The 56,489-nt window shown below is 63.6% G+C and carries 56 protein-coding genes and 1 riboswitch (1 of these 57 running past the window's edge); of the genes, 10 read left to right on the top strand and 46 right to left on the bottom strand.

Annotation, left to right across the window (positions count from 1 at the left end; genetic code table 11):
- Positions 1-876 carry the 3' portion of an FAD-dependent thymidylate synthase gene (locus ACH6CV_RS11675; RefSeq protein ID WP_456358373.1) on the top strand. The gene continues 423 nt to the left of window position 1, outside the view, so 876 of the gene's 1,299 nt are visible here — the last part of the coding sequence; its start codon lies beyond the left edge, outside the window; the stop codon is at positions 874-876.
- A gap of 42 nt (positions 877-918) precedes the next feature.
- Here the strand turns inward: ACH6CV_RS11675 and ACH6CV_RS11670 are convergent, their stop codons facing one another.
- The 10 genes from ACH6CV_RS11670 to yfbR form a co-directional block, all read right to left on the bottom strand.
- A complete protein-coding gene (locus ACH6CV_RS11670) occupies positions 919-1,428 on the bottom strand; it encodes a hypothetical protein (protein ID WP_456358372.1) in 510 nt (169 codons plus the stop codon).
- A 160-nt stretch (positions 1,429-1,588) separates the two neighbouring features.
- The gene (locus ACH6CV_RS11665) at positions 1,589-2,821 is read right to left on the bottom strand and encodes a S41 family peptidase (protein ID WP_456358371.1); all 1,233 of its coding nucleotides are present in this window, start codon (positions 2,819-2,821) and stop codon (positions 1,589-1,591) included.
- A gap of 399 nt (positions 2,822-3,220) precedes the next feature.
- Complete coding sequence (locus tag ACH6CV_RS11660; protein ID WP_456358370.1) at positions 3,221-4,297, bottom strand: PucR family transcriptional regulator; 1,077 nt, start codon at positions 4,295-4,297, stop codon at positions 3,221-3,223.
- A 209-nt stretch (positions 4,298-4,506) separates the two neighbouring features.
- Positions 4,507-5,454 carry a ComEC/Rec2 family competence protein gene (locus tag ACH6CV_RS11655; RefSeq protein ID WP_456358369.1) on the bottom strand — a complete coding sequence of 316 codons (948 nt, stop codon included), beginning with the start codon at positions 5,452-5,454 and terminating at the stop codon, positions 4,507-4,509.
- 14 nt (positions 5,455-5,468) lie between these two features.
- Positions 5,469-6,374: a carbohydrate ABC transporter permease gene (locus ACH6CV_RS11650; protein ID WP_456358368.1), complete on the bottom strand. Its 906-nt coding sequence runs from the start codon at positions 6,372-6,374 to the stop codon at positions 5,469-5,471.
- Between the two features lie 105 nt (positions 6,375-6,479).
- Positions 6,480-7,685 carry an extracellular solute-binding protein gene (locus ACH6CV_RS11645; RefSeq protein ID WP_456358367.1) on the bottom strand — a complete coding sequence of 402 codons (1,206 nt, stop codon included), beginning with the start codon at positions 7,683-7,685 and terminating at the stop codon, positions 6,480-6,482.
- 109 nt (positions 7,686-7,794) lie between these two features.
- Positions 7,795-8,628, bottom strand: coding sequence for a carbohydrate ABC transporter permease (locus ACH6CV_RS11640; RefSeq protein WP_456358366.1), 834 nt, complete (start codon positions 8,626-8,628; stop codon positions 7,795-7,797).
- A gap of 177 nt (positions 8,629-8,805) precedes the next feature.
- A complete protein-coding gene (locus tag ACH6CV_RS11635) occupies positions 8,806-9,795 on the bottom strand; it encodes a LacI family DNA-binding transcriptional regulator (protein ID WP_456358365.1) in 990 nt (329 codons plus the stop codon).
- A 309-nt stretch (positions 9,796-10,104) separates the two neighbouring features.
- Positions 10,105-11,226 (bottom strand): ABC transporter ATP-binding protein, encoded by a 1,122-nt coding sequence (locus tag ACH6CV_RS11630; protein WP_456358364.1) that lies wholly within the window; start codon positions 11,224-11,226, stop codon positions 10,105-10,107.
- Positions 11,227-11,418: 192 nt separating this feature from the next.
- A complete protein-coding gene (gene yfbR / locus ACH6CV_RS11625; protein WP_456358363.1) occupies positions 11,419-11,997 on the bottom strand; it encodes a 5'-deoxynucleotidase in 579 nt (192 codons plus the stop codon).
- Positions 11,998-12,333: 336 nt separating this feature from the next.
- Positions 12,334-12,434, top strand: a riboswitch (TPP riboswitch).
- 110 nt (positions 12,435-12,544) lie between these two features.
- Between yfbR and thiT the strand changes: the two genes are divergently transcribed.
- Positions 12,545-13,207: an energy-coupled thiamine transporter ThiT gene (thiT, locus tag ACH6CV_RS11620; protein ID WP_456358362.1), complete on the top strand. Its 663-nt coding sequence runs from the start codon at positions 12,545-12,547 to the stop codon at positions 13,205-13,207.
- A gap of 270 nt (positions 13,208-13,477) precedes the next feature.
- Here thiT and ACH6CV_RS11615 read toward each other — a convergent pair whose 3' ends face one another.
- From ACH6CV_RS11615 to rpmH, 27 genes are all read right to left on the bottom strand, one after another.
- The gene (locus ACH6CV_RS11615; RefSeq protein ID WP_456358361.1) at positions 13,478-14,146 is read right to left on the bottom strand and encodes a DUF6320 domain-containing protein; all 669 of its coding nucleotides are present in this window, start codon (positions 14,144-14,146) and stop codon (positions 13,478-13,480) included.
- Positions 14,147-14,169: 23 nt separating this feature from the next.
- On the bottom strand, positions 14,170-15,414 hold the full coding sequence (locus ACH6CV_RS11610) for a hypothetical protein (RefSeq protein WP_456358360.1): 1,245 nt from the start codon (positions 15,412-15,414) through the stop codon (positions 14,170-14,172).
- A 6-nt stretch (positions 15,415-15,420) separates the two neighbouring features.
- Complete coding sequence (locus ACH6CV_RS11605; protein WP_456358380.1) at positions 15,421-16,338, bottom strand: alpha/beta hydrolase; 918 nt, start codon at positions 16,336-16,338, stop codon at positions 15,421-15,423.
- Positions 16,339-16,820: 482 nt separating this feature from the next.
- Positions 16,821-17,048, bottom strand: coding sequence for a hypothetical protein (locus ACH6CV_RS11600; RefSeq protein WP_456358359.1), 228 nt, complete (start codon positions 17,046-17,048; stop codon positions 16,821-16,823).
- Positions 17,049-17,119: 71 nt separating this feature from the next.
- Positions 17,120-17,446: an MGMT family protein gene (locus ACH6CV_RS11595; RefSeq protein ID WP_456358379.1), complete on the bottom strand. Its 327-nt coding sequence runs from the start codon at positions 17,444-17,446 to the stop codon at positions 17,120-17,122.
- The gene (locus ACH6CV_RS11590; RefSeq protein ID WP_456358358.1) at positions 17,446-18,837 is read right to left on the bottom strand and encodes a L,D-transpeptidase family protein; all 1,392 of its coding nucleotides are present in this window, start codon (positions 18,835-18,837) and stop codon (positions 17,446-17,448) included. Before ACH6CV_RS11590 ends, ACH6CV_RS11595 begins: the two co-directional genes overlap by 1 nt.
- Complete coding sequence (locus tag ACH6CV_RS11585) at positions 18,806-20,581, bottom strand: sensor histidine kinase (protein ID WP_456358357.1); 1,776 nt, start codon at positions 20,579-20,581, stop codon at positions 18,806-18,808. Before ACH6CV_RS11585 ends, ACH6CV_RS11590 begins: the two co-directional genes overlap by 32 nt.
- On the bottom strand, positions 20,578-21,279 hold the full coding sequence (locus tag ACH6CV_RS11580; protein WP_456358356.1) for a response regulator: 702 nt from the start codon (positions 21,277-21,279) through the stop codon (positions 20,578-20,580). The genes ACH6CV_RS11585 and ACH6CV_RS11580 overlap by 4 nt, the downstream gene beginning before the upstream one ends.
- Before the next feature lie 47 nt (positions 21,280-21,326).
- Positions 21,327-21,812, bottom strand: coding sequence for a transcriptional regulator NrdR (nrdR, locus tag ACH6CV_RS11575; protein WP_456358355.1), 486 nt, complete (start codon positions 21,810-21,812; stop codon positions 21,327-21,329).
- A gap of 320 nt (positions 21,813-22,132) precedes the next feature.
- Entirely contained in the window at positions 22,133-22,855 is a 723-nt protein-coding gene (locus tag ACH6CV_RS11570) for an amino acid ABC transporter ATP-binding protein (protein WP_456358354.1), read from the bottom strand.
- Entirely contained in the window at positions 22,848-23,558 is a 711-nt protein-coding gene (locus tag ACH6CV_RS11565) for an amino acid ABC transporter permease (RefSeq protein ID WP_456358353.1), read from the bottom strand. The genes ACH6CV_RS11570 and ACH6CV_RS11565 overlap by 8 nt, the downstream gene beginning before the upstream one ends.
- A gap of 126 nt (positions 23,559-23,684) precedes the next feature.
- Positions 23,685-24,422, bottom strand: a complete 738-nt coding sequence (locus tag ACH6CV_RS11560; protein ID WP_456358352.1) for a basic amino acid ABC transporter substrate-binding protein — start codon at positions 24,420-24,422, stop codon at positions 23,685-23,687.
- A gap of 108 nt (positions 24,423-24,530) precedes the next feature.
- Positions 24,531-25,319, bottom strand: coding sequence for a hypothetical protein (locus ACH6CV_RS11555; RefSeq protein ID WP_456358351.1), 789 nt, complete (start codon positions 25,317-25,319; stop codon positions 24,531-24,533).
- A gap of 14 nt (positions 25,320-25,333) precedes the next feature.
- A complete protein-coding gene (locus ACH6CV_RS11550; RefSeq protein WP_456358350.1) occupies positions 25,334-26,707 on the bottom strand; it encodes a hypothetical protein in 1,374 nt (457 codons plus the stop codon).
- Positions 26,708-26,721: 14 nt separating this feature from the next.
- Entirely contained in the window at positions 26,722-27,084 is a 363-nt protein-coding gene (locus ACH6CV_RS11545) for a hypothetical protein (RefSeq protein ID WP_456358349.1), read from the bottom strand.
- A 114-nt stretch (positions 27,085-27,198) separates the two neighbouring features.
- Positions 27,199-27,453, bottom strand: coding sequence for a hypothetical protein (locus tag ACH6CV_RS11540; protein ID WP_456358348.1), 255 nt, complete (start codon positions 27,451-27,453; stop codon positions 27,199-27,201).
- Positions 27,454-27,471: 18 nt separating this feature from the next.
- Positions 27,472-28,713 carry a N4-gp56 family major capsid protein gene (locus tag ACH6CV_RS11535; RefSeq protein ID WP_456358347.1) on the bottom strand — a complete coding sequence of 414 codons (1,242 nt, stop codon included), beginning with the start codon at positions 28,711-28,713 and terminating at the stop codon, positions 27,472-27,474.
- A gap of 19 nt (positions 28,714-28,732) precedes the next feature.
- Positions 28,733-29,281, bottom strand: a complete 549-nt coding sequence (locus ACH6CV_RS11530) for a hypothetical protein (protein ID WP_456358346.1) — start codon at positions 29,279-29,281, stop codon at positions 28,733-28,735.
- An 87-nt stretch (positions 29,282-29,368) separates the two neighbouring features.
- On the bottom strand, positions 29,369-30,943 hold the full coding sequence (locus ACH6CV_RS11525) for a portal protein (protein WP_456358345.1): 1,575 nt from the start codon (positions 30,941-30,943) through the stop codon (positions 29,369-29,371).
- A 152-nt stretch (positions 30,944-31,095) separates the two neighbouring features.
- A complete protein-coding gene (gene ppdK / locus ACH6CV_RS11520) occupies positions 31,096-33,735 on the bottom strand; it encodes a pyruvate, phosphate dikinase (protein ID WP_456358344.1) in 2,640 nt (879 codons plus the stop codon).
- 243 nt (positions 33,736-33,978) lie between these two features.
- Positions 33,979-34,803: a hypothetical protein gene (locus ACH6CV_RS11515; RefSeq protein ID WP_456358343.1), complete on the bottom strand. Its 825-nt coding sequence runs from the start codon at positions 34,801-34,803 to the stop codon at positions 33,979-33,981.
- A gap of 65 nt (positions 34,804-34,868) precedes the next feature.
- Positions 34,869-35,543, bottom strand: a complete 675-nt coding sequence (locus ACH6CV_RS11510; protein ID WP_456358342.1) for an MgtC/SapB family protein — start codon at positions 35,541-35,543, stop codon at positions 34,869-34,871.
- A gap of 240 nt (positions 35,544-35,783) precedes the next feature.
- Positions 35,784-36,761, bottom strand: a complete 978-nt coding sequence (jag, locus tag ACH6CV_RS11505) for an RNA-binding cell elongation regulator Jag/EloR (RefSeq protein ID WP_456358341.1) — start codon at positions 36,759-36,761, stop codon at positions 35,784-35,786.
- A gap of 2 nt (positions 36,762-36,763) precedes the next feature.
- Positions 36,764-37,696: a YidC/Oxa1 family membrane protein insertase gene (locus ACH6CV_RS11500; protein WP_456358340.1), complete on the bottom strand. Its 933-nt coding sequence runs from the start codon at positions 37,694-37,696 to the stop codon at positions 36,764-36,766.
- A gap of 214 nt (positions 37,697-37,910) precedes the next feature.
- Complete coding sequence (yidD, locus tag ACH6CV_RS11495) at positions 37,911-38,108, bottom strand: membrane protein insertion efficiency factor YidD (protein ID WP_456358378.1); 198 nt, start codon at positions 38,106-38,108, stop codon at positions 37,911-37,913.
- A gap of 8 nt (positions 38,109-38,116) precedes the next feature.
- On the bottom strand, positions 38,117-38,506 hold the full coding sequence (gene rnpA, locus ACH6CV_RS11490; RefSeq protein WP_456358339.1) for a ribonuclease P protein component: 390 nt from the start codon (positions 38,504-38,506) through the stop codon (positions 38,117-38,119).
- Positions 38,507-38,511: 5 nt separating this feature from the next.
- Positions 38,512-38,646, bottom strand: coding sequence for a 50S ribosomal protein L34 (gene rpmH, locus ACH6CV_RS11485; RefSeq protein WP_456358338.1), 135 nt, complete (start codon positions 38,644-38,646; stop codon positions 38,512-38,514).
- A gap of 345 nt (positions 38,647-38,991) precedes the next feature.
- On the opposite strand from rpmH, the gene ACH6CV_RS11480 reads away from it, so the two are divergent.
- The 3 genes from ACH6CV_RS11480 (at position 38,992) to ACH6CV_RS11470 (ending at position 42,284) form a co-directional block, all read left to right on the top strand.
- Complete coding sequence (locus tag ACH6CV_RS11480) at positions 38,992-40,257, top strand: L-rhamnose isomerase (RefSeq protein ID WP_456358377.1); 1,266 nt, start codon at positions 38,992-38,994, stop codon at positions 40,255-40,257.
- Entirely contained in the window at positions 40,254-40,862 is a 609-nt protein-coding gene (locus tag ACH6CV_RS11475) for an HAD family hydrolase (RefSeq protein WP_456358337.1), read from the top strand. The genes ACH6CV_RS11480 and ACH6CV_RS11475 overlap by 4 nt, the downstream gene beginning before the upstream one ends.
- A gap of 93 nt (positions 40,863-40,955) precedes the next feature.
- The gene (locus ACH6CV_RS11470) at positions 40,956-42,284 is read left to right on the top strand and encodes a replication-associated recombination protein A (protein ID WP_456358336.1); all 1,329 of its coding nucleotides are present in this window, start codon (positions 40,956-40,958) and stop codon (positions 42,282-42,284) included.
- Here the strand turns inward: ACH6CV_RS11470 and ACH6CV_RS11465 are convergent.
- Entirely contained in the window at positions 42,235-43,050 is an 816-nt protein-coding gene (locus ACH6CV_RS11465) for a hypothetical protein (RefSeq protein ID WP_456358335.1), read from the bottom strand. The genes ACH6CV_RS11470 and ACH6CV_RS11465 overlap by 50 nt on opposite strands.
- A 77-nt stretch (positions 43,051-43,127) precedes the next feature.
- Between ACH6CV_RS11465 and ACH6CV_RS11460 the strand changes: the two genes are divergently transcribed.
- From ACH6CV_RS11460 to ACH6CV_RS11450, 3 genes are all read left to right on the top strand, one after another.
- Positions 43,128-44,279, top strand: coding sequence for a ribonuclease H-like domain-containing protein (locus ACH6CV_RS11460; RefSeq protein WP_456358334.1), 1,152 nt, complete (start codon positions 43,128-43,130; stop codon positions 44,277-44,279).
- Between the two features lie 8 nt (positions 44,280-44,287).
- Entirely contained in the window at positions 44,288-45,025 is a 738-nt protein-coding gene (locus tag ACH6CV_RS11455) for a tetratricopeptide repeat protein (RefSeq protein WP_456358333.1), read from the top strand.
- 247 nt (positions 45,026-45,272) lie between these two features.
- On the top strand, positions 45,273-45,959 hold the full coding sequence (locus ACH6CV_RS11450; RefSeq protein ID WP_456358332.1) for a single-stranded DNA-binding protein: 687 nt from the start codon (positions 45,273-45,275) through the stop codon (positions 45,957-45,959).
- On the opposite strand, the gene ACH6CV_RS11445 is transcribed toward ACH6CV_RS11450, so the two are convergent.
- From ACH6CV_RS11445 to ACH6CV_RS11435, 3 genes are all read right to left on the bottom strand, one after another.
- Entirely contained in the window at positions 45,949-46,560 is a 612-nt protein-coding gene (locus ACH6CV_RS11445; protein WP_456358331.1) for a hypothetical protein, read from the bottom strand. The two genes, ACH6CV_RS11450 and ACH6CV_RS11445, sit on opposite strands and share 11 nt — an antisense overlap.
- Positions 46,561-46,669: 109 nt before the next feature.
- Positions 46,670-47,302 carry a hypothetical protein gene (locus ACH6CV_RS11440; RefSeq protein ID WP_456358330.1) on the bottom strand — a complete coding sequence of 211 codons (633 nt, stop codon included), beginning with the start codon at positions 47,300-47,302 and terminating at the stop codon, positions 46,670-46,672.
- 143 nt (positions 47,303-47,445) lie between these two features.
- Positions 47,446-48,435: an NYN domain-containing protein gene (locus ACH6CV_RS11435; RefSeq protein ID WP_456358329.1), complete on the bottom strand. Its 990-nt coding sequence runs from the start codon at positions 48,433-48,435 to the stop codon at positions 47,446-47,448.
- A gap of 194 nt (positions 48,436-48,629) precedes the next feature.
- Between ACH6CV_RS11435 and ACH6CV_RS11430 the strand changes: the two genes are divergently transcribed.
- Complete coding sequence (locus ACH6CV_RS11430) at positions 48,630-50,012, top strand: NCS2 family permease (RefSeq protein WP_456358328.1); 1,383 nt, start codon at positions 48,630-48,632, stop codon at positions 50,010-50,012.
- 50 nt (positions 50,013-50,062) lie between these two features.
- On the opposite strand, the gene ade is transcribed toward ACH6CV_RS11430, so the two are convergent.
- The gene (gene ade / locus ACH6CV_RS11425) at positions 50,063-51,796 is read right to left on the bottom strand and encodes an adenine deaminase (RefSeq protein WP_456358327.1); all 1,734 of its coding nucleotides are present in this window, start codon (positions 51,794-51,796) and stop codon (positions 50,063-50,065) included.
- Between the two features lie 145 nt (positions 51,797-51,941).
- Here ade and ACH6CV_RS11420 point away from each other — a divergent pair, with 145 nt between their 5' ends.
- Positions 51,942-52,625 carry a tRNA threonylcarbamoyladenosine dehydratase gene (locus ACH6CV_RS11420; RefSeq protein WP_456358376.1) on the top strand — a complete coding sequence of 228 codons (684 nt, stop codon included), beginning with the start codon at positions 51,942-51,944 and terminating at the stop codon, positions 52,623-52,625.
- 2 nt (positions 52,626-52,627) lie between these two features.
- Here the strand turns inward: ACH6CV_RS11420 and ACH6CV_RS11415 are convergent, their stop codons facing one another.
- From ACH6CV_RS11415 to ACH6CV_RS11400, 4 genes are read right to left on the bottom strand one after another with little or no spacing between them, the layout of a single operon-like run.
- A complete protein-coding gene (locus ACH6CV_RS11415) occupies positions 52,628-53,806 on the bottom strand; it encodes an ADP-dependent glucokinase/phosphofructokinase (protein ID WP_456358326.1) in 1,179 nt (392 codons plus the stop codon).
- 13 nt (positions 53,807-53,819) lie between these two features.
- The gene (locus ACH6CV_RS11410; RefSeq protein WP_456358325.1) at positions 53,820-54,680 is read right to left on the bottom strand and encodes a ketose-bisphosphate aldolase; all 861 of its coding nucleotides are present in this window, start codon (positions 54,678-54,680) and stop codon (positions 53,820-53,822) included.
- Between the two features lie 35 nt (positions 54,681-54,715).
- Entirely contained in the window at positions 54,716-55,591 is an 876-nt protein-coding gene (locus ACH6CV_RS11405) for a carbohydrate ABC transporter permease (protein WP_456358324.1), read from the bottom strand.
- Positions 55,563-56,483, bottom strand: coding sequence for a carbohydrate ABC transporter permease (locus ACH6CV_RS11400; RefSeq protein WP_456358375.1), 921 nt, complete (start codon positions 56,481-56,483; stop codon positions 55,563-55,565). The genes ACH6CV_RS11405 and ACH6CV_RS11400 overlap by 29 nt, the downstream gene beginning before the upstream one ends.
- Positions 56,484-56,489: the final 6 nt, after the last annotated feature.

Here is a 56,489-nt window from a genome sequence, read left to right as displayed (position 1 = left end):
TTTGTGCTGCCCTACTGCTTTGCCTCGCACTTCTACATGACGCTCAACGCGCGCTCGCTGCTCCAGTTGATCTTTGCGCTGCGCTATGGGCGAGGCAGTGCGTTTGAGGAGTTGCGCGCGCTCGGCGAACAGCTGGCGGCGCAGTTCGAAGCGCTGTACCCCGGCGTGATCGAGGCCGAGCGCGCGCACCATCCGGACGCGCGCCCGGCAAGGCTGGTTGCCGAGCTGCACGCGAGCGCGCCGGCTCAGCCGCGCGTGACGCTGACCGCAGCGCCGGCGGACGCCCCGGCCGCGCTCGAGCGGGCGCTCGATTTCACCGGCCGCTACCGGATGGACGAGCTGCGCGAGCTCACGCGCGACGCCCGCGCGCGCGAGCTCGAGGCGCTCTGCTACACCTTCCTGCTCGAAGGCGTGTCTCAGGCCTGCGTGACCCACTTCGCGCGCCACCGCATGCAGTCGCCGCTGTTCGAGCCGGCGCTGCATACGCTGAACCGGGGACGGTACGTGCTGCCGGAAACGGTCGCCGCGGAGGGCGGCGAGGCGCTCGAACGCTACGAGGTTGCGTTCCGTGCAAACGAACGTACCGCCCGCGCGCTCGGCGAGGACGGCCTGGCCCCCGAATTGCTCAGCTATTTCGCGCTCAGCGGACATACGGCCCGGCTGATGCTGACGATGAATGCGCGGGAGCTTTCGCACTTCATGCGGCTGCGCACCTGTGAGCGCGCGCAGTGGGAGATTCGCGCTTTTTCGCAGGAGATGCTGCGAAAGCTCACCGGTTCCTTCCCCGAATTGTTCCGCTGGTACGGCCCCGGCTGCGCCGTGACCGGTCGATGCCCCGAAGGGCGATTGAGTTGCGGGCGGCCCAAAACATTATAAATGTAGTCTCGCGCCGACAGGGTGGGCGGCCGCAGGCCGCCCCTACGGGGTTCGCCCTTCCCGCCCCTGCCTTAGCCCTATATATCCTCCCACCAGGTACGCCGCCGCGCGCCAGAGTTGGCGCGCAAAGGCGTAGCCGAGCGCGGCGCCCGGCGTCATGGTGCGGGCGTTCAGCAGCGTCAGCGCGGTGCCCAGCGCCATTGCGAGCACGGCGGCCGCCGCGCCGACGACGGCGCGCGCGGCGGGATGGAGCTTTTCCGCCCGTATGTAGCCCTCGGCCATCATCAGGCCGGCGGCAACATACGTAAACGCCATCGCGCCGTCGATCAGGTCGAGCAGCCAGGCAAGCAACACGCCCAGCGCCGCCAGTACAGACGCCGCCTGTCGCCGCCCGCCGCGCACGGCCAGCGCCATCGCCAACGCACCCAGCGCCTCCGCCGCGTAGCCGGCCGCCAGGTTCATCGTTATCCAGCTCACCCGCATCAGCAGCAGCACCGCAACGGTGATCGCGCCGGGCCCGATCAGCGCGCGACCCCATCCCTTCCGTTCCATGCCGTACCTCCTTATACCAACGGAGCACATGAATGAGTCCAAAGCGGCGAAAGATTTTTCGTCCTGCAAGGAGCTGGAGCCGTAGCGGCGCTGCGGTGAGCGGAGAGCGACACGGCAGGACGGAAAAAGATCCGGCGCGACGACGCATTCATGTGCGGTATCAGTATCCTTGCCTTCCGCCCACCAGCGCGTCGTAGGCCGCCTTGAGCTGGCTGTCGCGCACAAGGTTCACGCCCGTGTGCAGCGGCGCTTCGCCGGTCAGCTCGACCTTGATGTCGGGCGCGATGCCCACGCCGTGGATGCTCTTGCCCGACGGCGTGAAGTAGCGCGCCGTGGTCAGCTGCATCCCCGCCCCGTCGGGCTTGAACGTCACCAGCGTCTGTACGATGCCCTTGCCGAAGGTATTCTCTCCCACGATGATCGCGCGGCCGGCATCCTTAAGCGCGCCCGCCAGGATCTCCGACGCGCTGGCCGACATCGAGTTTACCAGCACCGCGATCGGCACGTCCCACAGCGCCGCGTCGGAGAAGTAATCCTCGCGCCGGCCGTCCCGGTCCTGCGTGTAGACGATCAGGCCCTGGCCCATCAGCTGGTCGCAGATGTCCACCACGTCGCTCAGGAGCCCGCCGGGATTCGAGCGCACGTCGATAATCAGCCTCGTTACGCCCGCATCCTTGAGCGCGCGCACCGCCTGCTTGAACCCGCCCACGTCGTCGCCCATGAACTGGTAGATCACGATGTAGCCGACCGAGTCCTCCAGCACCTCATACTGCACCGGGTCGATCCGCACCGCCCGCTTGCCCATGCCGATCGTGAGCAGTTCCTTGCCGCGCCGGATCGTGAGCATGGTCGTCTCGCTTTCGTCGCGCTTGATGCGGCCAATCGCCTCGTCGAGCGCCCGGTCGGTTCTGGCCGACACCTCCTGCTCGTTGACCTTGAGCACCATGTCGCCCGGCAACACCCCGGCCTCGTGGGCGGGCGATCCGTGAAACACGCGCAGCACCACGACGTTGCCGGCCTTGTCGCCCGACAGCAGCAACCCCACGCCCTCGTACAGCCCTTTCGAGTGCTCGACCATCTCGTTCATCTCTTCGGGCGTATAGTAGAAGGTGTAAGGGTCGCCGGCCGAGGCCGCCATGCCGCGCACCGCGCCCAGCACCAGCTCGTCTTCATTCAGCTCCGTATAATAGCGCCCCTTGAGCTCCCGGAACACCTCGTCCAGGCGCTCGTAACGCTCGAGCCGCTCGTATTCCTGCTGCGTGACCCGCATCGCGTCGCCCGCCGAGGGCCCTGGCAGCGCGCCCACCAGCGCCATGGTCACCGCCGAGGACACCCCGGCCACCAGCACAACCATCCACACGACGGCCAAGATCACGATGGTTCGCTTGCGCATGCGCCCGCCTCCACGCCAAAAAATTACGCCTGTCCGGCACGAACAAGGTTATGCCGGATAGCAGGCGCGCATGTTGAGGTTCATCCCCACCGTTCGTCTTCTGCTCTCTAACCGGGAGGGTCTTGGGAGGGTTGGGAGCCTCCCGGAACGACGCGCCCGCCGGCGTGTACGAAGGGCGTGAATGCGATTGCGACCAAGGGAGGCCGCAGCCGTCCTCAATTCGCAATGGTCGCCCCGTGCTCGCTTGATATCCCTCGGCATCGCGTGCCCATTGGGCTGGCGCCCTCCCTTCCTCGCCCACTGGGCGCGGTCGGGCGCGCCCCCGCAGGCCCGACAGGCTAGGCGGCCCCGGGATCCATCTCACGCAAAGACGGCCTCAGCCGGATTCGCGTGACGCGTTTATGCGTACAGTCTGCCGCGATCGTTCGCGTTTTTGCCCAGCAGCATCATCATCTTGAAGGTCACCGCGTCGTCGAACTTGCGCAGATCCAGCCCGATCACGCGCTGCACCTTGTCCAGCCGATACACCAAGGTGTTGCGGTGGATGTAGATTTGACGCGCGGTCTCCGACAGGTTCAGGCTGTTCTCGAAGAATTTCTCGATCGTGTGGATCATCTCCTCGTTGAACAGCCGCGCGGTCTTGCGGTTGAACATCATCTGGTTATACTGGCCGCGCATGTCGACCGACACGTCGGCCAGGAAACGCTCGAGCAGCAGCTTGCGGTAGACGAACACGTATTCCTCCGAGCGGTAGATGCGCCCCACGTCGATGGCGCGGCGCGCCTCGCGGAACGACTCCGACAAAAGCGACAGCTGCTTCTTGGGCTCGCCGATGCCGATGTAGACCGGATGGCTGGTCTCGTTGACGAAGGTGCTCTCGATCGCGAGACCCAGCTGCTCCATCTCCTCGTACTCGCTCTGCTCATCGAGCTGCTTGATGAGCACCACCGTGTGGCGGTCGAGCTCCACCACCGCGTCGCCCGCCTCCTCGGACACCACGTTGCTCAGGATGCCGAGCGCCAGCTCGGTGTCGAGGCTGCCCAGATGCACCACCAGCACCAGTCGGCTCTTGTCGAGCGCGATCGAGTGCTCGAGCGCCAGCGATTCCAGCTCCGCGCCCTCCACCTCGTCGCGCAAAATGCAGCGGTAGCTTTGCTCGCGGTCGGCGTGCGGCAGATCGACCCGGGTGAGCATGTTTATCAGTTCCGCCGACAGAATCGCACAGTTGCCGACGTCGGTCGAATCGCCCGGCAGGCACAAAAACAGCGGCTGCGCGCCCTCGGTGCCGATCAGCGTGAACCCGCCGTACACCAGCGGTTCGGTCGGATTCTGCCGAAGCGCCTCGGGCAGCGTAAACTCGCGGTGGTTGTCCTCCGGCAGGATGACCTGGCCCGAGTTGTCCAGCAGCATCACGTTCATATCGATGCGCGACAAAAGCCGCGCGATTTTGGCGATCACCCGATGGTCTAGATACATAGGAATGCCTCCATGCGCCTCGTCGCCCGCTGAGCGGGGGGGCGAATTTGTGGGTATGGACAAGTTGGCCCTACAATATATAGTATATGCCACCAAGGGCTCGCTGACAAGGAAAATTGTGCAAACTGGAGAAATTTCATACAAATATAACCCGGAGGCGATCGTCGGATGCGATGTACCGGAACGCCTGCGGGTGTGAAATGCCTATCCTACTGATAATCGCCGCTGATCTCTACCCCGGAACCGATGTCAAAAGTCAATGCCCGGTGGGGCGGTACGCCCTCTCCCTCCGGACAGTCGGAAAACCAGCAGCGGACGCCACTGCGGCGCAACAGGGCCAGCACATCCGGGTGGCCGCTGTTATAGCGGCGGTCGCTGGACGCGCAACATACGGCGTGGCGCGGCGCGATCGCCTCCAGTAGCTCGGGCGTTACGCTGTCCTTCTGTCCGTGGTGGCCCAGCTTGAACAAATCCGCCCGCAGCTCAGTCTCCAGCCCCCCGTAGCCCATGTTGTTGGTATCCCCCGGCAGCAGGAGCCTGGTGCCTCGGTAGTTCAATGACAACATCACGCTATAATTGTTCATGTCGGCGTCAATCGCGGCCAGCCGCCGCTCTTTCTCGCGGGAATCCGGCTGGTGGTATACATCCCGAAGCCTCCGGGCCAGGTCGGCGGCGCGGTCGTCGCCCGGCCCCAATACCCTGGCCGTCAGCCCCGGGCACAGCTGCGCCGTAAACCCGGCGGAGACGCTGAGGACTTCGCAGCCCCTCTCCGTCAGCCTCCGGCATAGGGTTCGGTAAGCCGACAGCGCCCGAAGAAATTTATCCATAGAGGCGTTTTTTGCCAGATCAGAGGGGAGTTCCTCCATTTCGCGCCAGAAATCCTCCGGCAGAGCCTGCCACATCCGGGCAGGAGGCGCTTCTTCCGTCGCCGCCAACAGCCCGCAGACATGGTCCTCGTGGATGTGGGTGCTCAAGAGCATATCCAGCCGCCGGATACCCCGCCGCTTGAGATACCCTGCCAGCGTTATCCGCCCGGTGCGGCTGCCCGCGTATTCCGTCGGCTCGGCGCCGCCCCCGTCGATCAACATGGTGAACCCGCCGTCGGAGGGGCACTCTGCCAAAATGGCCTCGCCGTAGCCCACATTGACAAATGTCAATTTCATATGCTCCATTATCTGATCGCCTTTTTGATGTAGAAGCCGGACAGAATCAAGACCAGCAGCGTCATCACGATGGCGCCGGCGCTGCCGAACCCAAACTTCAGGTTCTTGATGCCGTAGTTGTACAGGAACTGGGTGATGGATGAGGTGGTGCCCGCCGGGCCGCCGCCGGTGAGGATGTTGATCTTCTCGAAGAGGCGGAAGGTGTCGATGGTGCGCAGCAACGCGCAAAGGGCAATGCCGCTTCTGATGTTGGGAATCGTGACATAGAAGAACTGCTGAACGACGCCCGCGCCGTCGATGCGGGCGGCTTCGTACTGACTCTCCGATACGGATTGCAGGGACGCGTAGAGCAGCAGAAACACAAAGGGCGTGTTTTGCCAGACATCGATGACCAAGATGGTACCGAAGGCCGTGCGGGTATCCATGAACCAGTTGAACACCGGCAGGTTCACCGCGCCGAGCGCCTGATTCACGATACCGTAGTTGGAGGAGAGCATCATCTTCCAACTCAGGGCCACCGTCACGGCGGGCAGCAGATACGGCAGCAGCAGCAGCGTGCGCATGATCTTCTGCCCCCAGCGCAAACCTTTTACAAAAACCGCCTCCAGCAAGCCCAGCACCATCTCAAAAGCCACCGCCAGCAGGGTGAACCGGATGGTGTTCAGAACCGCCTGGTGGAAATATGCGTTGCGAAAAAGAGAGAGGTAGCTTTTCAGAAAGACGAAGTTCGCCGAGTCGGGGCCTTTCAGATAATTGTAATCAGTAAAGCTATACAGGAATGTGAAGACCAGAGGATACGCCGTCAGAATCCCCATAACCGCCAGCGCCGGGGCGATCATCAGGCGGGGAAAAGTTTTCTCACCCAATCGGGGGGAGCTTCCGGCGCTTTTCTTCGCCGTAAGTTTTCGTTCCATAGAATTGCCCCCTCTCAAAATGCACAATCAAAACCCTTATTCGATGGGATACGGTTCCCCCGCAGGGGCGGCGATTAGCCGCCCCTGCGCGAGCTGCGTGCCTCGTTAAGCCAGCAAGGCTTCCGCTTCGGATTGTGCGTCCTTCAGACCCTGATCGATGTCCTTGGTGCCCTGAATGATGTTGTCCATTTCGGTGCCCAAAATGGTGGTGAACTCGTTCCATTGCTCGATCACGGGGCGATACACACCGGACTGGAGGGCGTTGCAAACGATCTCCAGATGCGGGAATTTGGCCAGAACGTCCTTGTTTTGCAGGGAGCTGAACCGGCAGGGCACGCCGCCGTTGTCGATGGAGGCCAACTGTACCTCGGGGCTCATGATGTACGTAAGCAGCTTGAGGGCGAGTTCCTTGTTCTGGCTGTTATTGGGGATGCCCACGGTCCACACGCCGTACATGGAGGTTTTCTTGTCGCTGTCGGCGTCGCTCAGCTTGGTGGGGATTACGGTGTAGCTGGCGTTGCTGTCGGCCTTGGGGACATACCAGCCGGGCCATCCCTGACCCAGCGCCGCGTCGCCGTTGTCGATGGCGGCTACGATGTCGTCCTTGTCCTTGGTGTCGCCCAGCTTATACAGCTTAAGATACGCCTCCATGGCGGCCTTGAACTCGGGCGTGTCGACGGTGGGCTTGTTGTCCGCGTCGACAAGCCAGCCGCCTTGGGACAGCAGGTGGGGGATAAAGTCGGAGACGATGTTGTCCGGGGAGCCTCCGCGAATCAGGAAGCCATCCTTACCGGCGGCGTTGGCGGCTTGGGCTACCTTTTCGAGCCCTTCCCAGGTCGTAAGGCTCTCCACGGTAGCGCCCGCGTCGGCCAGCAGTTGCTTGTTGTACAGCATGACGGTTACGTTGCCGAAATAGGGGGCCAGGAAAATGTCGTCGCCCACCTTGCATATCGTGGTGGTCTCGGGGATGATGTCGTCGTCGAAGCTGTAGCCGAGCTCGGACAGATTGGTCAGCACGTTATAGGCGGTGAACTCCGCCATCCAGGAGCCGTCCACCATGCACAGATCATAAGCGCCTTGGCTGTTCACCGCGTCCAGGGCGATCTTGCTGTGCAGGTCGTCAAAGGCAAGTTCCAGCACTTCGCACTTCACGTTGTTCTGCGCCTCAAAATCGGGGAGTCCGGCCTTAATCGCTTCGGCGTAGTTCCCGCCCCGCAGAATCAGGGTCAGCTTGGCGGGCTCGGCGGCGGCAGTGGCGGCCAGAGAAAGGGCCATGGCGAGCGCGAGGGCAAGGGCAAATAACTTCTTCATGATTCTCCTCCTCATATATATAGAGTCCGTACCCGAGGTAGCCTGGACAACTTGCATCGGGCACACTGCAAGCATTGGATGGGGGCCGGGCGGAGATCACCTCCTTGGGCTATTCTTTTACAGCACCGCTGGATAAACCGCTGATTAGATAGTTCTGCGCAAAGATCACAAACAGGGCGATGGGGATGACGGAAATCACGCCGCCGGAAGCCACCAGACCGAAGTTGGTAAGGTTATCCTCCGTATTCAGCACCGCCAGGGCCAGGGGAACCGTGTAATTGGCGGGCGTTTGCACGAAGATGATGCTGTAGGTATATTCGTTCCACGCGTACATGAACGACAGCATGGCGATGGCCGCCACGCCGGGGGCCACCAAGGGCAGGACAATTCTCCGGAAGAGCTGCCACTCCGTGGCCCCGTCGATCTGGGCGCTCTCCTCAATGTCCTCGGGCAGATCCTGAAAGAAGCCGATCATGAACCATATGGTCAGGGGGATGTTAATCAGTACGCAGGCCAGAGCGGGAGGGAGCTTGGTGTTCAGCACGCCCATCTTGGAAAACATGGTATACAGGGGGATGGTGAACGCCACCGGAGGCAGAATCCGCACCAGCAGCACCCAGTAGGTCAGGGGCTTTTTCATCCCGAAGCGGAACCTGTGCCGGGCGATGACGTACGCCGCGCACAGGCCGAACGCCAGGGAGAGCACCAGCGATATGCCGGTGACCTCAAGGCTGTTCAGGATGGCCCGGCCAAACCCTTTATCCGTAAACAGCCGGGAGAAATGCTCCCCTGTCAGCGTATGGGGCACGACGGAAATATGACCCGTCATCTCACTGGTGGGCCGGATGGCCATCGCCGCCAGCCAATAGATGGGAAACAGGGTGATAACCAGCAGAATAATCGCCGTCAATCCGCGAAGGACGATCCCGACTTTTTTCTTCATATTTCCTCCTCAGCCCCAGGTAGGCGCCGATTGATTCGGACCCTCATGGCGTAGGGATCTTTCACCCGATTGTTCCTGAAAAATGCGCAGACGCGGCAGCGCTACGTCAGGCGTTTCGCAGGAACGAGCGGGCGAAAAAGCGCCCGCCAGCCGGCGTCAGAATAGATCGGCGGCTCCCTATGTCGTTCCCCGGATGACCAGTTCCGCAGGCAGGATGGTGGTCGGCTCCGTCAGTTCCTCCCCCTTAAGCAGGGCGGTGAGCCGCTCCACGCAGAGCCTCCCCATCCGATGGCGGTGGGTGTGTACGGAGGTCATCTCCGGCTCCAGCATCGTACACAGCGCAGAGTCGTCGTAGCCAACCACCGCCAGTTCTTCCGGCACCTTGACCTTAAGCCGCGCCGCGGCCTTCAGCGTTCCGGAGGCAATGACATCGTTGGAGGCGAAGATTGCCGAGGGCCGCCGGGATCCGGTCAGCAGCTCCGTGGCCGCCCGGGTGGCGCTCTCCACGTCAGGGCTGCACATCTTCACGCTTTGGGAATCCACCGGGATTCCCTTCTGGCGCATGGCCTTCAAAAACGCGTTGTAGCGCTCGCTGCTGATGTAGGGGGAGAGTCGGCCGGCAAGCATGGCAATCCGGGTGTGCCCCCGATCCCACAGATGCTCCACAATCTGTCGGACGCCGCCCTCCTCGTCCGATAGGACGCAGGGCAGGTCCAGCCCGGGAATCCGGCTGTTGACCAGCACCACCGCGATATGCTGGTTCTGGAATTCCAAGACCATGTCCGCCTGGGCGTTGCCGCCGAGAATCACGCCCTCGATCTGCTTGCGCTGGGCCGTGCCGGCTGTCGTCTTCCACGCGTCAGCCGTGGAAATCAGCAGTTGATAGTCCGTCTTGTTGGTTTCCTGCATGATTCCGTCGCAAATTCCGGCGTAGAATTCATCCAGAATGGTGGCGCGCTGCTTGCAGATGAGGAACGCGATTTTATCGGTCCTCTGCTTGGCCATGGCTCTGGCGATGGCGTTGGGGTGGTAATGCAAGACCTCGGCGGCCTCCAGCACCCTGCGCCGGGTTCCTTCCCGCACCCGCTCCGGATCGGAAAATACACGGGAAACCGTAGCCGTGGAGACCCCCGAGAGTCTTGACACGTCATAAATGGTCGAATTCAATGGTTTTTCTCCGCTTCTTCCAAATGTAAGTGGTTACATTACGTTTCAAAAAAAACATCCCCGCTCCCCCGAATCAAATTTCTTATGTATGCAGGGTATCATGAAAGCCACAAAAAATCAACCACGAAAGCGGGATTCTTATGAATTCGTTGATATGCCATAAAATCAATCATCTATTTTATCCAGAAAGTCACCAACAGCCTCGAGGATGTAAGGGGTTTCATTCCGGAATCATGTATGCCCCGGCAGGGAAAAGCCCCGAAAACACTGAGTTTTCGGGGCTCTGGCCGGCGGATTCACGCGACCGCGTCAGCGGTTCAGAATGGTGGCCTCGGTGTTGGCGTCAAAGAAGTGCAGCCGGTTGGCGTCAAACGCCACGCGGATCTTATCGCCGGTGCGCGAGGTCGTGCGCGGGTCAACGCGGGCGACGACGTTGCCGTCCTTGCCGGAGGTCTTGAGGTACAGGTAGGTCTCCGAACCCATCAGCTCCACAATTTCGACGGCCACGTCGATCGCGGTATCGGGCGAGGCGGCGAGGAAGGAGTCGTCGTCGTGAATGTTCTCGGGGCGGATGCCCATGATGACTTCCTTGCCGATGTAGCTGTCGGAGTTGAACTTTTGAAGCTTGCCCGCCGGGATCTTGATGCGGTTGTCCGCGAACACCGCATAGACGCCGTCCGCTTCCTTCGCCAAGCGCACCTTGAAGAAGTTCATCTGCGGCGTGCCGATGAAGCCGGCCACGAACTGATTGACCGGGAAGTCGTACAGGTTCTGCGGGGTATCCACCTGCTGCACGAAGCCGTCCTTCATGACTACGATCCGCGAGCCCATCGTCATGGCCTCGGTCTGGTCGTGGGTGACGTAGATGAAGGTGGTCTGCAGGCGCTGGTGGAGCTTGGTGATCTCGGTTCTCATCTGCACGCGCAGCTTGGCGTCGAGGTTCGACAGCGGCTCGTCCATCAGGAACACCTTGGGCTCGCGCACGATGGCGCGCCCGAGCGCCACGCGCTGGCGCTGACCGCCCGACAGGGCCTTGGGCTTGCGGCCCAGCAGGTGCTCGATGTCCAGGATCTTGGCGGCCTCGCGCACGCGGCGCTCAATCTCCTGCTTGGGGGTCTTGCGCAGTTTGAGGCCGAAGGCCATGTTGTCAAACACGGTCATGTGCGGATAGAGCGCGTAGTTTTGGAACACCATCGCGATGTCGCGGTCCTTGGGCGCGACGTCGTTGACCAAGCGGTCGCCGATGAACAGCTCGCCCTCGGAAATCTCCTCGAGGCCGGCCACCATGCGCAGCGTGGTCGACTTGCCGCAGCCGGACGGCCCGACCAGCACGACGAACTCCTTGTCCTCGATGTCCAGCGTAAAGTCGCTCACCGCGGTGACGCCGCCCTGATAGACCTTGTAGATGTGCTTCAGAGACAGACTCGCCATTGATCTTCCTCCTTAACGTCGCCTTGCAAATCCAACACCGACATTCGGTAATATGAAAATTATAACGACAAAGGGCCGAAATATCCAGCCCCTATACTTCACAAATATTTTGTTTTTTGTTTGGCATTATGGTATACTCCGCCCTCCCTCGGTATCATTATCGATAATGAAATCCAAGAAATCTATCGGTTTTCAGTTCAGCGCATCCAATGACAACAAGAAACTCGGGGTAAACTCACGCATAAAGTCAGAAACCTCGGGAAGGCCGGTCGCCTCAATTTCCTCGAGCAAGTGCTTTTGTGCGCGCACAAACTCGTCGTTGCCGTAGCCCAGTTCCTCAAGGCACTTCAAATAGGCCGATATCTTGTCGGCGGCCTTGACGAGTTTCCAGACCTCGCTGCCCTCATCCGGAAAAAGCAACGGTTCGAATGCGCCGCGCAGATCGCCCGGCAGGTAGGTGAGCAGCTGTTCGCTTGCCATGCGCTCGATGTCCTTGAAGGCGCGCTTGATGCCGGGGTTGAAGTACTTGATCGGCGCGGCCAGGTCGCCGGTGATTACCTCGCCCGCCTCGTGGTAGATCGAAAGCGTCACCACCTCGCCCGGATCGATGCTGCCGCCGTAGCGGGTGTTGCGCAGCACCGCCAGCGCGTGGGCGATCATCGCCACCATCAGCGAATGCTCCTGGTCGTTCTCCTCGCGCGTGTTGCGCCGAAGTCCCCAGCGTTTAATCAGCTTCATCCGGGCCATATAGGCGAAAAAATGGTTGGACATGCTTCCTCCTTTCGTCGGTCACGCGAATCCTGCTGCCGGAATCGATTCCCCGTCGGGACGCGCCCGACCGCGCCCAGTGGGCGAGGAAGAGGGCGCCAGTCCAATGAGCAAGCGAGCATCCACGCCGGATGGCGTGGGGCGACCATCGCGAATTGAGCGAGGGCAAGCGCGCCCTCTGGGGGAATCCACAGGCGCCGGCAGAGCCGGCACCTACGATTGAACGCGGAACCCCGGCCCTCTCCTCCAAACCTCCCGGGGAAGGTATGCGGGCAGTTACCGCGCAGTTTTCAAAATCCCCCTTGACAGCCCGGCTCGCTCGACCTACAATGGGGGTGCAAGTACCGCTGGGGGCGCCGCAAGGCTGAGATGAGCGAAGGCTCGGTCCCTTGGAACCTGAAGTGGGTAATCCCACCGTAGGGAAGCGGAGGCCGAGCGGGCGCGTCCCGCGGAGCGCCGTTTCCCGCATGTCCGAATGGGCATGCGGGCATTTTTACCCATTATACCGCCCGAAGCGGCAGTTGTAAACACATTACGGGAGGATACCGATATGAACGAATGGTTTGCGGGCGCCGTCAAGAAACTCATGGAAGTGCACTGGTACGCTTGGGCGATCGTGGCTGCGCTGCTGGCGGCAGGCGTAGCGCTGCTGGCTTCCGGCCGCAAGAAACAGAATTGGAGCAGCCGCCAACTGGCCGTCGCCGCGATGTGTATCGCGCTATCGTTCGTGCTGTCGGGCATCCGGCTGTACCGGGTGCCCCAGGGCGGCTCGGTGACCCCGCTGTCGATGCTGCCGCTGATTGCCTTTGCGCTGGCCTACGGCCCGGCGGCGGGCGCGCTGGCCGGCTGCGCCTACGGGCTGCTGCAGCTGATCCAGGATCCCTACGTCATCCATCCGGTGCAGCTGCTGCTCGACTACCCGCTGGCGTTCGGCGCGCTGGCGCTGGGCGCGATCGCCCGGTACCTGCCCCTGCCCAAGTGGTCCAAGCTACCGCTCGCCGTGGTGCTGGCCTCGCTCGGGCGCTACGCGATGGCGGTGCTGTCGGGTATGATATTCTTCGCCTCGAACGCCCCGGTGGGCCAGAGCGTACTGTGGTACTCGCTGGGCTACAACCTCACCTACCTGGGCCCGGACGCGCTGCTGTGCTTCGCCATGGCCTTCGTGCCCGGTATCGTCCGCGCCGTCGATCTGATGGAGAGGGAGCGCCCCTGACCGCGCAAGACGGATGCGCAAGCCCCGATTGAACTTGCGGCAGGGCCTTTTGACGACGTTCGGGGCGGTCTGCGGTCATGACGGCGGGGCGCTTCGAAGGGCAGAGACACGACACTTTGACCGACAAGCCGCTAAGCGAAAGCGAGGCGGCTTTTTTACGATTCGCCGCGATGGCGGCGGGCATGAGATCCGCAGCGCGGGCGGATGGCGAGAAGCGCGACCGGCCCGTCGCCTCTACTCCCCCACCGGCCGCCCAACCCCTTTCGTTTCTTACAGATGCGTTCTGCGCTGGATTTCCGCCCACAGCGACTTGCCTTCAAAGAAGAGCAGGAAGGCCAGGAAGATGAGCGAACTGACGAAACAGAGCGCGGAGGGGATGATGACGCGCACGCTGCCCGTCAGGATCAGCACGAACGAGATGATGCCCAGCGCGCAGTCCAGCCCCAAATACAGGATGTAGTCCTGGATGTGGAGCTTTCGGATTTTGGCCACCACCGTCATGGCGATCATCGCGCAGATGCATAGGATGGGCAGCACATAATCCACGGACCAGCCGTGATAGCCTGTGAACCGATCCCAAAGATACGCGATCAGCGACATGATGGTCACCTGCCACAGGATGGCCTTGGGCAAGTTGCGCCGCTTTTTCAGCGCCACGCCCAAATCGGTCCACAGACTGGCAACGCCCGCCGCGACAAACAGTGACCACATGCCGCCGGAGGGAAGGATCAGGTTGATCGCGGCGCACACGGCGGCCAAACAGACCGTGCCGAACGCGATCCATTGCAGCAGCCTCCTGTGGGCGCTTGGGCCGCTCTTGGGCAGGTCCGGAAACGCGCGTCCGGATCCGTCGGGCGTGCCGGTCAGCGCGCCTTGGCACAGCGGGCAGGCGGACGGTGTGCCGGGCAGGCCGATATTGCAGTGCTCACAGCGCAGCATGGGGACTCCTCCTCTCGGCGTCGTTATGGAAGATTGGAAATCACCTGCACGTCGATGCCCAGCGATGTCAACCTGCGGAAGAACCGCCGCTGCACCGCCGTGTCCATCAATGGAGACGACATGCTGATGGCCAGCGTGTCGCCAAAGGAGCACACGCACACCTGCGGGCGCTTGGCGCTGAAGTATACGCCGAACATGCGGATGTATCGGGCGTCCTCTTCGGGCATGACGACGCGGCCCACATTGGAGAATCCGGCGGTGTCGCCGCGGTCTGAGCGCAGCCCGGCGAGCCGGAGGATCGGGATCTTCAGTTGCAGCGGAATCGCCTTGATAAACGGATTGTTCTCGATGGCGGAGTAGCGGCTGATCGCGATGCTGAGGTTATCCCGGCTCAACTGCCGCTCAAACGACTCGCGCACGATGTCGAGCACCCGTTCGAAGTCCGGAATCTCCTTGCAGGCGTCAATCTTTACCAGCATCAGGCCGAAAAAGTTGCGCGCGGTCTGCGCGGGGAAGAACCTGCGAAGGTCCACGGGCACGGTGATCACGATGGGGCGCTGGCGGTCGCGCACAGCCATGCCATCGAGGATGGCGCAGATCAGGTGCGCCACCAGGAACTCGCTCAGCGAGGCCCGATGCTCATGCGCCCTGTCCAACGCGGCCCGCGCGGACATGAGGCCCTCCGTGATTGACAGAGCGTTGCGCGGGTATCTTTCGCCGCGAATGCGGTAGGCCTTGCAGTGGTCCTGCTTGGGGATGGCGCCGGACTTGTCGTAATACTGATAGAAAGCGTCTTGATCCACCTGATCCCGCGCGGGCTCGTCATCCGCCAGATGTCCGGTCAGGCCGTGCTTCAACGCCAGGTAATGATGGATCATGCCGCGTAAGAACCGCAGCGCGCCGGACCCGTCGGCCAGCGAGTGAAACACCTCAAGGTTGATCCGCTGCCCGAAATAGGACACGCGGAACAGCAGCCCATGCCGATCCACATTGTACAGGGGGCTGCACACGGGCAGGCACTCCTCCTGCACCTGCGCTCGGATGTCACTGTCCTCGAAGTAATACCAAAACAAGCCCTTTTTGAGCACGGAGCGATACAAGGGAAACGCGTCCACCGCCCTTTCCAGCGCGCGCTGCAGCGTGTCCTTGTCGACCGGCTCGTTCAAGACGCAAACCAGGCGGAACACCTTTGTGCTTCGCCTGGAGCTCGTCGGCGGAAATATCTTCGCGGCGTTGTCCAGCCGGCTCCACGACTTGTGCTGTCCCATAGGGGTCTACTCCCTTTCCAGGAATGTGTTGATGATGTCGAGCGTCTGCCGCACAGACTTGAAGCTGGGCGGCAGCATCATGAACGAGTGCAGCGCATCCATGATGCGCGCGATCTCCACGTCATTGCCCGCGGCGCGCAACCGTTCGCCATAGGCTTCGCCCTCGTCGCGCAGCGGGCAGTACTCAGCCGTGACGATCAGCGTACGCGGTTGGCCTCTGAGGTCCGGCGCCAGCAGCGGCGAGCAGTACGGGTCAAGCAGGTCCTCCGGCGAACGGATATACAGATCGATAAAGCCCTCGATCCGCTTGGAGGTCAGCAAAAAGTCGGTGCCGTTGTCGCGAATGGACGCGAAGGGGGACGCCTCGCTGTGATCCCCGTAGGTGGACGGATAGAGCAGGATCTGCCGCCGGGGCAGAAACTCGCCGCGATCCCGCGCCATGAGCGACACGACGGCCGCCAGGTTGCCGCCCGCGCTGTCTCCGATCAGCGTGATGCCGTCCGGATCCACGCCCGGCGCGCCACCCATAAAGAATTCCCGCGCCACATGATAGCAGTCCTCCGGTGCGGTTGGGAATTTGTATTCCGGCGCCAGGCGGTAATCCACACTGGCCACGAGCTGGCCGGTCGCCCTTGCCAGATCCACGCACAGCCCAGTGTAGTTGTCAATGCCGCCCGTCACCCAGCCGCCGCCGTGAAAGAACAGCAGCATCCGTGCATTGACCACGCCCGGCGGCGCAAACAGCCGAACCGGAATCACGCGGTCGCCCAGATGCACGGGCCGGTTCCAGATTTGGAAATCGCCCGGATGGCCGCGCAACCGCACGGCCAGCTGTTCGATCCGCCGCTCCATTTTGTAACTGCGTTTCACATCCGGCTCGAGCGCCGTGATCGCCCTCAACGCCGCACGCATGATCCTGCTTATGGCCAATGACAGCCCTCCTGTGTTGCCGGTTGCTCGGCCTATGATGGGCGGAACAGGAGCTTTGCCCATCCCAATCGTGTGCGCAAGCCCAAGCCTCGGCAGCTATAGTATAGCACAACCGGCGCGTCTGAACAAATAGCCTGTTGCGCAGGCTCGCCTAAAACAGAGCTTGTTTGGCTGGAACTGCGCGAACAGATGTAGTAAAGAAAGTGCGGTGTCCGGTCAAAAAGCGGATTCGCGTTGATGGGAATATTCGGTCTAAGAATCGTTTGCCGGGACGCATCGTGTTCTTGAATCGACGGTGGGGTGCCGAGACGTTGAGGCTATATACCGAGCTTTTTCAGCATTCCGCTCTCAGTGCACAGACCCCTCAAGCAGTTTTTACGCGGTACTTTGATCTTGGGTTTATCCGATTCCGCCCCGTCGGGGCGAGGCGCGCAGGGCTGCGCGCCCCTCAACCTCAGCGGCGCGGCCCGTCCCTTTTACATGAGGTCGGCCCCGCTGTCGGTCTCGTCTTCAAACATCGGCCGGTATTGGGGCAACTTCAGCGCGCTTCGCGCCGCCTCGTTGGCAAAACCGCTCAGCTCCTCGCGGGTCTCGATGCACGCGGCGCTTTGCCGCGCCTGATCCTGAATGAACATCGGCAACGAATCAAAAAACGCGCGCGCCTCGCGATCGCGCGTAAGCAGTTCGCCCAGCGAATCGGGCATGGGATCATCTCCTTTGATCCCAGTTTCAGCGTTTTGGCGCGCAATATGTATAATGATCGCCGCCAACTTTTTCAATCATGCCGACCCTCCGGCCCGCGCCATTGAAACAGGCGCATGTCCACGCGGCCGTCCTCGGTGAAGGCCACGCCTTCGTCCTCGAGCAGCCGGCGCTGCAGGCCGGGCACGCCGAAGGCATCGCCGGGCGCGGGTGAGCCGTCGGCGCGCACCACGCGGTGGCAGGGCACGTCGGGCATGCGGCAGGCGCGCAGCGCGCCGCCTACCGCGCGCGCGGCGCGCGGATGCCCGGCGAGCAGCGCCAGTTGTCCGTAGCTGGCTACCTTGCCGGGCGGAATCAGGCGCGCCAGCGCGTAGACGCGCTCCGATAGCGCCGCTCGCATCACCCGATCACCTCGACCAGTGTGCGCCGCGGGCATGTCTCGTAGATCAGCCGCGCGTCCTCCTCGGACAGCAGTATGCCGCCCCAGTCGGCCGTCCCGTCCGGCGTACCTTCGTATCCGGCCGGCGGCGCGCCGTTTTCGGCGTCGTAGGGGATCGAGTGGATCATCAGCGCCCCGTCCAGCACAAAGGGGTAACGCACCCACCGCCCCTCGCCGAGCTTCATCCGGGGCTCGTCGGCCGGGCCGGTCAGCGCGGCGTATTCGCCCGCGGCTGCCTGCGGCCCGATCGCGCACCGCATCGTGCGCTTGAGCACGCCGTAGCGGCCCTTCTTGCCCAGCGCGTACACCTTGAGCGTGCGCTCGCCCAAATCGATCACCAGCTTGTAGGGCTTGACCGGTTCGAGCGCGTCCGCGCCGTAGAGCGCTTCCAGCGTTTCCAGATCCGCCTCGCCGGTAGCCTTCAGGCCGTTGCGCTTTTGGAACGCCGCGACCGCCTTCGCCGTGCCCGCGCCGTAGCCGCCGTCCGGCCTGCCTGTGAGATAGCAAAGCGCGATCAGCCGACGCTGCAGCCTGTACACCTGCTGCCCGCCGTCGCCCTGTTTGAACGCCACGGGGGCCAGTTCGAAATCGTCCGCGAACAGCAATTCCTGCACGAGCGGATCGGCCATGCCGTTGAGCTCGCCCTCGCGCAGCGCCCGCTCGAGCGACTGATGGCGGCCCGCGGTCTGCACATAGGTCTGAAATGCCTTGACGCCCAGCACGGTGCCCGCGCCGTACTGGCCGTCGGGCAGCGCGATCGTGAAGCCCAACTGCGCCAGGCGCTGTTGCAGCGCGAGCACCCGCTCGCCCTTCATCCCCTTGATGAGCGCCGGCCAGGCGGCCGCCGGCGCTTCGGGCGCAAACAGGCGCCGCTGGGTATCCGCGTCGGCAACACCTGAGAGCGACAATCCGGTCGCGCGCTGAAACAGCATGACCGCGCGCGCCGTGCCCGCGCCGTATTGCCCGTCGGCCTGGTCGGCGGAAAAGGACAACGCGCGCAACCGACGCTGCACGCGCTCTACCATTTCCCCGTTGTTGCCCGGCCCGACCGGGGCCCCGACGAGCGGCACCTCGCCCGCGACCAGCGCCCGGGCCAGTTCGTCGCCCTCGCGCGCCGAACCCGCCTGCGCGGCGTACGCCGCCAGGCGTTCCATCGCCTTGCGGGTCTTGGGCCCGTCTATGCCGTCGGCCGCGCCCTCGAGAAAGCCGCCCTCGATCAGCTTTTGCTGCACCGAGCGCAGTTCGTCCGCAGACAGCGCCCGCGCCGGCATGCACAGGGCCGCCAGCAGCAACGCCAGCAGCACGGCGCAGCCGAAACCGCTATTCGCCCTGTGTATCCAGCTGTCTTTCAACCTGACTCTCCTCCGCCTCCGTCGCGCGGGGCAGCGTGACCAGGAACTCGGTGCCCTCGCCCACCTTGGAATGCACTTCGATCATGCCGCCCATCGATTTGACGATATGCTTGACGATCGACAGCCCCAGACCCGTGCCGCCCATCGAGCGTGACCGGCCCTTGTCCACCCGGTAGAAGCGCTCGAACAGCCGGGGCGTATCCTCCTCGGGGATGCCGATGCCGGTGTCGGCGATCGACAGGTTCACGGTATCGGGCGCGTTAAACAGCGACACGGTTACCGAGCCGCCGCGCTTGTTGTACTTGATCGCGTTTTCGATCAGGTTAATCAGCATCTGCTCCACCCGATCGGGGTTGCCCAGCACGTAACTGGGCTCGGCGGTATGGCCCACGTTCACCGCAGCCTGCTTCTCCGCCGCCAGAATGCGCAGCATGTCGGCCACATCGTCCACCATCTCATCCAGGCGGATGCGTTCGCGGGGCGCGGCATCCGAGCCCGACTCCATCTTGGACACCACGAGGATGTCGTTAATCAGCCGGGTCAATCGGTCGGCCTCCAGCATAATGATGCGCAGGAACTTTTGCGCCATCTCCGGCTTCTCGATCGCGCCGTTTTGCAGCGTTTCAACGAAGCCCTTGATCGAGGTCAGCGGCGTCTTGAGCTCGTGGGACACGTTGGCGGCAAAGTCGGTGCGCACCTGCTCGAGCCTTCGAAGCTCCGTGATGTCCTCGACCAACGCCACCGCGCCCACAGTCCTGCTGTCCTCCTGCATCGGCGACACGTACAGCCGGATCGGGCGCATGCCGCGCCCGGTGCGGCTGCGCACCGCCACCTCACTGGTGTACACGCCGTCCTGCTTCATCGCCTCGGTCAGCGCGGTGTCGAGCTTGACATCCTTGCTGGCCAGCTGGATCGGCATGCCCTCGGCCGAGCCGCCGATGCCCAGCAACTGCTTGGCCACGGGCGTCACCAGCATGACGTTCAGATCCTGATCGACGGCCAGGATCCCGCTCTGCATCCGGTTGATGACCGCGCCCAGCGCCTGGTTGCGCGTCTTCTGCCGGAACACCTCGTGCTGCAGCCGCCCGATCACTTCGTTGAAGCGCGCCACCTGCTCGATCGAGTCGCCGGGCGCGCCGGTGATGCGGCTGTCATACTGCCCTTCGGAAAAGTCCTCGAGCGTGCGCAACACGCCGCTCACCAGCCGGTTGGTGCGCGCGTTGGCCATGCGCAGCAGCGCGTAGTTGACCCAAGCCACCGCCAACGCCAGCAGCGAGAGCTCCGGCGCGCGCCGATCAATCGCGCTCCAGATCGTGTAGGCCGCGTGGGACACGCACAGGAAGCTGCCGCTGGGCAGCTTTTGCGCCGCGTACAGCCATTCGCCGCCGGCCAGCGGGTTGTTGCGCACGAACGTGCGCGTACCCCCCGATGCCGCCGTCCGCTCGGACGCGGTCAGCGTGTCGGCGATTTGGGGGCGGTTGGTGTACAGCGTCACGCCGCCTTCCGAGTACAGCGTGAGCGTCATGCCCTCGCCTGCGTCCACTTGCTTGAGAAACCCGATTCCCTCTTCATCGGCAAATGCCGCGCTGTCCAGCTGATTTGCGGACAGGCGGCATATGAGGGCGATCTCGTCGAGCTTTTCGCGATTCAGCGTGCCGCGGGCGTTGCCCGCGACCACGCCGAGGAAGGTAATGCAGAGCAGCAGGTTCAGCGTGGTCGCAATGATTGCAACCCTTTTCTTCACAGACGATTCTCCTGCCGATCGTTGAACTTGTAACCGACGCCGCGAATGGTCTCGATGTAGTGCGCGTCGTCGCCGAGCTTCTGGCGGATGTGGCGGATGTGCACGTCGACGGTGCGCGTCTCGCCGTAGAACTCATAGCCCCAGATGCGGTCGAGCAGGAAGTCGCGCGTGAGCACCTTGCCGCGGCTGATGACCAAGAGTTTGAGCAACTCGAACTCCTTGAGCGTCAGCGACAGCTTCTCGCCGTTGCGGAAGGCCTCGTAATTGCCCACGTCGATGGTCAGGCTGCCCACGTGCAGGATGCCCTCTTCTTCGCTCTGCGGCGCGGCGCGGCGCAGCAGCGCCTTGACGCGGGCGATCAGCTCGCGCACGCTGAAGGGCTTGGTGATGTAATCGTCCGCGCCCAGCTCGAGGCCCAGAATCTTGTCCACCTCGTCGCCCTTGGCTGTCAGCATGATGATCGGGATGTCCGCCGTGGTGGGCGCGCCCTTAAGCCGGCGGCACACTTCCATACCATCGATGCCCGGCAGCATAATGTCCAGCAGCACCAGTGCGGGCCGCTCGTGAGCGCACACGACCAACGCGTCCTCCCCGGTCGCGGCGGTCACCACACGATAGCCTGACGCCTCAAGATTGAACGACAGCAGCTCAAGGATATGGGCCTCGTCATCGACCGCAAGAATCAGTTCGTTTGCCATGCTCGTCTCTCCTTTTCAATATACAATGTGCTTCAAACGAAGCCATATCAATCGCGGTCCCCCGCGGAATTGTCGCAAACCCGGTCGATGAGCAGCTTGTTCAGCTCGCTCATAAAGGTTTCAATGTCGCGGAACTGGCGGTACACCGAGGCGAAGCGCACATACGCCACCTCGTCCAGCTTTTTCAGGCCATCCATCACCATCTCGCCGATGGCCTGACTGGTGACCTCCTGGTCGTAGCTGTTGTACGCGCGCATTTCGATTTCACGAACCAACGCGTCGATGGCCTTCATGGGCACCGGCCGCTTTTCGCACGCTTTGATTATACCCGCTTTTAACTTGGTTGAATCAAATGTTACGCGCGTCTTGTCTTTTTTTATGACCATCAGCGGCACCGTGTCGATTTTCTCATAGGTGGTAAACCTGCGGCCACAGCCTTCGCACTCCCGGCGGCGCCTGACGGTGGACCCGTCCTCCGTTTGTCGGGAATCGATGACGCGGCTATCGGTGGAATTACAAAACACGCACTTCATGAGGGCCCTCCATTCCTTAGACCCTATTATTATACACAATAAAACGGGTTTCGTAAAGCCCATATTTTTACGCGCTTGCGCATCACGCCGCCAAACATGAAATTTACGTTTTGACGCGAGCGTACTTCCCCCGCGGTTCCCTGGGAATGTCGGGGAAACCGCCGCAGGGGCGACCGGTGGCCGCCGAACCTGTTTGGCGTTGGGCCCGCGCCTTATCTGCCGGCCGGCGGGGCGGGCGATGGGGTTTTCGCGCAGAGAGCGGACAGCAAGCGAGGCTGCAGCGCTTGTCGCTGCAACCCCACATCAATTGACGCCAGCCTTTACAGCAGTTTCCCCAAAAAGTCCTGCGTGCGCTTATGCCGGGGGCTTCCAAAAATCGTCTCGGGCGGGCCTTCCTCGATCACCAGCCCCTCGTCCATGAACAGCACCCGGTCGCCTACCTCGCGCGCAAAGCCCATCTCGTGGGTGACGACGACCATCGTCATGCCCTCCCGCGCCAGCTGCTTCATGACGTCGAGCACCTCGCCCACCATCTCGGGGTCGAGCGCCGAGGTGGGCTCGTCGAACAGCATGACCTCGGGCTCCATCGCCAGCGCCCGCACGATCGCAATGCGCTGCTTCTGTCCGCCCGACAGCTGCGCCGGGTAGACGCCGGCCTTATCGGTCAGCCCGACGCGGGCGAGCAGCGCCATCGCCTGTTCGCGCGCCTGTTCGCGCGTCTTGAGCTTCAGGTGCACCGGAGCCAGAGAGATATTTTCCAGCACCGTCTTGTGCGGGAACAGATTGAACTGCTGGAACACCATGCCCATCTTGCGGCGCACGCGGTCGATGTCCACGCCCTTTGAGGTGATCTCCCGGCCGTCAAAGACGATGCTGCCGCCGGTCGGCTGCTCGAGCAGGTTGAGACACCGAAGGAAGGTGCTCTTGCCCGAACCGGATGGCCCGATCACCACCACCACCTCGCCGCGCCCGATGTGCTGGTCGATGCCGCCCAGCACCTTGAGCGCGCCGAAGTCCTTGGTCAATCCCTTTGTGCTAATCACCCTGCCTCAGCCTCCCCTCCAGGCGGGCGAACAGCCGCGTCAGCCCCACCACCAGACCCAGGTAGATCGCCGCCACCGTGAGCAGCGGGAAGAACGGCTCGTAGGTGCGGCTCTTGATGTAGTCGCCCGCCTTGGTCAGATCCATCAGACCGATGAAGCCCACGACCGAGGTCTCCTTGAGCAGCATCACGAACTCGTTGAACAGCGAGGGCAGCGTGATCTTTATCATCTGCGGCAGCACGATCAGCAGCATGGTCGACGCGCCCGACAGCCCCAAAGACCGACCGGCTTCGGTCTGTCCCTTATCGACCGCGAGGATGCCGCCGCGTACCATCTCGCTGACGTAGGCCGCGCTGTTGAGCCCGAACGCCAGGATGGCGGCCGTCGTCTTGCTGATGTCCTTGAACGGCACCAGGATGATAAAGTACATAATCATCAGCTGCACCACCACGGGCGTGCCGCGTATGACGTCCACATAGACGACCGCAATGCTCCTAAGCCAATACCACCGGCCGATATGGGCGTTCGACAGCCGCATCAGCGCGATCGCGCAGCCCAGCACCATGCCGATCAGCGCCGCCGACAGCGCCACCACCAGCGTGACGCCCAGGCCCTCGAGCAGCATCTTGTAGCGGTCGCCCTCGATGATGTTGAATGTAAACTGCTGCCCGATGCCGGCAAACCAGTTCGAAATTCCCTCCAAACAAGTCCCCCCTTTCATACCAACCGGAACCATTAACGCGTTAATGATTCCGATTGGTATAACACCATATGCGGGACGGACGCACGCGTCCGCCCCGGCTTTACGTCTAAACCGACCCCGGTCTGTTTAGCCCTGATGCTTGGCGATGATGGCGTCCAGCGTGCCGTCCGCCTTGAGCGCGGCCAGCGCCTCGTTGAACGGGCCCACGAACTCGCTCCCCTTGGGCAGCGCGATCGCGTACTGCTCGTTGCCGCTGTTGAGCTGCTCGCTAAGAAGCTTAAGTCCGTTGCCCTGTGAGACGAACACCGCGGCCGGCGCGGCGTCGATCACCACCGCGTCCAGGCGGCCGTTGACCACGTCCTGCACCGCGTCGATGCCCTTGCTGAAGCGCTGCACGTCGGCGCCCTTGACATGATCGGTCACGTACAGATCGCCCGTGGTGCCCATCTGCACGCCGATCTTCTTGCCTTCGAGGTCGGCCTCGCCCGCAATCTCGCTGCCTTCCTTGACGATGATGGCCTGCACGGCGTCGAAGTAGGGATCGGTGAAATCGACCGACTTTTTGCGATCCTCGTTGACCGACATGCCCGCGATCGCCACGTCGATCTTGCCGCTGGCGAGCGCCGGGATCAGCGCGTCGAACTCCATTGCCTCGATCTTCACGGTGTTGGCGGCGTCGACCTTCTGGATGATGGCGGCGATGATTTCCGGATCGATGCCCTCGATCTCGCCGCCGTCGCCCACGAACTCAAACGGCGGGAACTCGGGGTTGGTGCCCACCACAAATTCCTTCGCGCTCGCCACAGCGCCCGTCAGCATAATGAGCGCGAACACCAGCGCGGCCACCCTCTTGATTTGATGCATCTTCATGTCCTCCATTCGGTTTATGCGCATATTATACAGCGCATTCCGGCCGATATCAACCCCTTTTGGCGTTAATATTCAATGAATATGCGTAATCGTGCATAAAAATTACCGCCTTTTCTTCATGCGCGCGATTGTGAATTGCTGTCTTAGCTGCTCCTCGAACTGCCGTCTTTGCTCCTGCGCGCTCAAGTGCCGCTCCAACTGCTCGTTGTTGTATTTGAGCGCCTGGTCGGCCCGGTCGCGCTCTAAGCGCCGGTACTCGTCGATGGCCGACAGGATCTTGCGCTCGCGCTCGGCCACCAGCCGCGCGGTCGATTGCGCGAGGTCGCCGCCCACCTGGCCCATCTGTCCCTCGAGCGCCTGCCGCCGCGCGCTTGCGTCGGCGCTCATCGCCCGGGCGTCGGCCGTCTCCCGCTGCTGACTGCCGGAGAGCTGATCGGTCAGGTAGCTCGACCGCCCCAGCCCCCGCGACAGCGCCGCGTCCGACAGCGTCTGGCGCTGCGCGGCGTAATGCTCGGCCAGCTGCGCCTTAAGGCGCTCGGTCTCGGGCTCGAGCGCGCCCAGTTGCGACTGAATCGCCGCCTGGCGCGCGCGCGCGCCGCGCTCGAGCGCCTCGATCTCCCCCGCGTTCATATCGCCGTAGGCCCGCCGGGCCTCGTCCAGGTGCTGCTCGTCGGTACGCTCCTCGACGTCCATCAGCTGATAGGGATTGGGCCCGACCGGCCGCGGCTTGGCCCCGATCGCCTCGAGAAACCGGTCGCGGTATTGGTTGAACGCCGCCTCGGTCTTCTTGTTCCACCGGCCGTTGACCTTGAGGTCGGCCCCCAGTCCATTCAATATCTGCTGGTACTGCTTGACCAGCTTGCCCCTGAGCCCGAAATACTCCGATGCCATGCAATGTGCTCCTTTCAGTCGTCGCTTTCAGCGGAAATGGTCAGCCCCGGCGCGACGGCAAACCGGCCGCCGTCGATGTTCCTGATCGTCAGCCGGAACCTGCGCCCGCTGCCCGAGAGCGGCACGCAGGCCGGGCGCATCCGCTCGCCCAGCATGACCCGCCGAGTCATCCGACTCCGGTCGGTCTCGAGCGTGATGTCCATTGCGCCGCTGGCAAACATGTTGAGTTGGGTGAACCGGCCCGCGCCTGCGCCCATCTGCTGCCACGGCCCGCGCCAGAAGGCGTCGATCTTGGCCCCGGCGTAGCTGTCGCCCGCGCCGTAGACGTGCAGCCGGCCGTCGGCGTCCGCCATCAGCAGCGCGTCGTCCAGCGCCAGGAAGCAATTCACCGTGAACCCGGTCTTGAGCAGGTATTGCCCGCGCGCGAGGTCCACCTCGAGCAGGGCGTTGTTGCGCGTCGCGCCGTCGAGCGGCAGCGCCAGGTGCAGCCTGCCTTTGTACAGCGCGCTCACCGCCCCCTGCGCCGAAGGCCGGTTCACCCGCTCGTACAAGCGCTTGGCCTCGCCGCCGCCCACCAACTGAGCCGTGACCCCGTCGTAGGCGCACAGCCCGTCCTCGCCCAAGAAATAGCACGCGCCCGCCGTCCAGGCGATGCTCATCGGCGCGACCGGACCGACCACCCCATGCACCCGCACCACCTCGTAGTTGCCCGGATAGGTGCCCACGATCCGAAACAAATCCCCGTCCTTGAACACCAATACGTCGCCGAGGAAAGTCTTGAGCGCCTTTACCCGCCCGCCGTTCCAGGTGGGGATCAGCACCGTGCCGCCGCCGGCGTCCGGCCGCTCGGCGTCGCCGCTCCAGTCCTCGGGGTTGAACGCCCGCGACCAGTAGACCGCGTCGGGTTCATTCGCCACCGCGCTGCCCCATACCCGCTCGTAGTTGAGCGTCAGCTGCCCGAACGGATGCGGACAGCCGGGCAGCGGTTCCATCTGCGCCCCGCCGTCCCACTTGAGCACCGGCCTGACGCCGTCGGCCAGCAGCAGGATGTCCGCGCCGGCCTTCTGATAATTGAGCGCGCTGGCGCGCTCGGCCCCCGCCCCCAAGTAGCGCGCCTGCCAGCCGGCCTCGGTCAGCTCCCACACGCCCTCTTTGTTGACCGCCACCAGCCGCCGGACGGTCTCCCCCTCCCGGCGCTGGTGGAACGCGGCCAGCGTGCCGATCCCGCCCGCGAGCGGCGGCGCGGCGTGGCGGCGAAAGCCGCGCGCCACGCTCAGCCGCCCGTCCTCGGTGGACACGTTCTCGGCCTCGGGGGCGCAGCCGCCCGGCATAATCAGGTCGTCCCCGGCCTGTGAAAGCCCCTGAAATCGGTCAATCCGGTATTCCATCAGGCTCCCCTCCATCAGTTGAACTTGTTGCCAAGCCGCGTCCTCGCCGCCCGGCGCTCGAAGTGGCGCCGAAGCTGCATCTGTGCGAGCTCAAAGCGCATGTGGTAGTACTGCGAGCGCTGCTGCGCGCCCAGCCCTGAGTTGCCCAGCAGCCGGTAGCTGCCGTAGTCGGCCAGCGCGCCGTGGTACGCCTCGGGCAGGGCGCTCACGTCGCCGTCGCCCGACAGTGCCCGCGTTTCTTCGGGGGCGTACTCGCCGTAGAGCAGCAACTGCGCCTCGTTGACGTAGGCGTTGATTAGCGCGTCGTCGTCCGCGTCGACCGCGCATCGGTCGCCGGTCTGCGCCCGCGCGCGCAAGCGGATCTCGGATAGGGTCATGCGCGTCCCTCCTCATGAACTGCGAGGCTGCAGCGCCGGCGTGCGACCCGCCCGTTCCCTTCATCGGAGGGGAATGGGAAGGCCGCACCCGCCGCCACAGCCCCTATGGCCTCATCAGATCATCCCCGCCCGCTCGAGCACCTCGATCAACGGAACCGGCAGCTCCACCGGCGCGCCCCTCTTGATGAGGAACATCCGCCCATTGTACCCAAGCTCCACCACCCCGTCGCCGCCGCCGGCTTGCGGTACCTTCACGCGCGCCTTGGGCGCCTTCTTGAGCGCGCCGGCCACCTGCTCGAACGCGCGGTCGATCGTTAGCACCGACATGGCGCGCGCCGCCGCCGCGCCGGCCGTGGTATTGACCGTCATCCTCTCTTCCTCCCTTCGCTATGCCGACACGCCGTGCTCGACGCGCACCAGCCACGCGTCCTGCAAAATCTTGACTGCGAAGCCCGCCACCTTCCAGCCGACCGTAGAAATCTGGTCGAGCGGATCGGCGGTGCCGGCGCTGCCCCGGTTCTTGATGATGGCGCGCACGTTCTTGCCCTCGAGGTCAACCACGCCGTAGGCGTCCTTGCCGATCACCAGCGTGGCGGCCACGTCGCCGCCCTCGGCCCCGCCGCCGTCGGGATAGACGGTCAGGCCGTTGTAGTCGCCCGCGCCGCCGCTCAGCGGATGCTGAAGCGTCAGCACCGTGCCGTTGGCCGGCGTGGCATGCGCCGCCGCCGAGGCAATCCTGACCCGCTCGCCGCGCACCACGACGTGCGCGCCCTCAAGCGCCGCCAGCTGCGCGGCGTTTAGGCCCTGGGCCGTCACCAGCAACGACGGCGCGCCCGGTGTATAGGCGTTCGCGGCCGCGCTCGTAAACGTGGCATGGCCCGTCACAATCTCACTCTCCGCGCGGAAGAAATGCGCCTCGCTGGTCTCGATCACGATCACGCCGAACAGCCGGCCGATCTCGCCCGAGAAGATCTGCTCGCTCTCCTGATACTTGCCCACGTCCTGCCAGGTCTGGTCGGATTGCAGGTCGTAGACCGAGTCGGGGCCGACGATCGCCACGTAGTAGCCCTTGCCGGCGCGCATAAACTGGGGCGCCTTGTTCTTCTTGAGCAGCCGCACGGCCTTGCGCAGTTCGGTCGAGGTCAGCCTGTGTCCGGGCGTCAGCGCGGCGCGTCCGGCCGCGGGCAGGCCGTCCGGCCCCGCGGCGTAGAGCACGTTGGTTCCACGGACCAGCTGCTCGCGCGTCAGCGTGTCGATGGTCAGCGCGCCCTGGTCGGCCATCAGCTCCACGCTGTCGTTGACCACCGGGTCGAGCGCGGTCATGTCCAGAAGGTCCGAAACCGCCACATAACCGCCGTACTGCTCGATAGAGGCGCTGACCTCGGTCAGGCTGAGCGCCTGGCCGTCGGGCACCACGCCCTCCACGAGCGCGCCCGTCTGCGCCGCGAACGGCGTCCACTTGCGGAACTGCACCTGCTTGCCCGCGTTCAGCGGCAGCGGGCGCTTCTGCCCGTACTCGTAGTGCACGAGCTTGGGCTTCATGTCCATGATCATCTTCCGGTCGTAGTAGGTCTGCATCGTCGCCGACATCGAGCCCTGCTGCGTCTTGTTCACATTGGCGTTCGCCATGGCCGGATTCCTCCCTCAATCAGTCGTTGAGATACACCTTCTGCCCGCGCTTCAGCTGGGCGTCGATGCGCGCGACCTCCTCCTCGCTGAGCCGCTCCTGTGCCGAGGGCCGCGCGGGCCGGTTGGCGCTGCCCATGGGCTGCGGGCGGGTGGCGCGGCGACGGATGCGCTCGAGCACCGCCCGCTCCACCTGCCGCTCGTCCTCGCCCGGGGACACGTAGTTCAGCGCCCGCTCGACCGGCTCTCCGGCCAGCACCAGCGCGCGGAACGCGCTGTGCTCGCGCAGCATCCCTTCGAGGTCGAAATCGGGGCGCGTCTTGAGGATCGCGTCCTCCTGCGCAAGCAGGCTGCGCGCGAACGCCAGCTGGCGCTGTTCGCTGGCCGCGGCATCGCCCCCGGCGGCTTCGGCGGTTCGTTCAGCCGCCATGCGCGAGGCGATCGCAATCAGTTCGTCGACGACCGCGTCCATCTCCTCGGCCGTGATCGGCGCGCCGGGTTCGTTCGCCTCCACCGCATCGGGCTCCGGCGCGCCCGGCCGGTCTTCCTCCTGCTGTTCCCAAAGCTCCATGGTCTTCCCTCCGTTCGCTAAATAGCTATAACAAGGGCCTGCAGCGTCCCTTCCCATTTCCCTCTGCGCAGGGGAATGGGAAGCCCGCTACGTTCCCGTGCTATCCTCCGCCTGCGGCGCTTGCCCCGCCTCCGCGCGCCGCTCGCGCTCGAGCACCTTGACCAGGATCCGCTCGCGCCCTTCGAAGCTCATCATCTCGAGCGCGTCGCTCGGGGCGATCACGCCCGCGCCCAGCAGTTGCAGCGCCAGCTCGTTCTGGTAGAGCTTCGAGTAGGGCGTCTGCTTCTGCACCTGGATGCTGACGTCAAAGTCGATCAGATGATCGCCGCCGCCGTAGGCCAGCTGGCGTCCGCCGCCTTCGCCGTAGATGCGAAACACCCTCCGTTCGGTGTAGTTCTCCTCGATCACCGCCACCAGCATGCGCACCATCCGCTCGTAGCCGTCGAACAGTTGGTCGATCAGCACCCGGCTTCTCTTGCTGCCCGCCTCCTGCAACGCCACGATGGCGCTGGCCGCCGTGATGCCGCCGCCGGTCTCGCCGCGGTTGAACAGGTTCTGCCCGCTTTCCTCCTTGATCGAGGCGAGCTTCATCTGCTGGTAGCCCAGCAGGTACCCGCCCAGCGGCTGCGCCTGCATCCAGCGCACCGCGCCCTCGTCGATGCGGCTGGCGCGCACCACCTCGGCGTCCATGTCGGTCAGCGCGCCCTCGTCGATGTCGGCGGCCCGATTGACCAGCAGCTTCATTTTGCCGCTCATCAGCGCGTTCTTCAGGATGATCTGGTCGAGCGCGTCGGCGTACACCTGCAAATTCTTGAGCACGTCGATCAGCCCCAGCCCCACCGGCTGCCCGTTCAGCGGATACAGCGGCTCCACGATGAACGGATACATACCATGGGCGTACATGCCCTCGGGCCGCTCGCGCCGGCTGTCCTCGAGCAGCACCCCGCCCGCAAGCTTGGCCATGTGCACCGTCCACGCCCCGGCTTCCCGTTCGTAGGCCTTGAACCAGTATTCGAGCAGCGGCACGTCTTCGGAGGCGTCGTCTTCCAGGTATGCCCGGTCGTCCCGCCGCGCCTCGAAGCCCCGGGCGATAAACGGGGCCAGCTCCGGATAGCGCTCTTCATACCACGAGCGCGGGTAGTAGCCCAGCTTGAACACCGCGCGCCCGTCCTGTATGTCCTCGAACTTGGGGTCCCAGTAGAACTGATCGATCGCCCACGCCCGGACCGCCGCGTCGCCCAGGCCCCCGAGCAGCGCGTCGTCCCAGTACACCTCCTGCACCGACGCGCCCTTCATCAGCGCCTCGCGGCACTTCGCGCGGTACACCTTGCGGTAGCCGCGGCGCTTGAGCACGAAGCGCACCAGCTGCGTCAGGCATTCGGCCTGCCGATCGTCGCGCGGCTCTTCGCCCAGCAGCACCGCGTCCGGGTAGTGATCCATCAGGTCGGCCAGCACCGCCTCGAGCGTGGAGAACATCGCCGGCGTGACCGGCTGCGGCTCGCCCGGTTCGCGCGGCGCGCTGGCGTGCCAATGGTTGGCGCGCCAGAACTGCTCGTTGTCGCGGCACTTGTCGCGGTATTCCTGCGTCGCGCGCCGGAACTCCTCAAACAGCGCGTACGCCCCGCGCACAAAGGCCTCGTCCTGTGATAAAAATGCCTTCATTCGATCGCCCCTTCACGCTTTGTCCGACATGGATGCTAAAGGCGACAAGGCGACAGAATGAGACATGTGCATGCCGGGCGCACAAAAACAGGGGCTGCCGCGCCCCAAAAGGCGCTGCAGCCCCTGCTGTCATCCCAAGGTGATAAGCTTGATTACTTCCCCTGCTTCTCCATGATCGCGGCGTGCGCGGCGGCGAGGCGGGCGATCGGTACGCGGAACGGCGAGCAGGACACGTAGTCCAGGCCGATCTGGTGGCAGAAGATGACCGACGACTGGTCGCCGCCGTGCTCGCCGCAGATGCCCAGCTTGATGCCCGGCTTCGTCTCGCGGCCCAGCTTTACGGCCAGCTTGATCAGCTTGCCCACGCCATGCTGATCGAGGCGGGCGAACGGGTCGTTCTCGAAGATCTTCTTGTCGTAGTAGGCGTCCAGAAACTTGGCCGCGTCGTCGCGCGAGAAGCCGTAGGTCATCTGCGTCAGGTCGTTGGTGCCAAACGAGAAGAAGTCGGCCTCGGCCGCCACCTCGTCGGCAGTCATCGCGGCGCGCGGGATCTCGATCATGGTGCCCACCTTGTAATCGAGCTTCACGCCCTTCTCCTTCATGACCTGCTCGGCGGTGTTCACGACCACCTTGCGCACATAGGCCAGTTCCTTGGCGTCGCCCACCAGCGGGATCATGATCTCGGGGTGGATTTCGATACCCTTCGCCTGGCCCACCTCGATCGCGGCCTCGATCACCGCGCGGGTCTGCATCTCGGCGATCTCGGGGTAGGTGACCGACAGGCGGCAGCCGCGGTGGCCCATCATCGGGTTGAACTCGTGCAGCGAGTCGATCTTTTCGACGATGGCTTCGGAGGTCGTGCCCAGCTCCTTGGCGACGAGGGCGATCTCGGCCGTCATCGTCTTGCCGGGCAGGAACTCGTGCAGCGGCGGATCGAGGTAGCGGATGGTCACCGGCAGCGTACCCATGACCTCGTAGATGCCCTTGAAGTCGCCCTTCTGCATCGGCAGCAGTTTCGCCAGCGCGGTGCGGCGCTGCGCCTCGGTCGAGGCCAAAATCATCTCGCGCACAGCGGCGATGCGGTCGGCGGCGAAGAACATGTGCTCGGTACGGGTCAGGCCGATGCCCTCCGCGCCAAAGCGCAGCGCCACCGCGGCGTCGTGCGGGGTGTCGGCGTTGGTGCGCACGCGCAGGCGGCGCACTTCGTCGGCCCAGCCCATGATGGTGGCGAAATCGCCCGACACCTCGGCCTCCACGGTCGCGAGCGCCTCGGCGTACACATTGCCGGTCGAACCGTCGATCGAGATGAAGTCGCCTTCCTTCATCAGCATCGAGCCGACGTTGACCGTCTTGCTTCCCTCATGTACGACCACTTCGGCGCAGCCGGCCACGCAGCAGGTGCCCATGCCGCGCGCCACGACGGCGGCGTGCGAGGTCATGCCGCCGCGGCTGGTCAGGATGCCCCGCGCGTGGTTCATGCCCTCGATGTCCTCGGGCGAGGTTTCGGCGCGTACCAGCACCACCTTCTGGCCGGCCTTCGAAGCGGCGACCGCGTCGGCGGCGGTGAAGTACATCTGACCGCAGGCGGCGCCCGGCGAGGCGGGCAGGCCCTTGCAGACCGGCTTCGCGGCCTTAAGCGCCTTCGGGTCAAACTGCGGATGCAGCAGCGCGTCCAACTGACGCGGCTCGACCATCATGATGGCCTCTTCCCTGGTGCGCATGCCCTCGTTTACGAGGTCGACCGCGATCTTCAGCGCGGCGGCGGCGGTGCGCTTGCCGTTGCGGGTTTGCAGCATGTACAGCTTACCGCGCTCGATGGTATACTCCATGTCCTGCATGTCGCGGTAGTGCTTCTCGAGCCGCTTGGCGATGCCGGCAAACTGCTCGTACACCTCGGGCATGACATCCTTGAGCGTGGCGATTTGCTGGGGGGTGCGCACGCCGGCGACCACGTCCTCGCCCTGGGCGTTGATGAGGTATTCGCCGTACAGCTTGTTCTCGCCGGTCGAGGGGTTTCGGGTGAACGCCACGCCGGTGCCCGAGGTGTCGCCCATGTTGCCGAACACCATCGACTGCACGTTGACCGCGGTGCCCCAATCGCCGGGGATGTCGTTCATGCGGCGGTAGTAGATCGCGCGCGGGTTGTCCCACGAGCGGAACACCGCCTTGATCGCCTCGATCAGCTGCACCCTGGGCTCCTGCGGGAAGTCCTCGCCCTTCTCCTCGCGGTACAGCGCCTTGAACCTAACGACCAGGCCCTTAAGGTCGTCCGCCGTCATCTCGGTGTCGAACTTATAGCCCTTGTGCTCCTTCAATTCCCCAAGCAGTTTCTCAAACTTGGACTTGGAAATCTCCATGACCACATCCGAAAACATCATGATAAAGCGGCGGTAGGAGTCGTAGGCGAAGCGCTCGTTCTGCGTCAGGTTCGAGAGGCCCTTCACGGCGACGTCGTTGAGGCCGAGGTTCAGGATGGTGTCCATCATGCCGGGCATCGAGGCGCGCGCGCCCGAGCGAACCGACACCAAGAACGGATTGTCCAAGTCGCCAAAGCGCTTGCCGCAAATCTCCTCGGTCGCCTTGAGCGCCGCGTCGATCTGGGCAAGGATCTCGTCGTTGATCTTCTCGCCGTCGTTGTAGTAGGCGGTACAGGCCTCGGTCGATACGGTAAAGCCCTGCGGCACCGGCAGGCCCAGCGAGGTCATCTCGGCCAGGTTCGCGCCTTTGCCGCCCAGCAGATTCTTCATGCCGGCATTGCCTTCCTTGAACAGATAAACATACTTTTGCGCCATATTGCTCCCCCTCGTCGTTAAAAATGAGCGCTTCCACATTCAGCACATATCAATATACCCCAATACGCCTTCTGCGACAAGCGGATACAGGTTAATTTCGGAAATTGTGTTATGTCTTATACGCAATATTCACACAGATGACGGGTAAGGGCAGTGATTCCAGGGGCGGAAACGGACGGCCACAGGCCGTCCCTACACGGGTTCTATATGCCCCGTAGAGACGACCCGTGGCCGCCCGCCCCGTCAGTTTAAATAATCCAACCTGACCTGATAATTGTCGCCCGAGGAGAAGTAGTCGATCGTGATTTGCAGGTTGTTCTTTTTATAGACCGCCATGAAGATGTTGTTGGTGGGCTCGAGGCTGCCCGAGATCGTCCAGCCGTCGGCGGTCAGGTTGCCCGCGTATTCGAGCGCGTCGAGCGTGGTCGCGCCGCGATAGGTCAGTACGCGGCTGAGCGAGCTCACACCGTCCTTGACCGACACCATTCGGCCGGCCGCGGGCAGCGGGAAAGCCGAGTAGCTGGGCTCGCTCCAGGATTGCGCCGGCTCGTTGGCCAGCACCACACGGTTGCCCTGGTTGCTGGCGATCAGGTGGACTTCCACCCCTTCGAACATCAGCACGCTCAGGCGCGGCGTACGCGTGTACACCGACGCGCCCTTATCGGTCAGCCCCGCAATGTAGTCGTCAAAGCCCTTCGCCGTCTGCGAGGGCACCTTGATCTCGGCATAGCCCGGCTCGGTCCGGGTGTCGTACGCCGCGGACTCGAGCACCGGAATGGTTGGGAACAGCTCGCTTGGCCAGAAATCGGTGCTGGCGGGCGAGGGGCCGCCCGGCTGCCGGCCGGGTTGTTCGCCGCCCTCGGGCACGGCCGGTTCAACCTGGGCGCTTTGCCGCTGCGCCAGGCGGTTGTTCGTGAGCACAATCGAGCCGTACAGCGCCAGAGAGACGACCACGGCGGCGCCGAACGCCACCACCAGGTATTGAATCCACTGCCTGCGTTTCTCGCGGGCCAGATCCTCGTCCAGCGAAAATACGTCCTCGTCGTAGTCGCGATCCCGGTTGCTCATCTCCTCACGCCCTCCTGCGATAAACATCACGCGTATTATAACACATGAAACGCGCCGTATCAATCTCAAGTATTGGTCGTCCTGATCCCCTGCACATTGGCGTGCTCCGACAGCGTCATGACGATGTCGCGGTAGGTCAGTTCCTTGGGCAATTGCAGGTCGTAATAGTTGGTGTACAGATTGCCCTCGGGCCGGTTGTCCACGCTGAAGTCGACGTCCAGCACCATGATGCCCTTTTCATCGAAGTAGCTGTTGATGAAGTCGATGGTCTCCACCCGGTGGATGAACTTGATCTCCATCTTCTTGCTGGCGTGCACCACCACGATCTTCTGCAGCGCCATGAGCACGATCATGACCAGCGCGCAGCCCAGCCCCGCGATCAGGTAGTAGCCCATGCCGGCCGCCATGCCCAGGCATGCCGCGTTCCACAGCGAAGCGGCGGTGGTCAGCCCCGCAATCTTCTTGCGGGCGGTGAAGATGGTGCCCGCGCCCAGGAAGCCGATGCCGCTGATTACCTGCGCGCTGATGCGCCCCATCGTGTAACCGACAGCGCCGCCGCCCATGCTTATCATATCGTCGCGAATCGCACATTCGACCAACGCCACCACGCATGCGCCCAAACACACCAGCACATGGGTGCGCATGCCAGCCGGCCGGTTCTTGCGCTCGCGCTCGACCCCGATCACCGTTCCGATTAGGATGGCCACCCCAATGCGTATGACGATATCCCATGTACTCATCAACAGAGCGCCTCCTTCCTCAATATCGAAACCAGCCCGTTGTTAGATGACCACTGATCTGCTCCGACGCCGCCCGGCGGGGCTTTTTCACCCGCTCATTCCTTGCGAAGCCTTGGCGTAGCGCTGCCACGCCTGCGGTCTCGTAAGGGAGAATCGGACGAAAAATCACCTCACCAGCCGACGCTCGAACAGATCAGCGGTTATCCGGCCTTTGGCCGGCGCTATTGGATCCCTCCAGAACTACCTGGGCGTGATAATCACCCGCCGGTAGGGCTCCTCGCCCTCGGAATGGGTGGTCACGTAGCTGTGATTCTGCAACGCGGAGTGCAGCACCCGGCGCTCGTAGGGATTCATCGGCTCGAGCGCCACCCGATGCCCGGTCTTGCGCACGCGGTTCGCCATGCGCTCGGCCAGCCGCCTGAGTGCTTCCTCGCGCTTGGCGCGGTAGTACTCGGTATCGAGCGTCACGCGCAGGTATTCGCTGCGGCCCTTGTTGACCTGCAGGCTGGTCAGGTACTGCAACGCGTCCAGCGTGTCGCCGTGCCGCCCGATCAAGACGCCCAGCGTGTCGCCGATCATCTGCACCGCCAGGTGCCCCTCGGATTCCCTGATCCGGATCTCGACTTCGGCGCCCATCAGCTGCGTAAGCCTCGCCAAAAACTCGTAGGCGGTCTTGCCGTCGGGGCCCAACGCATCCACGTCGAGCGGCGGCAGATCCTCCGCCGTCGCCGGCGGCATCGGCTCGCGCCGGGGCTCCTCGCGCGGCGCCCGGGGTTTTCGCGGCGGTCGGGGCGCGCGCGGCTGTTCGGCGCGCGGCTCCCGCACGGGCTGGCGCGGCTTGGCCTGCTCGGGCTGCGCTTGCCTGGCCGGTTCGGGCCGGGGCTCGGGCTTGCGGGCTTCCTGCTTGGGCGCAGGCGCGGGTTCCGGCTTCGGCTCGGGCCGGGTTTCGGCCTTGGGTTCGGCCTTGGGTTCGGGTTTTGCGGCGCGCCTTTGCGGCGGCTGCTGATCGAGCGAGAACACCGGCATTTCGAAATCCAGCTCCGGCTCCTGCTTGACGGTGAGCCGGACGCGGGCCAGCTTGCCGAACATCCCGAACAGGCCGGGACTGCCGTACTCCAACACGTCGATGGTAACTTCAGACGAATCCTTCTTTAGCTCGTGCAAACCGGCCTGGACGGCATCCTCGACCGTCTTGCCACTCTTTTCGATCGAAATCAAAGTCAGACGACCTCCTCAGGCTTGGCCTTATCCTGGCGCTCAAAATACAGGTTGATGAAGTACTGCTGCACAATTTGCAGGATGTTGACCGCCACCCAGTAGATCGAGAACGCGGCGGTGGAGGTCGAGCAGATCCAGATCGAGAAAATCGGGAAGAACCAGGTCATCATCTTGCCGGTCTGCTGCTGCTGCGCGCTTTGCGCCTGCCCGGCCGGGGTCATCAGCTTCGAAGAAAAGAACTGGCTCGCGCCGGCCAGCAGCGGCAGGATGAACAGGCCATTGAATTGGGTGGGGATCTGAATCGTCCAGAACAGCATCGGGGCGCGGTAGACGTAGGTGCTCGCGCCGAACTGCTCGGCAATCGCGCGGTAGGCGTCGGTGTTCAGGAAGGCGCGCACCGCGTCGATGTTCTCCTGGGTCAGGATAGAGCTGCCGCCCACATGGGCGATCTGAGAGAGCTTGTCGCCCACGGCCGGGATGATCGTGGCCATGAAGGAGTCGGGCTGGTAGACGTTCTTGATCCACAGGAACGACTGCATCTTGCTGGCGTCGAAGGTGCCGTTCATCATGTTCAGGATCATCTGCACGGTGTGCTCATTGGCCACCACGCGCATCGCGTCGAACATGCAGAACAAGATCGGCAGCGACAAGAGCATCGGCAGACAACCGGACAGGGGATTCACGCGCTCCTTGCGGTAGAGCTCGTTCATCTTCTGATTCAGCTTGTCGCGGTCGTTGGCGTACTTCTTCTGGAGGGCCTCCATCTTGGGCTGGACGACGGCCATGCGGCGCATCGATTTTCTGGACTTGATGTCCAGCGGCAGCACCACGAGGCGGATAAGCAGCGTAAACAACACGACCGACCAGCCGTAGTTGCCCACGAACCGGTAAATGTACTCCAGAACGTCCTTCAAAAAGGCGCTGATAAAAAACATCGATCAACTATCCTCCACATAGAATCGTTAGGAAAACTTCCGGGAGGTTTGGAGGGCCGAGGCCTTCCAGATTCAATCATGGGTGTCGGCTCCGCCGGCGTCCATGAATTCCGACAAAGGGCGCGCCCGCCCTCACTCAATTCGCAACGGTCGTCCCGGCCCATCCGGGCCGGCCGTTCGCGTGAGCGGCCGCAACCGGCCGCGCGTGACCCGCCTAGGGCACCGGGTCATACCCGCCTTTGCTGAACGGGTTGCAGCGCAGGATGCGCCAAAAGGCCATCCATCCCCCCTTGAACGCGCCATAGCGCTCGATGGCCTCGAGCGCGTACTCGGAACAGGTGGGAAAAAAACGGCAGGCCGGAGGCAGCCCCGGGCTGATCGACCGGCGGTAGAAGCGGATGGCGGCCAGCATGCAGCGCTTCACGGCGCCATATCCCGGTCGATCAGTTCCGCGCGCCCCAGCAGCGCGTACATTTCGCGCTTGAGCGCTTCGTGCGCGGTCTGCGCCGCCGCGACGCGCGCGGTGAACACATACCGGCCCGGCTTCAAGCGAGGCCGGAGCATGCGGAAATCCTCGCGCATCAGGCGGCGGATCCGATTGCGCACCACCGCGCCGCCGATCTTCGACGACACCGAGAAACCCACCCGAATCGAACGATCCTTCAAATACACAAGTACCATCGACCGCCCCGGAAAAGACTTTCCACGGCGGTAGACGATCTTGTAGTACTTGTTGCGCCCCAGACTGAACTGCCTGCCCAGCCGAAAGGGATGAAGCGGGCGCGCAGCGCCGCGGGTCTGTCCGTCCAAGCCGATCAGGCCGACAGCACCCTGCGGCCGCGCGCGCGGCGCGCCTTCAGCACACGCCGGCCGCCCTTGGTCATCATGCGGGCGCGGAAACCGTGCACCTTGCTCCTCTGGCGCTTCTTGGGCTGGTAGGTACGAAACATGGTCGATCATCCTTTCCATCATTTAAAGGTTATCTTGAATCGCCGCGGCGCCTGTTTGACCGCGGCAAGCCAATCCGGAATGACATGGCAAACCTTTGCCGATCATATCGACAACTCATACAGTATATAGTATGCGCCTGACGCTGTCAAGCGGATTTTTACGCGCTTGCGCTTTACGCAATTTTAATGCGCTTGCGCGTCCCACGTCGCCCCGGGGAAATTCGTAAGCGGCCGCCCTGGCCCATTGGTTGTTGACGGCCTCCGGGCCCCATTCTGCCATACTTGCCTTGAAAACGATGCGCCGGTCGGGTATAATTGTACGCGGGATAAGGTTGAAAAGGAGTGCTGACTGTGGCGGATCTGATCGAACGCGGGTACGCGTATGCGGCGGAGGTCTATGCGGAAAAAGGCGTGGATGTGGCGCGGGCGATGGCGCGATGTGCCGATGTCGCGATTTCCATGCACTGCTGGCAGGGCGACGACATCATGGGTTGCGAGAGCGCGGGCGCGGGCGCGTCGGGCGGCATTCAGACCACCGGCAACTACCCCGGCCGCGCGCGGGACGCAAAGGAACTGCGCGCCGACCTCGACGTGGCGCTTGCGATGATCCCCGGCCGCAAGAAGCTCAACCTGCACGGCAGCTACGCCGAGCTCGAGGGCAGGATGCGCGACCGCGACGCCTATACCGCCGAGGATTTCAAACACTGGATCGAGTGGGCGCGCGAAAAGGGGCTGGGGCTCGACATCAACCCCACGTATTTTTCGCATCCGTACGCGGCGGACGGCTTTACGCTTTCGCATCCCGACCGCCGGGTGCGCGACTTTTGGATCGAGCATGGCCGGCGCTGCCGCGAGATCGCCGAGGCGTTCGCCCGCGCACTCGGCCAGCCGTCGGTGGTCAACGTGTGGGTGCCCGACGGCTACAAGGACGTGCCCGCCGACACCACCGCGCCGCGCGCGCGCATAATCGACTCGCTCGACAAGATCTACCAGGGCAAGGCGGACACCTCGCTCGTGCTGGACGCGGTCGAGTCCAAGCTGTTCGGCATCGGCGTCGAGAGCTACACCGTGGGCTCGCACGAGTTGCTGATGGGCTACGCGCTGTCGCGCGGCAAGCTGTACACGCTGGACTCGGGCCACTACCATCCGACCGAGCAGATCGCCGACAAGATCTCCTCGCTGATGCTGTACCTCGACAGGCTGCACCTGCACGTCACGCGCGGCGTGCGCTGGGACAGCGACCACGTGGTCACGCTCAGCGACGACTTGCAGACCATCATGAACGAGATCGTATTCGGCGGCTACATCGAGCGCGTGCTGATCGGGCTCGACTACTTCGACGCCTCGATCAACCGCGTCGCCGCCTGGGTGATCGGCATGCGCAACGCGCAGAAGGCGCTGCTGCGCGCGCTGCTCACGCCCCACGAGGCGGCCGTCGAGGCCGAGCGTACGGGCGACTTCACCGCGCGGCTGGTCTCGCAGGAGGAGGCCAAGACGCTGCCGTTCGCGCCGGTGTGGGACATGTACTGCCGCATGCAAAACGTGCCGGTGGGGGACGAGTGGCTTACGCAAGTGCGCAAATACGAGCGAGAGGTCATGCTGAAGCGATGATTGAAAACTTGGTCCTTGACATGGGCAATGTGCTGCTCGATTGGAACCCGCGCGCATTCGCCGCGATGGCGGCCCCCGAGCCAGGCGACGCGCCCGCGCTGTACGACGCGCTGTTCGGCTCGCCCGAATGGCCGCTCAGCGACGAGGGGCGGATCAGCGACGCGGAGATCCTGCGCCTGGCGCGCTCGCGCGTACCCGATCGGCTGAAGGCGGCGGTCAGGCGGATGCATGACGAGTGGCCCGACTGGATCGAGGAGCTGCCGGGCGCGGCGGATTTTCTGAAGGAAGCCTCGGCGGCCGGGCTCAAGCTGTACCTGCTGTCCAATGCCGGCGCGCGCTTTCCGGACTGCCTCAGCCGCTTTGCGTTCTATGCGCGGTTCAGCGGTGCGGTGGTATCGGCGCACGAGCGGTTGCTCAAGCCCGACAAGCGCATCTACGAGGTGCTGCTTACGCGCTACGGCCTGTCGCCCGAGCGCTGCCTGTTCGTGGACGATATGGCGGTCAACGTCGAGGGCGCCCGCGCGGCCGGGATCGAGGGCGCGGTGTTCGACGGCGATTACGGGCGGCTTAAGCGGGCATTGCGCGCGTTGGGCGCGCCGTTATAGAGGCCCCATTCCCCTCCCGGGAGGGGAATGGGCAGGGGCGCCCTGCGAAGAGAGAATATGGGGAACGGGAAACGAAAGGAATACGCGATAGCCATGGAGGATCTGTTTACTCAATCGATCCGCAAGCTCAAACCCTTGGCCGACCGGATGCGGCCGAAGACGCTGGACGATTTTCTGGGGCAGCAGAAAATCGTGGGCGAGGGCACGCTGCTTCGGCGCGCGATCCTGGCCGACCGGCTGACCAGCTCGATCTTCTGGGGCCCGCCGGGCACCGGCAAGACCACGCTGGCCGCGATCGTCGCCGAGACCACGCGCTGCGCCTTCGTCAAGCTCAACGCGGTCACCAGCGGGGTGGGCGACGTGCGCGAGGTGATCCGCGATGCCGAGGCGCGGCTGAAGCTGCACGGCCAGAGCACCTTTTTGCTGCTCGACGAGTGCCACCGCTGGAGCAAGGCGCAGTCCGACTCGATCCTGCCCGCGATCGAGCAGGGCGTGATCCGCTTCATCGGCTCCACCACCGAGAACCCGTCGGTGGCCATGACGCCCGCGATCGTCAGCCGATGCCGGCTGTTCCATTTTGACAAGCTAACGCAGGCCGAGGTCGAGCGCGCGATGCTGCGCGCCATCGCCGATAAAGAGGACGGCTACGGCCTGCAGGAGGTCGCGATCGACGAGGCGGCGTTGCATCACATCGCGCACGTGGCAAACGGCGACGTGCGCGCGGCGCTGAACGCGCTCGAGCTCGCGGTACTCACCACGCCGATGGACCGAAACGGCGCGACCGCCATTACGCTCGAGGTGGCCGAGCAGTCGATCCAGCAGCCGGCCTTGCAGATGGACGAGTCGATGTTCTACGACATGCTGAGCGCCTTTTGCAAGTCGCTTCGCGGCTCCGACAGCGACGCGGCGCTGGCCTGGTTCGCGCGGCTGATCCGCTCGGGCGTCGACCCGCGCATCGTGGTGCGCCGGATCATCGCGCACGCCAGCGAGGACGTGGGGCTGGCCAATCCGATGGCCATGCTGCAGGCGGTGGCGGCGGCGCAGGCGCTGGAGTTCATCGGCATGCCCGAGGCCAAGCTGCCGATCGCCCAGGCGATCATCGCGGTCAGCGAGAGCCCCAAGTCGAACGCGGTGGTATCGGCGGTCGAGCGCGCGCAGGGCGACGCCGCGCGCGGCGGCTACCAGCCGGTGCCGGTGCACCTGCGCGACGCGCATTATCCGGGCGCGGACGAGGTCAAGCCCGGGCAGGAGTACAAATACGCGCACGACTATCCGGGGCACTACGTGGCGCAGCAATACGCCCCGCTGGAGTCTACGGGCATGCCTTACTACGTGCCGGGCGAACTGGGTTATGAAGCTGAGATTCACCGGATCAGGCGTGAAAAGGGGATGGAGGCTCTATCTCCTTGCGATCGATCTTGACCGGCGGGATCGACTCGGGGCGTGTGGTCGCCGCGCGCCACAAAAGCGCGCCCAGCGCCATCAGCAGCGCGATCACCAGCATCGTAATGGTGCGCCGGATCAGCATCGACCGCTCGCGCAGGAAGCGGCGGCGGGTGTATGCGTCGCCCTCGGGCGCGCGCGCCCCGTCCTCGAACAGCGGCATGTCGATCTTGGCCGCGGGGACGCTGGGCGCGCGCCGCGCCATCAGCCGCGCCATGTCGAAGTCGTTCAGCACGCGGTCGCGCCCGCGTCCGCAGCGGCGGCACGCGCGCCGACGGTAGGGGTTGGCCCTGCCGCACACGCACACCCACAGCTTAAGCGTCTGGTACGGGAAGACGACGGCGTCGCTCCCGGCGGCCGCGAGCAGCCGATTCAGCTCGCGCCCGTCGGGGCTGGGCAGGTCGGGCACCTCCGCCAGCCGCGTCGGGTTGTACATCCACACCGGGCCGTTTCCCTCCAGGATCACGCGCGTGAACGTAACGTTCAGCCGGGTCGCGCCCGGCAGTTCGTCGGTGGACACCATCGCGGAGAACGCGCTGCGGGGCGGCACGGACAGCCCCTCCATCGAAAAGGGCGTCTCGGCGCGCCGGCCCGCGCCGTCCTCGAATACGGCCACCGCGTCCAGCCGCTCGACGACCTGCTGCGACAGGTTGTTGAGTTTCAAATACGCGCGCAGATTGCCGCGGTCGTCGCGGGTGAATTCATGGCCCAGGTATTCGACCGGGCAGTGCAGATCGATCAGCAAGTGGAAACCTCCGCAGATGTGTTGATACGGCCTGCGCGATTATACCACAATTTTCCGGCAAAAGAAAGGAAGGCCGCATGTCGCTTCTCAGGGCAAAGCTGTCGGCGATGAACGCCGGGGGCGTTCGTCCGCCGCAACAGCCGCGCGGACAATTCAGCGTGCGCGTAGAGAAAGCGCCCGCGCCGGTCCTCGCGCGGCCGGACGCGCGGGTGCTGCGGCGGTTGGGGGCCGACTTCGACTGGCCGGGCGCCGAGCGGCTGCTGTTCCTCGACACCGAGACCACCGGCCTTAAGGGCGGCGCGGGCACGCTGGCGTTCCTCGTGGGGCTGGGCTATATAGAAGGCGACCGGTTCGTCACCGAGCAGTACCTGATGGGCGACTACCCCGACGAGGCCGAGCTGCTGCAAACACTGGGCGGGCGCATGGGTGCGTTCGGCGCGCTGGTCACCTTCAACGGGCGCGCGTTCGACCTGCCGCTGCTCGCCGCCCGCCGCACCATGATGCGGCTGCCGCCCTTTCCGGACCTGCCGCACCTCGACCTGCTGGCCCCTTCGAGGCGGCTGTGGAAGAAGCGGCTGGGCTCGGTCAGGCTGTCGATGCTCGAAGAAAAGGTGCTCAGGCGCGCTCGGACGGACGACCTACCCGGAAAAGAAGCGCCCCGGCGGTTTTTTGATTATCTGAAGAGCGGAGATCGGTCGCTGCTCGAACCGGTCGTTCGGCACAACCGGCTCGACGTATGCTCGATGGCGGAGTTGCTGAATGAGCTGGTCCGGGCCTACGCCGCGCCCGACGCGTGGGCGCGTGGGCTTTCGCCCGATCCGACGCCACCCGAGGACCTGTTGAGCCTCGGGCGCGCGCTCGAGCGCGGGGGCGAGCGCGGCGAGGCGATTGCCTGCTACCGGCTGGCGAGTCTGCCCCGCCCGGTCACCTCGGTGGCGGCGCTCAAGGGGCGGCGGGCCGAGGGCGAGGCGCTGTTCGCGCTGGGTCTGCTCTACAAGCGCATGGGCGACTGCGCGCGCGCAAATGCGGCGTTCGAGGCGTTGGCGCAGCGGGGGCAACTGGGCGCGCGGCCGCTGGTCGAGCTGGCCAAGCAGGCCGAGCACCGCATGCGCGACCCGGGTGCGGCGCTTTTGTGGACCGACCGGGCGCTGGCTTTGTCGTCAGACGCGCGCGAACGGACGGCGCTCGAAAAGCGGCGCGCGCGATTGGTAAGGAAGGGGACAGATTGATGGGATTTATGGCGACATGGAATGGCCGCAAGGCCTATCGAATGCACATTCAGGGCAACCGGCTTGACGACAAGAAGCAGTACGAACAGGCGGAGCGCATGCACGAACAGGCGCTTGCGCTGTACCGCCGGGCGATGGACGACGGGTTTCGCAAGCCGAACGCGCTGATGGCCTACAGCGTGCTGCTGATGCGCAAGGGCAGGTTTGAAGAGGCGCGCGAGGTGATGCTGGCGACCGAGAAGCAACCCGGCCTCAGCCGCGACGACCACCGCAAGCTTCAGCTCAACTTCGCCATCTGCCAGTGGCGGCGCGGGCAGCTGGAGGGCGCGATCGAGCTGATGAAGCGGGCCCATGAGGGCGGAAAACAGGCGCTGATCTACGGCTCGCTCGGCTACATGCTGATCGAAAAGGCCATACAGACCGGCGATTTTTCAGAGGCCGTCGCGTTCAACGAGGAGGCCTACGAATACGACGAGGACGACGCGGTGGTGCTCGACAACCTGGGGCAGCTCGCGCTGGCGCAGGGCGAGCGCGATCGGGCGCGCGGCTTTTTCGAGCGCGCGATTGCGCAAAAGCCCACCCAGGTGGACACGCTGTATTACCTGGCGAAGCTGAGCCATGAGGACGGCGATCCGGAGGCTGCCAAAGGGTATCTCGCGCGGGCGCTCGGGGGCCGCTACAGCGCGCTGTGCACCACCACGCGCGAACAGGCGGCGGCGCTGTTGGAGCGCGTCAAGGGCGGTTGACGCGACGGATTTTGGATAACGAAAAGCAAACAAAGACAGGTCGAGCGGCAGTTGCTTCGACTTGTTTTTGTTATTGTTGCAATAACATAAATTCCGTGGTATAATTTAATGGAAAATTGGGAGCGGCGCGCATGGACGCGCCGACCGAGAAATTTTCGGGTCTTAAGGTATGACGGGGCGTGGGTACCGCATAGAATGTTATCATTCCGACCATTGTTTGCCCAAGCAAAATACGAGGAGTGATACGATGGACAATCCCAATAACAGAATGATGGCGGCGGGGCGGTTGGAGCAATCGCTCGAGATGAGCCATGAAGTGATGAGCGAGCCATTCTATTCGGGCATCCTGCTGGTTAAGCGACTGTCGGGCGCGGTGGACAGGCTGCCCATCACGGTGCCCGGCAAGCTCAAGGGGACCGGTCCCGCCTGGGATGAGGAAGCGCTGCTGCTGATGCAGGGCCAGGTGCGCTCCTACAATAAGGTGGTTGAGGGCGCGGGCCGGCTGATGGTGACGCTGTTCGTGCAACACGTGGGCGAGGGCGCGGACAACGACACGCTCAACCGCGTGGAGATATCGGGCGCGCTGTGCAAGCCGCCCATCTACCGGGCCACCCCGTTCGGGCGGGAGATATGCGATTTGATGCTGGCGGTCAACCGGGCGTTCGGCAAGTCGGACTACATCCCGTGCATCGCGTGGGGGCGCAACGCCCAGTACGCGGCACGGTTCAAGGTGGGCGACCGGCTGCGCATCACCGGTCGGCTGCAGTCGCGCGAATATCAAAAACTCATGGAAAGCGGCGAATACATGGTTCGCAACGCCTTCGAGGTGAGTTGCTTCACGCTCGAAGCCGAGCAGCCCGGCGAGCGGCGCGAGCCGCTTCCCGAGCGGGCAAGGGTCGTGGAACACGTATTCGAGCAGGTGCCTAACGCATGAGCGCCCCGATCTGCTTCTTGGATTTCGCGTCGAGCACCCCGCCGGACAGCGCACGCATGATGTAGTCGTCAATTGCGGGCGAGGGAGCGTCCCGCCGGATCAGCAGCAACGCGTTCAGAACGTCGAGCAGGATGGATTTGCGCATGGTCTCCTTGACGGCGGACAGGTCCAGTGAAATCAGGGCGTCGGTGATCTTGCCGGCCAGCGCCGGCGCGTGGGGTACGATCTGGCGGAGCGACTGGATTGACTGGCGCACGGTGATCGGCTTCTCGTCGCGCAGCACATCGAGGTACGCGTCGATGGCCTCCGCCATGCGGTTGTCCTTATCCCATTTCGCGTTCTCGGCCATCAGCATCAGGCCGATGCTGCGCTGATAGGAGTTGGCGCTCGCGAGCTTGTCGCGAAAGATATGGAAGTACGGATAGACGTCGTCCCGCGTCGTCGAGCGCTGCTTGAGCAGCAACAGCGCTCGATACCGGACGTCGTCGTCCTTCAGCGACAGCCACTCGACCAACCGGGCGATGTCCTGCTCGAGCAAGGCCTCCGCCGCCTCGGGCAGGGCATCTTTTTCAATCGATAGAATGCCTTCCATGGTTATCATCGATATACCGCCTCCCATTACGCCTGTATTATAACCAACCGCCGCCCGGCGGTCAAGGCCGCGCGGGATCGGGGCTGCGGCGCCGTTGCGGCGCCGCAGCCCCATTGCGTCAGGACAGCTTCGAGATCATCAGCGACAGGTTGACGGTGCCCGCCAGCGGGCCGGTCGCAAGGACCAGGTTCTGAGCCGGGTCGACGTTGCGCAGCGTGATTGCGGCCGGAATCGCGCCCACGTTGATGATCGCCTGGCCGTACACATGCTCCAGCGCGCCGTACGCGGCGTAGCGCGTGAGCGGCGCTTCCGTCCCGCTCACGAACACGGCCAGCGTGGCATTGGCGCTTTGCGCCAGCGCGTAGTAGGTGATGGCGTACCGGCCGGGCGCGCTTATCGTGATCTGGCCGGGTGCGGCGAACGAGAAGGGGGCCGGCAGCGGCGACGGCACCGGCGTTTGGTTGAAGGCGACCACGCCGCCGGGTATGACGGTCTGGGCGCCGATATTGCTGAAATAGGCCGAAACGATCACGCCGGCCGGACCTTGGGGCCCGGTGGGGCCCTGCGGGCCGCGCGGCCCGCGGCAACAGCACATGTTGCAGCAGCAGCGGCAATTGAACGACCAGCACGAACCGCAGCAGTCGTTCCGGCGCTGGCAGCCAAGGCGCCAATCGGCTGCATCCTCATGGTATTCGGCGCCCGTGGAATCCCAATGGTTCCAGGCGACGCCGGGATCATCATAATAGCGCATGGTGTTCCTCCGATCATGAGTGTGTGCGAGGGAATTGCCCCTCGTTGTATCGTATGCGCCCGGCCCTTGGATGGTAAGTGTGTGCGGTCAAAACGAATAAACCCCGGCCAATCGGCCGGGGCGGGATGTCAAGGGAGATCGAGCTAGCAGATTTTGAGCAGCATGGTGTGCGCGCCGTCCATCTCAACCACGAGCAGACCTTCCTTTTCGAGGCGCTTCATGATGTCGCTGAAGCGCTTGAAGCCGATTTGACGCTCCTCGAAGTCGGGGTAGGCGGCCTGGATCGCGCCCTTGAGGATCGAGGGGTTGATGCGCTCGAAACCATCCTGCTTGAACTGATCGAGCTGGTCGGTGAACGCCGGCAGCCAGTTGGTCTTGTTGAGCTGGGCCGTGGGCGCGTCGGTGCCGGTCAGCGTGATCTTGACCGAGGAGTCCTCGGTCCATACCTTGAGGTGAGGGGATACGGAGGCCAATTGATTCATCAGCTTGCCGAACGTGGTAAAGCCGTAGCTGCGCTCGTCGAAATCGGGGCGCAGGCGCATAATGATGTCCTTGAGCTCGCTCGCGTAGAGGGTGTCCTCATCCTGATCGGCCAGCACGGTCTCGACCAAGGTGACGAGCTCCTGCAAGTCGCTGGGCGCTTCGGGCTCCTTGCCCTTGACCGCGGGCTTCGGGGCCGGCTTCTTGATCGAGGAGGCCACCGATTCCAGGAAGATGAACTCGTTACAGGCCTTGATGAAGATGCCGCTGGCCACCTCGCTGCGCGAAATGCCCAGCACATGCTTGCCCATCGACTTGAGCTTGCCGACGAGCGGCGTGTAGTCGCTGTCGCCCGACACGATACAGAACGAGTCGATCAGCGGGTTGGTGTAGGCCACCTCGAGCGCGTCGATGACCAGCAGGATATCCAGGTTGTTTTTCTGCGCCTTGCCGTAGCGGATCGAGGGTACCACGGAGAACGTGTTCGACAGCAGGCATTCGCGCAACTCGGTATAACGATCGGTGTAGCCGTACACCTTGCCGAGCAGGATATCGCCCCGAATCTTGACTTTCTCGATGATGTTGTTAAGCATGGACTCCTTGGCGCCTGCGTTCTCCAAGTCCACGAACACCGCAAATTTCGACGTGCTCACATTGTCCCCCGATTCCGGTATTATTCTGACAGCGCATGGTTCGCTTCCTTAACAGTGTACGCCCTGGCGGCCAAAATGTCAAGGTCGCGTTTTTTTATAGGTCCTTGCACATTTTTTATAGGTTCTTGACATCTCGATCGTCGTCGCGTATGATACAGACGGTGACTGAACGCACGATTGAGGGAGGTAATCAAATGAGTTCCTTGGTCAACAAGCTGGATCAGTCGTTCGGGGTAACGAAGCGCGGTTCGACCGTAAAAACCGAACTTTTGGCCGGTCTTACCACATTTGCCACCATGGCCTACATTCTGCCGGTCAACGTCGGCATATTGGCGGCCTCGGGGTTGGACGGCGGCGCGGTGTTCATGGCGACGGCGCTCGGATCGGTCGTCGGCACGGTGCTGATGGCGCTCCTGGCCGGGCTCCCGTTTGCGCTGGCGCCCGGCATGGGGCTTAACGCGTTCTTTGCGTTCACCATCGTCATCGGCTTCGGCTACTCCCCGTCGTTCGCGCTGGCTGCGGTATTGACCGAAGGCGTTATCTTCATCCTGCTCAGCCTAACGGGCATACGCCAGAAGTTGTTCAACGCCATACCCCTCTCCGTGAAGAACGCAGTTTCCGCCGGTATCGGGCTATTCATCATGTTCATCGGGCTTCAGAACTGCGGCTTCATCATCGGCAATCCCGCCACCCTTGTCGCCATCAACCCGAACATCTATACACCGGCTGTCGCGCTCGCGCTGATCGGCATCATCATCACGATCATCCTCTACGTGAAGCGGGTGCGCGGCGCGCTGCTGCTGGGCATACTCCTCACCTGGCTGATCGGCGTCGGCGCGCAACTCATGGGCTTCTATCAGGTCAACCCGGAACTCAAGGCTTTTTCGCTCATCCCCTCCGGCATCTTCAGCATGCCGCCCAGCATGGCGCCGACTTTCGGGCTGGCGTTCCATGGCTTCGGCGAAGCGTTCCGGAGCGTCGGGGATTTCGGCCGCTTCATGATGTGCATGCTGACCTTCCTCTATGTCGACATCTTTGATACGCTCGGCACGCTGTCCGGCGTCGCCACCAAGGCGAAGCTGCTCGATCAGAACGGCGAACTGCCCGGCCTGAGCGGCGCGCTGCTGGCGGACGCGATCGGCACCGCGGCGGGCGCGATCATGGGTACTTCCACCGTAACCACCTTCGTCGAGTCCGCCGCGGGCGTGGAAGAGGGAGGCCGCACCGGCTTGACCGCCATGACGACCGGCATCCTGTTCCTGCTCTCCATCTTCCTCTATCCCATCGTCAGCGCCATTCCTTCCTTCGCGACCACCTGCGCGCTGGTCATGGTGGGCATCATGATGCTTGAGCCGCTGAAGGACGTGGACTTCGGCAGGGTCGATCACGCGATCCCCGCCGCATTCACCATGGGGCTGATGGTCATGGGCTATTCGATCAGCACGGGCCTGCAATGGGGCGTGCTGTCCTACGTGCTGGTCAGCGTCATCAACAAGAAGAGCCGCGAAGTGGGTCCCGTCATGTGGGTGCTGTGCGCGCTGTTCCTGATTAAGATGCTGATCATCGATCACCTCTAAATCGAGCCCAATCGGGCTGGCGACCGCAGCGGTCGCCAACCCGATTGGCTTTATACCTCCACCGGAACAAACGAGAAGGTCGTCACGTCGAACAGCCCCATGTCGGTGAGCTTGAGTTCGGGGATGACCGCGAGCGACATGAAGCACAGCGTCATCACGGGTTCTACGCCCCCGCTGATGCCCAGGCGGTCGTGCGCGGCGCTGTGAATCAGCTTAAGCTGCTCGCTCACCCATTCGCCGCCTTGGTCGCTCATGATGCCGCCGACCACCATGGGCATGGCGCTGACGACCTCCTGTTTGTCCGCGAGGCAGATGCCTCCGCCCTGCGCGATCAGCCGTTCCACCGCAAAAGCCATGTCGGCGTCGTCGGTCCCGACGACGATGATGTTGTGCGAGTCGTGCGCGATGGACAGCGCGACCGCCCCGGTCTTGATGCCGTATCCGCGCAGCAGCGCGCACGCGACGTTGCCCGTGCCCCTATGGCGCTCCACCACCGCGATCTTGACGATGTCCTGATCCGGTTGACGCACAAATTCCCCGTCTTCGTCCAGGCGAACCACGGCCTGTCCCTTGCCGGTCACCACGCCGCCGGGCAGGATGTCGATCACGCGAACCTGTTCGGATTTGAGCCGGAGTCTGAGTTTATCCCGCGTGAAATCTCGCACGTGGAACCGGCCCCGCACCAAGTCGATGGGGTTGCGCGTTACCTCTTTCAGGTATTGTCCATCCTTGGCCAATTCCTCGCCCTTGACCCATACCCGCTTCACGCCGAAGTCCGACAGGTTGTCGACCAGCACGAGATCCGCGCGAAGCCCGGGCGCGATGCCTCCCCGGTCGTGCAGGCGGAAGCACTGCGCCGCGTTCAGGCTGGCCATCCGAACGGCGGTCAGCGGGTCGATGCCTTCCTCTACCAAGATGCGCAGGTGATTGTCCAGGTGGCCGACGCTCAGCAGCGTCTTGGGCTGGCAATCGTCCGAGCACAGCAGGCAGCGCCCGCTGTTTGTCGGCGTGACGCCCCTGACCAAATCCCTGAGGTTATGGCAGGCCGAGCCCTGGCGCAGCATCACGTACATGCCGCGCGAAACGCGGTCGACCAATTCCTCGGGCGTCGTACACTCATGATCGGTCGAAATTCCAGCGGTCGCGTAGGCGTTCAGCGCGTTCCCCGCGAGGGAGGGGCTGTGCCCGTCGATCAGCTTGCCCGCGCGCCTTGCTTCCAGCAGCTTGTCCAGCACACCGTCGTCCGCATGAACGACGCCCGGATAGTTCATGAATTCGCCGAGGCCCAGGATCCGTTCGTCTTTCAGCGGTTCGCGCATCATCCCGGCGTCGATCACCGCGCCGGCGTTCTCAAACGGCGTGGCCGGGACGCAGGAGGGCAGCATGTATAGGATACTGAGCTTTGAGCAGCGCGCCGCTTCGAGCATATACCGCATCCCGTCCAAGCCGCACACGTTGACGATCTCGTGCGGGTCGGCGATGATCGTGGTTGTGCCGCGCGGGATCAGCAGCCTGCCGATCTCCTCGGGCGTAACGTAGGAGGACTCGATGTGGATGTGCGCGTCGATCAAACCCGGCAGCAGATATCCGCCCCGTGCGTCCACGATCTCTTTCCCGCTGTATTCGCCGACGCCCGCGATGTACCCCGCGCAAATCGCGACGTCCCGCCCTTCGATCACGCGGGTGTTATACACATCCGCCACCTTGCAGTTTTTGATGACGACGTCAGCCTCTTCCCGCCCCGCGGCGACGTCGATCAACCGTTTCAACGCGGATTTTTCCATGACGACGCTCCTTCCCCCCATCCCCCAGGCTCCTTACGCCTGTCGGTATTGTATCATCCGCGCCTTCCGGGCGTCAACAGCCAATGGGCGCGACGCGTATGGTGGAATGGCGGCGTGTATGGTAGAATAAGACCCGGAGGCGATGATTATGGAACAGTTTTCGCGCAACATCCGGCTGATCGGCGAGGAGGCGCAACGGCGCCTGTTTGCGGCGCGGGTAGCGGTGGTGGGCCTGGGCGGCGTGGGCTCCTATGTGGCCGAGGCGCTGTGCCGCGCGGGCGTCGGGCATCTGATGCTGGCGGACGGGGACGCGGTCGAGGAAAGCAACCTGAACCGCCAGTTGATCGCGACGCGGGACACGCTGGGCCTCGCCAAGGCCGAGGCGGCGCGCGCGCGCGTTCAGTCGATCAACCCGGCCTGCGATGTCGACGCGCGGCGCGTGTTCCTCGATTCCACGACGATATCGGATTTTGACTTCACCGGCTATGACTATGTGTGCGACGCGATCGACACGGTGGCCGCAAAGCTTCTGCTGATCGAGCGGGCGCAGGCGCAGGGCTGCCCGGTCATCAGCGCGATGGGCGCGGGCAACAAACTGGGCGTAAAGCCGTTCGAGGTGGCCGACATCGAGCGCACCTCGGTCTGCCCGCTGGCGCGCGTGATGCGCCGCGAGCTCAAGGCGCGCGGCCTGACGGTCAAGGCGGTCTATTCAAAGGAAGACGCCCGCAAGACCACGGACGGCGCGCGCGCCCCCGGCTCGATCTCCTTTGTGCCCGCGATGGCGGGTTTGACGATGGCCGGCGAGGTGATCCGGGCGATTATCGGCTGATCTTAAGAAAGCGCCATCAAAAAACCGCCGGCGAACGCATCGCCCAGGCCGATCGTGGTGACGCGCTTTTCCGATACGCGCTTCGCCGGCACGCAGGCCGCGTCCGGAAGCAGCGCGCACAGCCGCTTGACAAACTTTGCGCCCTGGGGATCGCCGGGCAGATCGCAGGTGTCTTGGTAGTTGTCGACCGTAAAATCGTCGCCGAAGCGCAAGCGGGTCGTCGCCAGCGCGACACCACCCGCAAGCGCGGGTTCGAGCGTTGCCGCGCCTTGGCCGAACGCCGCCGCCCAGTGCCGCGTGTGCACCACGACGGCGCGCGCACCGATCACGTCCAACACGTCGCGCAGCGCGTCCGCCACCGCCTTTTCATCGAGCAGATCGACGCCGCGACTCAGATAGCCCTGCAACTCATCCTCATTCATGCCGTGGAGGTCGATTCTGTCCTTGAGGCCGTCGCGGATCATCGTGCGCAGCCGGTCGTCGAAAAAGCCTCCGTCTTCATAATAGACCAGCGCGCCCGGCCGGAGGCTGCCCATGATGCGTTTGAGCACCGCGAGGCGCTGCTTTAGCGTCTCGGCGCTCTGCATCGCGTTGAAGCCGGAGATCAGGAACACCTTCGCGTCCGTTAAGAGTTTCGCAAGTTCCTCGTTCAGGCGCATCTCGACGTTTTCCGGATCGTTGTCGTAGATGATTCGGTTGGGCCGGATCGCGCGCACGTCCAACCGCCTCGTCCGGACGCGCGCGCCTTCGGTAAACTGCACGATCAGATGCGGGTATACATGCTCCCCCATGCTCGAACATACGTAGGGACAGCCCGGCGGCGTCAGTCGGCGGACGTGTTCGTTCATCGTCACCATATGCAGCGCCGCGCTGCGCCCCAATTTCTCAAGCGCGATGGCCGCGCGGATGGACGTGCCGCCCAGCGTGATCTTGTTGCTAAAGCGCCGTGCGAACCGCTCGATGACCTCCGGCGAAGCGACGAACCGTTCACCGCCCGCGCCGCTCTTCACAAACGAAAGGATGGATACGAGCATCGAACGCTCGTCCACCACCGGCACAGCCATATCCAGTTCTTCCTCGCGGACGTCATACGCGTCCGCGAGCGCCGACAGCACCTGCTCGTCCCATTCGATTTCGTAATCCACGTTGTTGCCCAGACCCAGGACCAGCGCCTCGCCCATTCGCTCACTTCCTTTAGTAATGTCGCGCCGCGCCTTCCGAGCCGAACAGGTCGATCTTTTCGTGTACGACCTTCTTCATCGCCGCGATGCAGGGCGGATAGATCGCGTTGGGCTCGCGCAGCGACTCGTCTGCGAGCACCTCACGGCACTTGCGGTAGAAGGCGGCCTTGATATCGCTCGAGATATTGATCTTGCTGATGCCCAGCTTGACGGCTTCGCGGATTTCCCAATCCGGATTGTCCGACCCGCCGTGCAGCACCAGCGGAATGTCGACCAGTTTGCGAATTTCTCCCAGCAGATCGAGCCTGAGCGCCGGCTTTTTCCCCTTCGGATACAGACCGTGGGCTGTGCCGATGGCGACCGCCAGCGCGTCGATGCCGGTCTGCCCGACGAAAGACGCTACGTCCGCGGGGTTGGTGTAGATGATGTCGTCGGTGCCGGCCTCGCCGCCGTTCCCGGTCGCGCCGATGGTGCCCAGTTCCGCCTCGACGGTGACGCCCGCCGCGTGCGCAGCCTCGACCACCTTGCGAGTCAAGCGGATGTTGTCCTCAAAGGACGCGGTGGACGAGTCGATCATGACCGATGTAAAGCCGCAGCGGATGGCGTTCACCGCCTGGTCGTAGCTTGCGCCGTGATCCAGGTGCAGACAAACCGGCAGCCGTGTGCGGTGCGCCTCGGCCAGCACCGAATGCGTGAAACTGTTCATCACAAACGACAACTCATCCGGGTGAATCGCGACGATCACCGGGCTGCCCTTTTCCTCGCAGCCTTCGATGACACCGCGCAGCAGCATGCTGGAACTGACGTTGAATGCGGGCACCGCGAAACCGTTTTTCTGGGCGGGCTCGAGTATGGTCCGGATATCGACGAGCATGTGTCTTCCTCCAATTGTATGATGAAATCTCTCTATTAACTCTTGACGGAGCCGGCGGTCATGCCGGCGATGAAATTGCGCTGGAAGAACAGGAACAGGATCAGGATGGGCAGACAGCCCAGGATACTCATGGCCATCATCTCATTCCATTCGTATGAGTGTTGGCCCATCAGCTGCTGGATGCCCACCGGCACCGTGCGCATCTTGGTGGTCTTGGTCAGCGTCAGCGCGAACAGGAACTCGTTCCAGCTGATTAGGAAGGTGTACAGCCCGGTGGAAACAATGCCCGGCCGCGAGATGGGCACCAGCACCTGCCATAGCGCCCGGAAGTTGCTCGCGCCGTCCACCATCACCGCCTCGTCCAACTCGCGCGGCAGCGTGTTGAAGTAGCCGGTCATCATCAGAATCGCATAGGGCAGCGTGAACACCATGTAGGTAAAGATCAGGGCAAAATACGTGTCGTAGAGCTTTAGCACCGTAATCAGGCCGAAGTAGGGAATCAGCAGCGTGATCGGCGGCAGCGATTGAGTCGCGATGATGAACAGGTTCAATTGCTTCTTGCCGCGAAAATTGTACCGGCTGAAACTGTAGGCCGCGAGAATCGAAAAGACCAACGTCAGGATGGTCACGCAACCCGCGACCAAGTAGCTGTTCAGAAAGAACCGCATCTTTTCAGGCGTCGCGAAGATGGTTCGATAGGCGCCAAAATTGAGGACGTCGGGCAGCAGCCTCGGCGGCAGCGAGAAGATCTCGCGATTGGACTTGATCGACGCGCATGCCATCCAGAGCACCGGGAACCCCGCGTACAGCATGCCGGCGGCGAGCCCGATGTAGAGCAGCGCCGTCCCAAGCCATTTCCTGTTGCTTCGCTCTGTTTTCACGCTAGTCCCTCGCTTTCTGGTACCGGACATAGACAAACGCGATCGCCAGGGAGAACACCAGAATGACCACGGCGCTCGCCGACGCCAGCGAGAACTTATAGGAGCTGAACGCCAGCTTGTAGGTGAAGGTGGAGACCATCTCCGTCGCATGGATCGGGCCGCCCCCGGTGGTCATCCAGATGAGCGGGAACACCTGCATCGTCCAGATGAAGTCCAGCATCGCGATCGAGCGGATGATGGGCATCAGCTGCGGGATCGTAATGTGCCAGAAGCGCCGGACGCCGCCCGCGCCGTCGATCATCGCCGCCTCGTACAAATCCGAGGGAATCCCCTGCAGCCCCGCCAGCAGACTCACCATATAGAACGGATAGCCCGCCCAGATGTTGACGAAGGTCACCGCGTTGAGCGCCGTGGCGGAGGAACCGAACCATTCCACATAGCCGTCGATCGCGCCCAGCATCCGCAATACGTGGTTGACGACGCCGCTCGGGTCCAGCAGCAACCGCCAGAGAATCGCCACGATGGTCGCCGTGAACATCCAGGGCATTACGTAGATGGCGCGCAAGATCGCCTTGGGCGCCTTGGGCAGCGACTTCGCGTTGAGCATCATCGCAAACAGCAATCCGATCGCCATGTGGAAGATGACGCTCATCGCGGTGAAGTAGAGCGTGTGCCCCGTCGCCTCCAGAAAGACCGCGTCCCGAAACACCGTAAGGTAGTTGGCGAGGCCCACGAACCGGGGATGCTTGTTGGTGATTACATTGTCCATCACGGAGTACTGCGCGACCATGACCATCGGCACGACCATGAGCAGCGCCATGATCAGCATCGTCGGGAACAGGTATACGTAGGGCGACGCGGAGCGTTTGAAGCGCGGACCGATGAGCCGCGCCTGCGCGGACGCGCCTCCTTGCTGAACCATAGACCC

Source organism: Anaerozeibacter quisquiliarum (genome assembly GCF_051162045.1).
GTDB lineage: Bacteria > Bacillota > Clostridia > Christensenellales > Aristaeellaceae > Anaerozeibacter > Anaerozeibacter quisquiliarum.
Note: the sequence above shows the minus strand (reverse complement) of the source record. Positions and strands in the feature narration are given on the sequence as shown.

Excerpts from the sequence above, each read along its gene's own strand:
- ade (WP_456358327.1), bottom strand. The coding sequence starts at position 51,796 with ATGGAAAAATCCGCGTTGAAACGGTTGATCGACGTCGCCGCGGGGCGG.
- ACH6CV_RS11415 (WP_456358326.1), bottom strand. The coding sequence starts at position 53,806 with ATGGGCGAGGCGCTGGTCCTGGGTCTGGGCAACAACGTGGATTACGAA.
- ACH6CV_RS11660 (WP_456358370.1), bottom strand. The coding sequence starts at position 4,297 with ATGTATCTAGACCATCGGGTGATCGCCAAAATCGCGCGGCTTTTGTCG.
- ACH6CV_RS11475 (WP_456358337.1), top strand. The coding sequence starts at position 40,254 with ATGATTGAAAACTTGGTCCTTGACATGGGCAATGTGCTGCTCGATTGG.
- ACH6CV_RS11530 (WP_456358346.1), bottom strand. The coding sequence starts at position 29,281 with ATGGAGCTTTGGGAACAGCAGGAGGAAGACCGGCCGGGCGCGCCGGAG.
- ACH6CV_RS11470 (WP_456358336.1), top strand. The coding sequence starts at position 40,956 with ATGGAGGATCTGTTTACTCAATCGATCCGCAAGCTCAAACCCTTGGCC.
- ACH6CV_RS11535 (WP_456358347.1), bottom strand. The coding sequence starts at position 28,713 with ATGGCGAACGCCAATGTGAACAAGACGCAGCAGGGCTCGATGTCGGCG.
- ACH6CV_RS11500 (WP_456358340.1), bottom strand. The coding sequence starts at position 37,696 with ATGTTTTTTATCAGCGCCTTTTTGAAGGACGTTCTGGAGTACATTTAC.
- yfbR (WP_456358363.1), bottom strand. The coding sequence starts at position 11,997 with ATGTCCAACCATTTTTTCGCCTATATGGCCCGGATGAAGCTGATTAAA.
- ACH6CV_RS11650 (WP_456358368.1), bottom strand. The coding sequence starts at position 6,374 with ATGGAACGAAAACTTACGGCGAAGAAAAGCGCCGGAAGCTCCCCCCGA.
- ACH6CV_RS11665 (WP_456358371.1), bottom strand. The coding sequence starts at position 2,821 with ATGCGCAAGCGAACCATCGTGATCTTGGCCGTCGTGTGGATGGTTGTG.
- ACH6CV_RS11400 (WP_456358375.1), bottom strand. The coding sequence starts at position 56,483 with ATGGTTCAGCAAGGAGGCGCGTCCGCGCAGGCGCGGCTCATCGGTCCG.
- ACH6CV_RS11540 (WP_456358348.1), bottom strand. The coding sequence starts at position 27,453 with ATGACGGTCAATACCACGGCCGGCGCGGCGGCGGCGCGCGCCATGTCG.
- ACH6CV_RS11600 (WP_456358359.1), bottom strand. The coding sequence starts at position 17,048 with ATGCCCGATTCGCTGGGCGAACTGCTTACGCGCGATCGCGAGGCGCGC.
- ACH6CV_RS11510 (WP_456358342.1), bottom strand. The coding sequence starts at position 35,543 with ATGAGTACATGGGATATCGTCATACGCATTGGGGTGGCCATCCTAATC.
- ACH6CV_RS11670 (WP_456358372.1), bottom strand. The coding sequence starts at position 1,428 with ATGGAACGGAAGGGATGGGGTCGCGCGCTGATCGGGCCCGGCGCGATC.
- ACH6CV_RS11640 (WP_456358366.1), bottom strand. The coding sequence starts at position 8,628 with ATGAAGAAAAAAGTCGGGATCGTCCTTCGCGGATTGACGGCGATTATT.
- ACH6CV_RS11595 (WP_456358379.1), bottom strand. The coding sequence starts at position 17,446 with ATGCGAGCGGCGCTATCGGAGCGCGTCTACGCGCTGGCGCGCCTGATT.
- ACH6CV_RS11610 (WP_456358360.1), bottom strand. The coding sequence starts at position 15,414 with ATGGGACAGCACAAGTCGTGGAGCCGGCTGGACAACGCCGCGAAGATA.
- ACH6CV_RS11630 (WP_456358364.1), bottom strand. The coding sequence starts at position 11,226 with ATGGCGAGTCTGTCTCTGAAGCACATCTACAAGGTCTATCAGGGCGGC.
- ACH6CV_RS11460 (WP_456358334.1), top strand. The coding sequence starts at position 43,128 with ATGTCGCTTCTCAGGGCAAAGCTGTCGGCGATGAACGCCGGGGGCGTT.
- ACH6CV_RS11450 (WP_456358332.1), top strand. The coding sequence starts at position 45,273 with ATGGACAATCCCAATAACAGAATGATGGCGGCGGGGCGGTTGGAGCAA.
- ACH6CV_RS11515 (WP_456358343.1), bottom strand. The coding sequence starts at position 34,803 with ATGAGCAACCGGGATCGCGACTACGACGAGGACGTATTTTCGCTGGAC.
- rpmH (WP_456358338.1), bottom strand. The coding sequence starts at position 38,646 with ATGTTTCGTACCTACCAGCCCAAGAAGCGCCAGAGGAGCAAGGTGCAC.
- ACH6CV_RS11440 (WP_456358330.1), bottom strand. The coding sequence starts at position 47,302 with ATGCGCTATTATGATGATCCCGGCGTCGCCTGGAACCATTGGGATTCC.
- ACH6CV_RS11405 (WP_456358324.1), bottom strand. The coding sequence starts at position 55,591 with ATGTCCGGTACCAGAAAGCGAGGGACTAGCGTGAAAACAGAGCGAAGC.
- ACH6CV_RS11615 (WP_456358361.1), bottom strand. The coding sequence starts at position 14,146 with ATGCTGCGCTGTGAGCACTGCAATATCGGCCTGCCCGGCACACCGTCC.
- ACH6CV_RS11430 (WP_456358328.1), top strand. The coding sequence starts at position 48,630 with ATGAGTTCCTTGGTCAACAAGCTGGATCAGTCGTTCGGGGTAACGAAG.
- ACH6CV_RS11580 (WP_456358356.1), bottom strand. The coding sequence starts at position 21,279 with ATGGCAAACGAACTGATTCTTGCGGTCGATGACGAGGCCCATATCCTT.
- ACH6CV_RS11525 (WP_456358345.1), bottom strand. The coding sequence starts at position 30,943 with ATGAAGGCATTTTTATCACAGGACGAGGCCTTTGTGCGCGGGGCGTAC.
- ACH6CV_RS11555 (WP_456358351.1), bottom strand. The coding sequence starts at position 25,319 with ATGGCATCGGAGTATTTCGGGCTCAGGGGCAAGCTGGTCAAGCAGTAC.
- ACH6CV_RS11545 (WP_456358349.1), bottom strand. The coding sequence starts at position 27,084 with ATGACCCTATCCGAGATCCGCTTGCGCGCGCGGGCGCAGACCGGCGAC.
- ACH6CV_RS11455 (WP_456358333.1), top strand. The coding sequence starts at position 44,288 with ATGGCGACATGGAATGGCCGCAAGGCCTATCGAATGCACATTCAGGGC.
- ACH6CV_RS11445 (WP_456358331.1), bottom strand. The coding sequence starts at position 46,560 with ATGATAACCATGGAAGGCATTCTATCGATTGAAAAAGATGCCCTGCCC.
- ACH6CV_RS11645 (WP_456358367.1), bottom strand. The coding sequence starts at position 7,685 with ATGAAGAAGTTATTTGCCCTTGCCCTCGCGCTCGCCATGGCCCTTTCT.
- ACH6CV_RS11560 (WP_456358352.1), bottom strand. The coding sequence starts at position 24,422 with ATGCATCAAATCAAGAGGGTGGCCGCGCTGGTGTTCGCGCTCATTATG.
- nrdR (WP_456358355.1), bottom strand. The coding sequence starts at position 21,812 with ATGAAGTGCGTGTTTTGTAATTCCACCGATAGCCGCGTCATCGATTCC.
- ACH6CV_RS11410 (WP_456358325.1), bottom strand. The coding sequence starts at position 54,680 with ATGCTCGTCGATATCCGGACCATACTCGAGCCCGCCCAGAAAAACGGT.
- yidD (WP_456358378.1), bottom strand. The coding sequence starts at position 38,108 with ATGCTGGCCGCCATCCGCTTCTACCGCCGGTCGATCAGCCCGGGGCTG.
- ACH6CV_RS11550 (WP_456358350.1), bottom strand. The coding sequence starts at position 26,707 with ATGGAATACCGGATTGACCGATTTCAGGGGCTTTCACAGGCCGGGGAC.
- ppdK (WP_456358344.1), bottom strand. The coding sequence starts at position 33,735 with ATGGCGCAAAAGTATGTTTATCTGTTCAAGGAAGGCAATGCCGGCATG.
- thiT (WP_456358362.1), top strand. The coding sequence starts at position 12,545 with ATGAACGAATGGTTTGCGGGCGCCGTCAAGAAACTCATGGAAGTGCAC.